Here is a 57,671-nt window from a genome sequence, read left to right as displayed (position 1 = left end):
CAGGGTCACTTTACCCGTTCTGCGTTCTTGCGTTTCCGACTCGACGACCGACCCGACAGTGGCTGCTGTAGGCGTGGTTCTCCGGGCCGAATCGACGACCAGTAGCGACTGCGGTCGCGGGTCGACGTAGTGCTCCTGCGTGCTCCACATCGGACGACACCGGAGCGGGACCGACGTCGCATCGAGACCAAACATCACGGCACTCAGACGCGCAGACCGAACGTCAGACCGAGCAGGCCGATGACGAACGCGTACAGTGGGATGACGTAGCGCCAGACGCGGTTCGGCACGACGCGGACGAGGTATGGGGCCGCCACTGCGGCGAGGAAGCCGGCCGTGAACACCGACGGGAGCAACACGAGGTCGACTGCGACACCCTGTGTCGAGAGCGCGACGAACGTGAGGACGCCGACCACCGAGACGATGCTCTCGGCGAGCGATGCGATGGCGGTCGCACTCTTCTCGTAGACGCCCGAGAGAATCTGTCCGAGGGTGACGACGGGACCGTACCCGCCACCACCGATGCCTTTGTTGAGGCCAGCGATGACCGCGAACCCGACGATGCGCCGTGGCCGGTACTCGATAGTCGTCACACGCCGGGCTCGGAGCAGTCCGATAGCCCCCATGACGAGGACGAGGACGGCGACGTACGTCTCGATGTAGACGTCGGGGAGCGTGAGTGCAAAGTACGTCAACACGATGGAGACGATGCTCGCGACCGACCCCACCCCGCCGAGTAACAGCATCATCCGCGTGGCATCGTTCAGCGGTCGGAACGAGAACGAGGTGTTCTTCAGTTCGTGGTGGACGCCACCGGAGATGAGACCCGTCACCGCCTCTGAGACGAGCAACACCGGCGTCACCTGCAGCGGGTCGTACCCCAACAGGAACAAGACGGGTGCGAGCGCCGTCCCGAAGCCCATCCCCGCCGCGGAGTCCATCAGTTCGAAGGTGAACGCCAGGGCGATGACGGTGGGGACCAGCGGTAACAGGACGGCTTCGGTACTCGGGCCCAACAGGAGGGTCATCGACGCGAGACCAGCGAGGTAGACGGCACCGAGGTATCCCAGTCGTCGAACCGTCGAACGCGGGAGACGCATCCGTTCGGTCGGTGTCTGGGCCCGGTCGAGCCGCTGGGCCTCAGCACCGATTCGAGCCGGGTCGACGTCCACCAGTTCGGTCTCTAACTCGACGATACGTTGTTCGGCGACGCCGACGTCTTCGATGATCCGCTCCCCGTCCATCACCACTCACCGCTCCGACCGCCTCGGTCGTTTGACCGGTCCGCCCGGAGTAGCATCGGTAGGGAGTGTGTCGTTATCTCCCTTCTGTACAACCGCCACAGAACGCTGAGTTCATCGGAATATCGAGTCTACTCACGGACCCGTCCGATTGGACACCACCCTGTTCGAGCGGGGGGCGGTGCGGGGCCGACCTACAGTCGAGAGTGTGAGAACGGGGGCTGTGGAGCGGACCGCTCAGTGCTCGGCCGCGAGTCGCAGGATGGACTCCGAGAGCACGGAGACGCCGATGGGCAGGGAGTCCTCGTCGACGTCGAACGTCGCGGTGTGGTGGCCGCCGGGGTGGTCGGTGCCGATGCCGACGTAACACGCCTTCCCACCGTTGTCCTGGACGCGCTGCATCAGGTAGGTGGCGTCCTCGCTGCCGCCGAGCGCGTCGGTCCGCAATACGGAGTCGACGCCCTCGACGCCGCCCGCGACCGACTCGACGACGTCGACGATGGCGTCGTCGCTGACCGCACTCGGCGCGCCGCCCACGGTGTCGACGTCGACGTCACAGGCGTGCATGTCCGCCGCCGCTTCGAGGACGCGCTCGGCACGGTCACGCATGTACTCCATCAGTTCGGTCGTCTCGCCGCGGACCTCGCCCTCGACGTAAGCCTCCTCGGGGATGATGTTGGTCGCCGACCCGCCGCGGATGACGCCCGCGTTGACCGTCGTGCGGCCGTCCTGGTGGCGCGGGATGGCGTAGAGGTTGGTGACCGCCGCCGCGAGCGCCTGGTTCGCGTTGCGACCGTCGCCGGGGTTCGCCCCCGCGTGGGCCGGTTCGCCCGTGAACGTCGCCTCGAAGTGGTGGACCGCCAGGAAACCGTTGATGCCCGCGACCACCTCGCCCGTCGGGTGGTCGAGACCGACGTGAGCGGCCAGCAGGTAGTCACAGTCGTCGAGTAGCCCGGACTCTGCGACGGGTTTGCCACCACCGACGACCTCCTCGGCTGGCTGGAAGACGACCTTCAGCGTCCCCGAGAAGTCGCTCGCTTTGATGGCCTCAATCACCCCGAGACCGAACGTGACGTGGGCGTCGTGGCCACAGGCGTGCATCGCGTCGGTCTCGGCGCGGAACCCCTCGGCGGTAGGGGTGTGGTCAGCGTCCTCGGACTCGGCGCGCGGGAGGCCGTCGATGTCAACGCGGAGGCCGACCGTGGGTCCCTCGCCCATCTCCAGGACGGCGAGCGCACCGGTGTAGCCGCCGGCGAGACGGTCGAGAAGGTCGTCGTCGACGCCGGCGGCGCGGGCGTCGTCGAGCCAGCGCTGGAGGTCGGCCTCTTCGGGCAGACTCATGCGTTCGCCGGCGAGGATGTCCGACCCGACGTACAGGTCGTCGACGCCGATGCGCTCCAGTTCCTCGACGATGCGAGCGGTCGTCCGGAACTCCCGCCAAGCGGGTTCGGGGAAGCGGTGGAACTCACGGCGAAGCGACACGAGACGGTCACGGTCGACACTCATACCCAACGACTCACACCCCCCGGGCTTAGTTTGCGCGGACGTTTTGGGTGTCACGGCCGACACAACCGTCAATCGGCTGCAGGATTTCGAGGCCCCTCAGTCGTCGGCGGGACAGCCCGCCGGGTTCTGCCAGCCGGTCGTCGTCTCCGCTTCGTCGGCCACGACGACGACGGCCGTGTGTTTCGGGAGCCGTGCGTCGAATCGGACGTGGAGGGCGAACCGTCGGTCACGCTCGTCGAGGTGGTGGGCCGACGACTCGTCGCGAGGCAGTCGTTCGAACCGAAGGTGCAACACGTCGTCCTCGACGGTGACGTCGGTCGGCATCGTGCGCTGGCCCGCACCGTTCGTGAACTGCTCGCCGGTGACGACGACCGTTCGGGCCACGGGGTCGTACGTCGTCCAGACGGGGACGTCGGCGGGCGGGGTGGCGTCGACACCGTGCTCGCCGACCGGGGCGTACGACCACGACGCGATTCGAGGTTCGGTCTCGGAGGACACTCGTAGGGGGACGAAGGTCGACGGAGGATATGAACGTCTGTTACCCCGCGTGGAGTAACAGTGGAGCCACGACGACTCGTGCGGGCCGACCGCGAGTCGGCCCGTCGGTGTAGTGAGAGGGCGATACGGCGAGGGGTGGTGTGTGGCGACGAGAGCGTGACGGCGAGCGTCAGGCGCGGCCCGCGCCCGAGACCTGCTCGACGTCGACTTCGATGTGGACGCCCTCGGGGAAGTCCCGCCCGGCTGCCGCGCGGGCGAACTCGTCGTGTCCGACGATGCGCATCCGGCGGGTGTACACCGAGAACGACCAGTCGGCGAAGCGTCGTCCCTCCGGACCGAGGCGTTTGGGCTGGGGGGCGACGTAGCGCTCGGGTGGCGGTGTCTGTGGACCTTTTATCTCGACTCCCTTGCGTTCCGCCGACTCCTTGATGTCTGTGACCACGTCCTCCAGGGCGGGGCGGTCCCCGCTGGAGAGAGAGAGCGTCGTGACGAACGGCATACCCCAACGGTCTGCGGCGACGGCCAAAAGCGCATTCATCCCGGGTCGCTGAAGTCGCGAGATGCGAACGAGCGGCACACAGACCGCTCGGAACGCCAGACCGGACGGCGACGAGCCCATGGCGATATTCTCTTAAGTGGTGATACAGTATCCAGAGCCATGATAGAGGCCACGAGCTCCGGAGCAATCCTGTTCCGCGATACGCGTGGCCGTCGCGAGTACCTCCTGCTCAAGTCCCGCACGGGGGACTGGGAGTTCCCCAAGGGTGGCGTCGAAGGGGAGGAGGAGCTACAGCAGACGGCGATACGTGAGGTCGCGGAGGAAGCGGGAATCGAGGAACTCAGACTCATCGACGGGTTCCGCGAGGATTACGACTACATCTTCGAGGCGAACGGGAACACCATCCACAAGACGGTCCACCTGTTCATCGCGGAGTCGTTCGAGGCGAGCGCCGAACTGTCGCGCGAACACCGCGACCTGCAGTGGCGTGACTACGAACAGGCCGTCAACACCATCACGCAGGACGGCCCGCGCGAGATACTGGAACAGGCCGACGAGTTCCTCGAGAACGGCGGCCTCGAGAACCACGGCGGCTGATGACACGCCCGGAGTTCACCTTCGAACTCCGCGTCTGTCAGTGGGCCGAGCGCGAGTGGTCGCCCGCGACCACCGCGACGGCCGAGAGCGACAGCGCCGTCTTCGTCGCCCGCCAGCTCGGCACGCGCGGGCGACGCTGGGACACCCTCGTCTTCGAGTGTGACCCCGAGGGGCTGGCCGCCCGGAGCGTCTTCGGCACCGAGCGTCTCGACTCTGACCTCCTGCACGTCGTCCGCAACGCCCCCCGCGAGTGGACGTACTACCGCGACGCGCTGCCCGACCCCGGCTACCCGTGGCGCTACGTCCGGGAGTCCATCCACGAGGCGACCGACCGCGGTATCCTCGACCAGCGTCGCGCGGGCAACCGCATCGAGATCCGTCGCAAGTGGCACTACCCCGACTGGCTGCGACGCATCGTCGCCATCGAGAACAAACCCGACCTCGACGCGAGCGCGGCCCGCGTGCTCGGCGACCAACTCGAACGGGACGTCGCGCTCGCGCTCGCCGACGAGGTGTGGGTCGCGACGCGCGCCGTCGGCGAGGAGTCGGGCGGGGTCGAACCCGCGCTGCTCGAACGCCTGCCCGTCGAGACGGGCATCCTCGCCGTGCGGACCGACGACGGGCCGACCAGTGCCGAGGTGGCGTGGCACCCGAGTTCGCTCGCCGTCGACGACCCCGGCACGCGCATCCTCGAACGGCCCGACGGCGGCGACCACGACGAGTCGGCCGCGCGCTTCGAGTACGCCGACCCCGAGTGGAAACACGCCAAGCGCCTCGAAATCGCCGAGCGCGCCTACGAGCGCGGCTGGCGGTCGTACGTCGACACGATGCGTCCGGACTGTCGGTCCTTCGAGTTGCGCGACGACGGCGACACGCTCCCGTGGTGTGCCGCGAAGGGCCACAGTCCGACCGCCCGCGAGTGCTCGGGGGCTTGTCCGGAGTTCGGCCCCGAGCCGCCTCGGTGGCGGACTCACGGGTGGCCCATCGAAGGCGGGCCGGGGAAGGGGCTCAAGCGACTGCTCGAACGACAGCGAGCTCGGCGACGTGACCCGTAGCGAACCCGGGCCCAGAGCGTCGGGGTCGAGCGGGCGGTCGCTCGAACGACTTTCCCTCCAGCGAACAACCGCGCACCGTCAACTCCGTCCAGCAGGCCGTTCGACATCCTCCCACGACTGAAGTCGTGGGCTCTCTCCTTGCTTTCGTGTAATCGCCGTTCGACACCGGGACCGCGGCACCCAGCTATGAACGGCGGACCGTCCGTTTCAATCGCTCCGAACCGAGCGGGCGGGGAAGAGTTCCTCATCGGTCGCGTCGAGGTACGTCACCCCGGCCCGCCTGAGTCCTTCGACTCGGAAGCCCGCCTCGGTGAGTTCGACGGCGTCGGTCGACGGGTTCCGAATCAGCCCCGCTGCGGCCAACTTCGGGAGGTGGTGATGGACGAGTCCGATACGACACTCGTCGAAGGCGTCGTCGCTGATCCACTGGTACGCCGGGTCTCGCGTCAGTCGACCGGCAAGGTCGTGGACCGTCATCGGGTGATAGTGAGCGGTGAGGTCCCGGAGGACGGCTCGCCGCGTCGGATGGGTCAACACGTGGTGGACGGCGGTAAGTGTCGTCTCGGGGTCGTTTGATCGACTGTCGTTCAGGACTCGTGTATCGGTCGACACCATACACACGGATTCGCCGGCAGTGGGGTAGTTGTCACTCTCACTACCAACGGGCGTTAAACTCTTGGCGTCGACCGACGGCCTCGTCACGCGGCGACTATTTCCTGTCGGGATACTTCTGGGCCTCGAGTGCCCATTCGACGATGGTACTGAGTCCCCGACGCATCCGTTGGGAGGCCGCGTTCGAACTGATGCCGATGAGGGTGGCCACCTCGCCGAGTTCGATACCTCGGGGAACCTCGAAGTAGCCGTTGTCGTACGCCGTGGCGATGAGGTCGTACTGTTCGTCGGTGAGTCCGGACCCGTCGGTGTCTTGATCGGGAAGTGCAGGGTTGTACAGCGCGTCCAACTGTATCTGGACGTCGTTCTCCTGACAGCGCCGTCGGAAGTCCGCCAACTGGTCGCGGCTCTCGAACTGGAGGCGGAACTCCCAGTAGTCGGCCCCTCCTTCGGCGCGTAGCACCTCGGCGTTGCTCTCGATGAGTGGTTGGACGAGTGAGTCGATGGCGGCGTCCCAAACGACGTTGAACAGGTGTCGACCGTCCATGTCGGTGAGGAGGGTCACTTCGAGGGTCATCGGGTCGGCCAGCAAGGTCGTCTCGACGGCCTCGGGTGAGGCTACTTCGACCCAGAACAGCGGAATCACCCCCTCCCGGAGCGGAACGAGTCGTTCGAGTTCGATGTCGATGTCGGGGTACTCCTCGAAGAGTTCGCCGAGAGCGAACTGGTCGGCGGGAATCGTGATGTCGGTAATAACCACCATTGGCGGACGGACGAGCTACGAGGCGGTCACGCGTTGTCGTCGGGCTGGTCACTACCCCCTTCGATGCCGAGAGCAATAGTTATGTTCGACGAGCATCGTGACATACTGCTGTTACGAAGGATTGCGGCGAACTTCAGCTTCGGGAGTCACTGGACGTTCGGTCGGCGTTCTAGGGCCTCCACAGTCGGACGCCGTCGCCGTCCCTGAGCACACACGCTCCGAAACCTTCGCGCACCGATCGGCGGTCAACGACGACCGACGAGCCAACGGCTCGACTCGCTGTGACTGGAGGTATGACGGCTCGCGCTGCTGGCCGGTGTCCGGGAAACGACTCGCCGGTCAGTCGTCGGCGTCGAGTGGTTCGATGGCCAGTTCCTCCCGGTCGTTGGTGAGGCGGAACGTCGGCACGGTCTCCTGGACGACCTCGACGATGCCCTTGTCCTGGAGGCTCCGGAGTCCGGACCGGACCGCGTCGACGTCCGTCTCGATGCCCGTCGCCTCGACGTCGTGGAACACGCCGACGACGCTCTGTGGTTCCTCGTCGGGGCCCGCGAGCACCTCGGTGATGCGGACCTGGAGGTCGGGAACCCGGATGGCCTCGGCGTCGGTCTCGATGCCGAGCAGCGCGGCGGCCTCCTGAGTCGCACGGATGAGGCTGTTCTCGTCGCGGAAGTAGTACTGTTTCAGCTCCGATTCGAGGTACTGGTGGACCTCACTGCCGCTGTCCATCTCCCAGCGCTCCTGTAACTCCTTGTTCTTCGTGGGCTGGAGTTCGACGATGTCACGCAGGCGGTCTTGGGCGTCGTCGGAAAGGCTCACTGGGCGGGGTTACGGACAGGTGGTACATCGTCGTTGCGACTTTTTCGGCGTCGGTCGCCGACGGTCAGAATCGGGTGGCGACGTGTGCCATGTGTTGCGCTGCAGCGGCAGATGGGGGCGAACGGTAGGGAATACCTAGTACTTCGCTTCCGCGCCCGTCGTCGCGTAGATGTCGTCCATGATGCGGTCGCGGCGAATCTGCCAGCCGCGGAACTCGTGGGGGCTGTCGGGGTAGTTCTCGTAGTGGGCGAGCAGGCGGTCGGCGAGGCGTTTCGTCTTGTAGAAGTCGAACATCGTCCCCCAGTGGCCGCGGGACTTCCAGAGCGTCTTGACCGCGAGCGCGGGGTTGATGCTGGAACTCCCCGAGTAGAGCGCTTCCGAGAGCTGCTGTCCGGGGAGGGCAGCGATGAGGCTCATCAGGTCGTCGAGGTCGTAGGCCGTCGCGAAGATGTTGTAGATGTCGAGTGCGGCGTAGCGCCCGCCGAAGTGGTCCATCACGCGCTCGTTGTACCGCCAGAGGCGCTCCTCGCTGTGGTCGTCGTGCTCGATTGCTTCGAGGGCCTGCTCGGCGGCGTACTGACCGGCGTAGGCCGCACCGGCGATGCCGCCACCCGAGATGGGGTTGACGTGGGCGGCGGCGTCGCCGGCGGCGATGAACCCCGGCGCGGTCGCCGAGTCGTAGGTCCGGCGTGTCGGCAGGGCAGCGCCGAGTTTGTCCGTGACGGTGGCGTTCTCGAACTCCGGGCGCTGTTGGAGGTCCTCGCGGAGGTCGCCGACGAGCTTCATCGGCTCTTCGTTCATCTGGAAGCCGAGACCGACGTTGATCTCGGTGGGCGTCCGCGGGAAGTACCAGAGGTAGCCCGCCGAGCGCTTGGTGGGTTTGAACACGAGCGCGTCGGACCACTCGACGGGCTCGTCGACTTCGACGATCTCGCGGTACGCCGAGGCGAACTGCGAGTACCGGACGTTCTTGTCGAACGTGCTGTTCGAGAGGTCGGCCTTGTCCTGGAGGATGGAGAGCGACCCCGCACCGTCGATGACGACCTCGGAGTCGTAGGTGACGTGGTCGCCCTTGCGGATGCCCTCGACGCCGGTGACGCGGCCGTCGTCGGCCTGGGTGACGTCGCGGACGACGGTGTCGTAGTGGAACTCGACGCCGGCGTCGTCGGCCCCTTCGATGAGCAGGCGGCCGTACTCCCAGCGGTCGATGACGGCGAGTTCACCGGGGATGGGGATGTCGAGGACGACGTCCTCGGCCGGAATCTCGAACTGGCCGTGGTCGACGTCCGTGTTGGTGAACGCCGGTTCGATCTGGGATTTGGGGATGGCGCTCGGGAAGTTCGCCGCGCCCTTCAGCGCGTCCCCGCAGGCGATGTGACCCGCCTCCTCGGCCGTCTTTCGTTCGACGATGACGACGCTGTGGCCAGCGTTGGCGATCGTCGCGGCGGCGTAACAGCCCGCGGTCCCCGCGCCGACGACGGTAACGTCGTACTCGTGGGTGGTCATGTCCCTCACTGACCGTCCCGCGGCAAAACGGTTACTGATATCCGCGCCGGGAGAACGGTCACCGGAGTCCAACAAGAGTTTTGACGGGCTTCGTCCAAGCGAAGGGCATGACCGAGTACACCGTGGAGTTCGTCGGCACCGGCGAGACCATCTCCTGTTCGGACAAACAGACCATCCTGAGTCGCTGCATCGAGGAGGGTATCGCTCAGGAGTACTCCTGTCGCGTCGGGATGTGTCTGGCGTGTTCGGCCGAGATCGTCGAGGGAGAGGTCGAACAGCAGGTCGCGACCGCCCGCGGCCTCACCGAAGAGGAGGGCGAGCGGTTCGCGCTGACGTGCATGGCGCGGCCGGCCTCGGACCTGAAACTCGACCGCGGGAAGTACCCCCCGAGCATCGAAGGCGACGCCGCCGCGGCCGCCGACGACTGACGCCGAACGTCGCAGGTCGGCGTGCTGGCGAGGACGGTGTCGAAGACGAGAGAGAGAGAGCGCGAGTGAGACCCGCGTGGGGGGTCTGCCTACTCGCGACGATTCGACCCACCGGAGACGTGCCGTGACGTCTCCGTCACAGAGTGCCGATTACTTGGCCTTCACGTTCATCGCACAGCGGTTCTCGTTCTCGATGTACCGTCCGTCGTAGTAGAGACCGATTATCTTCTTCGGGTCGTCGACCTCGTAGCAGTAGACGGATTTCCACTCCCTGACGGCGGGATCGTTCCGGTTCGAGGACGCCGTGATACGCACCTTCTTCGTCTCTCGGCCGGTCCAGACGACGGCCTTCACTCCTCTCTTGTTCACACAGACCTGGCTGCAGCCGTAGAAGTTGTATCTGAGTTTGCTCTGTCCTGCGCTCGCGATACCGGCGGTCCCCGCGACGACCATCGTCCCCGCACCGATTCCTCGCAGCACGCGCCGTCTGTTCATCGTACGCTCCTCCGTGGACGCCTGGTGGTGCTCGTTCGTCGTCATAGTTGCTGCCCACGTTGGGCACAGCACCTGTCAACCCAGAATCTATTAGTTAGTCGGCGAGGGGCCAAGAGCGGATGCGTGGATACCCTCATCTGCAGTTGTGAGAGTCCTGTGGCCCGGACAGCGGCGTTCGGTGTCGACGCGGGGTGCGTACCCAGTCTGCACTCCATAGTGGCCGGAAACGAACACAGAGCGGTGTAACAGACGATTTATCGCCGAAATGGAGTGCAGACCGACTCGGCGTGTCGAGTCGGGCAGTCGCGCGAGGGAGAGTGGTGCCAGTCCGTGTGTCGCTCGTCGAGGACCCCCGAGAGGAGAAAGCGGTGCCCGGCTGGTGGCCGTCCTGAGGGTCCTCGTCGAGAGAACCGATCGCGTGCCTCTGACAGTGTGCCGGCGTTCGCTCGTACCGGGTGGGATTCTATTATCGTACTGCCAACGGCTGTTGGGCTACCAAGTCGGGGTCTCGAGAAACAGGCTGGGTGCCTCGGGGCGTCGCCTGAGGCGGTTCGCGGGGCAACATGGATTACCACCACCACGTCTGGTCTTTGACAGTCTTTGCTCTCAGAAACAGCACCGTTCCGAGTACCCAACAGAAAGAGACAGTGCTGAGACTCAACGCAAGGATAATACTTCCAGTACCGAGGAGGTGAGTTGTCGATGATGGGATATCAACTCCAGCGATGAAATACGGTGAGTCGTGAGTGGGTTGCGTTGTGAGTGCGCCGGCGCTCAGTAGGGCTGTCGCGATGAAGATCGGTAAGAGGGACCAGTTAGTCCAGCGAGCGTCTAGCGTCGTTGTTCGGGTCGTTTGATAGAGAAAGAAGGTTGACCCAATGGCGCCGCCTAATGCACCGATAGTAATCGCCTGAAGCGCGAGGGGGCCCATGCCACTGCATTACAGTAGTTAATTAAATACATTGTGTCTCAGCGACAATTTTTGTTCGTGGTTTCACCGAGGAAATTTTCCACAGCGAGGACCGAGGGCTTTGAGGTACGACCGCAGAGTCATATATTCTCTGACATAACGGCAAACAATCCATTCATTACTCCAATACATTAGTCTGACTTTTCTCCATCAATCGTACAGATGGTAAGACAAGTCGTATTCGTTAGAGGTTAGCGGAACATGGCGATTCAGGTTCGGCGAGCAGCCTCTCGAATGCGCGAGACGAGTTCGGTTGGTGAGAACGGTTTGTCCATGTAGACGGTCGCACCGGGGTGACGTTCTTCGAGTGGCTCCTCACCACGTCCCATGGATGTAAGCATAATCACTGGAAGGTCATCGAATCGGTCGTCATCACGAATGCGATTGAGTACCTCATCACCGTTCATCTGCGGCATCATCAGATCCAACAGAACGAGATCTGGTTGCTCGTCAGGGTGGTCGTTGAGGAACTCCCACCCCTCCAATCCATCAAAAGCCGCGTGAACGGTCGTTTCTGGTTCGAGTTTATGCCGAACGATCTGATGAATCTGTTCGTCATCGTCCACAATGAGTACAGTGCCTACCATCGGATACTCTCCTAGGGAGTACTCATCGGTGTTCAGACCAATAATCTTCGCTTGTAGTGTGGCAATCAGGTTTCATAATTGAATAGAATTCTGTGTTGGTTGATTGCCAAGTGACAGGCTTATCTTGATGCTCTGTAAGGCTCAGGTGACAATGGCAATTGAGGGAGGGAAAGGGCGGCTTCGCCTGGGGGTGGTTACAAGTGAACACGACACGGCCAACACGGTGCGTGCGGCCTTTGAGCAAGGGGGAAAGGGAAAACGCGTCGAGATTAGAGCCGATGAGCGAATCACAACCGACGTCGGCTGCGTCATTGTCGACGTTGCTTCTCACGTAGATAGTGACCGAATTTCGAGTCTCACGGGCTCTGAGGAGGTACCGCCAGTCGTGGCGCTCACCGATGGGACCGTTGACGAGACAAAGCTCGTTAACGCGGGAGTCACCGACATCATTCCAACAGCACACTTCGAAGAACACGGGTCGATGGTTGCCCGACGTCTGGAGACGTATGCCACCGCTCACCAGCATGCTCAATCGGAAGGCCAACGAAGCGCAACGAACGGTACCAGTCGTTCGCATCCCGAAAACATCTCTGAGTTGCTGGCCGATACGGCCTCAGAACTGAAACGAGACCGGGAGTTTCTGTACTCATTTCACGATATAATACTAGCACCAGAAGCAACGTTCGATGAGCAAGTATCGTCACTACTCGAGTTGTGTTGTGAGGTGCTCGGGTTTGATTCAGGGCTCCTCTCGCGAGTCAGCGACAATGACTACGAGATTCGCGCGAGCCATGCCCTCGGAGAGCACATCGCTGTGGGCGATGTCTTCGATCTCGAGGAAACCTATTGTAAGCGCGTCGTTGAGTCCGCGAGTGTCGAGTGGTTCTTAGACGCCTCTGAAACAGCACCAGATCATGCGACCTATCGGGAACTCACCCAGGAGTCATTTCTAGGCATTCCAGTCTGGGTTGGGAGCGATCTCTATGGGACGCTCTGTCTGGTAAGTGATACCGGCCGCGAAAAACCCCCCAGTGGTCCTGAGCTCACGTTGGTGAATCTCGTTGCCGACTGGGTCGGCAATGAACTGCTCAGGAAACAACGGCAGCGGGAGTTGAAGACGATGACAAACCGTATCAGTTCGCTTATCGACGCAACACCTCTCGCGATTATCGCAGTCGACAGGCAGCGAGTGGTCACCGAGTGGAACACTGGGGCAGAAGAGATGTTCGGCTATCTTGCTTCGGAAGTCATCGGGGAGCGATACCCGCTTGTTCCTGATGAGAAGCTGGATCGTTCAGAGCGAATACTCGAACGCTCACTCGACGGAGAGTGTCTCAGTGGAGTCACGATCGCTCGGGAGACGAAAGACGGCGAGATACGCAATATACGCCTTTCGACCATCCCGATTCGCGAAGCGGATGGGTCTATCGATGAGGTGTACGCCATCATGGATGACGTCACCGAGCGCTGGCGATTCGAAGAGAAGCTCAAAGCCCTCCAGATGACGACCCGGCGGCTGAGTCTGGCTGCAGATGCAGAGGAGATCATCCAACTGACCGTTAATGCCGCGACAGATGTTCTCGGCCACCCGTTGACGGCGTTTTGGCAATACGAGAAGTCGGCAGACAAACTGCAGCCGACAGTCAGTAGCGTGGCTGCACAACAACAAGTTCCGAGACTTCCGACGTTTGAACCCGGAGATGGCAGGTTGTGGGACGTGTTCGCTGAGAGCGGTTACATACTCTATGAGGATCTGAGCACCGTCGACGACCGCTATGAGGGTATTCGGTCGGGGCTTGCCGTCGCCGTTGGAGAGTATGGCGTTCTCGGCACCGGGACGCCAGTAGCCAGTGAGTACGATGAGCAAGATCTTGAACTCGTCCAGATACTCACGTCGGCAACCGAAGCTGCGCTCATCCGTGCCGACCGCGAACAGCACCTCCGTGAGACTAACGAGCGCCTTGATGAATTCGCGAGCGTCGTTGCCCATGACTTACGAACGCCACTGACCGCAGCGGTCGCCTATACCGATATCGCTCACGAGACAGGCGCCGACAAGCACTTCGAGGAGATCGAAGCTGCACACTCCCGGATGTCAACGCTGATTGAAGACCTCCTAACGCTTGCTCGAAACACAGACCGAACAATCGATCAGGAGACGGTCTCACTCGATACCCTCATCGAAGATGCGTGGACAGGACTCTCGACAGGTGGTGAAACACTCGATGCCGACTCACTCGGGACGATAACGTGTGACCGAAGTCAACTTCGACGTGTGTTCGAGAACCTGTTCCGAAATGCACTCGAACACGGTCGTGCAGAGACGATTACTGTCGAGCGATTAGCCGATGGGGGATTCGCGGTCAGTGACGATGGGCGTGGCTTCGGTAAATCGCCCCCAGAGGGACTCTTCAAGCGAGGCCATCTCTCTTCGAACGGTGGCATCGGATTCGGATTGACCATCGTCAATGACATCGTCGCCGCTCATGGTTGGTCGGTCGAAGCAATGACGGCAACCAATGGGGGAGCCCGCTTCGAAGTCCATTGTGAGCCGAGCGATTCCGGCGATAGCGTGACCGGAAACTAACATACGCCGAATCAGTCCACGAGTAAATCAGGTTGCGGAAGTGCAAGGAGTAAGCCCTATCCCTCAGTGCGAGAGTTCGTCGGTTTCCCTATCTGTGTCTAGAGATTGTCGACCCGCAATCGAGGCATTCGAGACGATCAACGTGAGCAAAGACCTGAAGCGGAGAGTGACTACACTCAGGGCACCGGGAGGGGTTTTCTTCCATATGAGTACACATATACGGGTGTTTCACAACTAGCCATTGTTATACTTGGCGACAAGTACAATTTTCATATAATAACTGATTAGAAATCAATTCGTCTAATTGAATGGAACTGTAAGATAGCCAGGTGGGAAGCCAGGTTCGTGAGACGTTTCTTACTCCGGAGAAATAAGTGAATCTTCAATTAGAGAAGCCTTTAGGCCCATAAACACGCTACGAAGTAAAACTACAAAATTATAACAAAATCTGGCTATTTGTAAGGGTCATCGCACATCTGCCGCCATTGAGGGAGTTTAAAAGAGATTTCTGTACCTATTTGCTCATATTTATAATATAATGCCGCTTTTGAGAAAAGTGTATTCGGAGATTTGGAAGTGAAAATAACGCTGCAAGAGAGTGATGTATGTGACGGCCCACTCTCAAGAAATCTGTTGATAGCAGGGAGGGCTTCAAATTCCTGTTTCACTGACGAAAGGGCCACTGCTCGAGGAAAATGCTCCAGACAGCGGTATACGAGGTCACGCTGACGCTAATTCACACAAGGGAGTTCACAGCTGGTGGGGAGGTTGACCTCGTATACAACCAATCAAACGGGCGACATTATAAATAGATTGTGTCAAATGTCACAATTGCAGAGTGTACTCTTCGCGTTTCGCCACACCATTTCTTTGCCACAGGCTCGCCGCCCTCGGGACACCCATTCACAATGAGGAAACGTACGCGTCTATTCTCGCTGTGATGTTCCTGACAGTGAACGGCCTATAACAAAAGTACGCGTGTTAGGCGGTGGTCCTCGCTATTTCGACCTAGACACGCTGTATCCGTTTCTCATACGTGAACGCACGCAACTAAAGCGGTTATTCGAATGTCATTTGATTCTCGGAGAGAAGGCCGCACTCGGCCGGTTGCCGGAATTCCCACAGTAGGAAAACCACGCCGAAGATCAGGTGGCCACTGTTCTCCAGAGTCTCCTGCCAACCCCTTGTTTTCATTCAGGGAGTGAGCCCTTATTGGTAGAGAATTGCTGGCCGTTCAAGCGTCAACGCATCGTTGACGCTCGTCACCGACTGAATCGGCCATTCCTGAGAAGGGGTGAGTGGTTCGACTGTGTCTGCTGTGACAAGCGCGGTCCCCTCGCTTTTCGCTCCTTGGACTGTCGGGTTGTACGCGTATCCCATCGGGAGAGTGACTGGTGCGACGTGGTGTGGTGAGGCAATCCATTCGCGACCCGCGAACCCTGCGGCACCACCTTGGTGATGATGTCGCCACTCCTCCTCGAAACCGACGGCAGCATAGGCGTCCTGAATCGCCTCAAACACGTCACCTGCCGCCCCTCCTGCACGTCCGTTCGATTGCGTCGCCGCCAACGCACTCACCTCAACCTGAGCTGCCGCAGCGTGGCGTTCGCCAAGCCACGACGGAGGGTCAAACGCCACGGTCCGAGTCATGCTTATAGCCATACCATCACGCACCGCCGTCACCGATGCAATAGCGTATCCATCGACAGGCGTCGTCGATGGTGTAAAGTGGCGATACGCTTGAGCGCGGTCCTCACCGCCAACGAGCGCGACTGGCACGCGACAACCCTGTTGCTCAAGGACATATCGAAGCTCAGTGGCCGCTTCGTGTTCTGTCGTCGACGGTGTGAGTTCTCGAACGACAGACTCCACAGCAGCCGCTGTGTCCTTTCCGAGCGATCGATAGGTCTCGATATCATTCGGTGTGAGGGGCTGTCGAAGTGGGGAGGCGTCGACCGACTCGAATCCCTGCACATCGAAGTCAGCTGCCGCAGGCTGTGGAGAGACCCCCGCGACAGCGGCTGATAGCGATGAGGCATGCCAGTCGAACGTCTCAATGGTGACGTCGTCGTCTATTTCCTCATCGCGGAGTCGCTGGGCCTCGATGTTGTTGGTCACGACCGTGACGGAATCACCATCATATCCAGCTGCGCCGATGCCGACCGAGTTTGCCCGGCTGACAACGTTGCTCCCGCCGGTTAGCCAAGTGAAGTTGTTCGGCTGGCCGAACCAGACTGCGGCAAGGTCATTCGCGTCGAGATACGCGTCGAGACGGTCATGTCGATGCATGGTTCGACCGAATGACCTGCGCCACTGTAGCTATCGGGGGTCATCCAAGCGAGAGTCATCCAAGATCGTGAGCGCGACGTGAGGTTGCTCCGACACTCCAACAGCCACGTTGTCGTCAGTAGTGCCGTCAGTCGGCCGAGTTGACGTCACGCGCACAGCGAAAGCCGAGATTGCCCGTCGAGCTGTCGGCCGTGTTCTGCGAGCGGGCTGCGACTCGATAGCGATTACAGTACGAGTCGTGACAGAGATACGACCCACCACGCATCACACGAGCCGTCCCATCCGGTGGCCCGGTTGGGTTCATCTGGTCTGCCGCAGGTGTCCTATGGTAAGTCGGGCTGAACCAGTCCGCACACCACTCCCAGACGTTCCCTATTGTGTTCGAGAGTCCGTAGCCATTCGGTGAGTACGCGTCGACAGGAGCGGTACCGCGATAGCCGTCTGCAGCCGTGTTCTCCTCTGGAAACGTCCCCTGCCAAATGTTACAGCGGTGTTCCCCCTCAGGTTTGAGGTCTTCACCCCAAGGGAAACGCGCTCCCACGAGACCACCACGAGCGGCATACTCCCATTCCGCTTCTGTGAGCAGTCGTTTCCCGGCCCATGAGCAATACGCCCGTGCGTCGTTGTGCGAGACATGGACGACGGGGTGGTCAAGTCGGTCTCTGAGGACATTCGATCCCGGCCCCTCGGGGGCAAGCCATGTCGCTCCCTTAACGGCCACCCACCAAGGTGTCTCAGTGACCGTGTCGAGGACGTAATCCGGTTCGGTGTTGTCGACGAATCCCCTGAAGACGAACGACCATCCGTATCGCTCTGCGTCAGTCGTATACCCTGTTTCATCGACGAAGCGGAAGAACTCCGCGTTCGTCACGGCACAGCGGTCGATAAGGAACGGGGCGACCGTCACCTCACGGAGTGGTCCCTCACCGTCCTCCGGATGGGCCTCATTTCCGTCACTGCCCATCGTGAACGTCCCCCCGGATAGTCTGACCATCCCAGTCGAGGTTGTCACTTCGCCCGTCTCAGTACTGCAGGAGTCATCGGGTGGTAACTCGGCATCGCAGTCACGTCCGGGGGTACAACAGGCCTCACGGTCGGATGCCATCTCGCCTGATGCTATGGCCGAGTCGAGTTAACTCTGTGGCGACCCGGTTGCTGACTCCCCCGGAGACAAGGCAGACCGAAACGGTGGCCGGCCCGCGACCGGTGCGTCAAGCCGAAATAGGGCCCCTGCGCCGTCGCCTTCGGTTGCTCGATTATCGCCTCCGGCAGTGGTGATATAGAGGTCCGTGTACGATGGCCCGCCGAACGTGACGCTGGAGACCTTCTGGGCAGGAAGTTCGACTCGTTGGTCTTCCCGACCCACAGGGGTATACCGAATCAAACAGCCGCCATTCCATCGCGCCGACCAGACCCCACCCTCGACATCCACCGCCAACCCGTCAGGGACGCCCTCCCCCTCGGGGACCTCGACGAACGTCTCGCAGTCGGACAGTTCTCCTGTCGATATATCGTATGCGTAGCGGTAGATCGTCCGTTCGTCCGAGACGGTGAGGTACATCGCCGTGCCCTCGGGGGTGAGATCCATCCCATTCGGAATCGCCAACCCAGTCTCCACCCGGTGAACCTCAGGTGTATGAGCAGAGGTGGTCGACGCGTTGAGTCGGTACAGACTACCAAGGCGGGCTTTGGTCGGCATCGTCCCAGCGAACACTCGACCCTGTGGGTCGGGAAAAACATCGTTGAACCGGCTATCGCCCTCCTCAGGGAGCGATTCGATCAGCGTCGTCGTCTCGCCGCCGACCCAGCGGGTGACCCGCCCTTTGGCCCCGAACAACACGAGTGCGCCATCTTGCTCGACGGTGACGCCTCCGATAGGCGCTCGCTGGTCGACGAGCCGATGGGTGTCTGTCTCTGGGTCGTACCGAAAGAGGTCACCGGCAGGAATGTCGACCCAGTAGAGACATTCCTCATCGGGATGCCACAGTGGACCTTCGCCGGTCGCACAGCGTGTATCTGCGACGCGGGTTGGAACGGGCTGATCCGTCGTCATAGCGTGCCTCGCGTCTGCGAGGGTGATAAGCCGTTCCCAAGAAGCCAGTTCAGTTCGAGCGACTGACGCTGGACACAAAGCGTTAATAGCACACCGTCGATTGGTGCTTCGTAGCATATGTCGAAAATCGTTGACTACGAACTGTTCGAGGTCCCCCCACGCTGGTTGTTCCTCCGGGTCGAGACGAGCGATGGTCTCGTTGGTTGGGGTGAACCAGTCATCGAGGGTCGCTCGAAGACGGTCCGGACGGCCGTCGAGGAGCTAATGAACAACTACCTGCTGGGCGAGGACCCACACCATATCGAGGACCACTGGCAGCGGATGTACCGCGGCGGGTTCTATCGCGGTGGGCCGATTCTCATGAGTGCTATTGCCGGCATCGATCAGGCGCTGTGGGACCTGAAGGGCAAGCACTTCGAAACTCCGGTGTACGACCTGCTTGGCGGGCGAGCACGAGACCGTGTCCGTGTCTATCAGTGGATTGGGGGCGACCGGCCCGCTGAGGTCGGCGAGGCTGCCCGCGAAAAGGTTGATGAGGGGTTCACCGCGCTGAAGATGAATGCGACCTCCGAGATGCGCTCGGTCGATACACCACAGAGTGTCACAGATGCGGCCGACCGCATCGCGTCGGTCCGGAAGGCCGTTGGACCAGAAATCGACATCGGCGTCGACTTCCACGGCCGGGTCGCCAAACCGATGGCCAAACGCCTGGCGAGTGCACTCGAACCGTACGACCCATTCTTCATCGAAGAACCAGTGTTACCCGAGCAAAACGAGTCACTGCCAGATATCGCCGCACACACCTCGATTCCCATCGCGACCGGTGAGCGGATGTTCTCCCGCTGGGACTTCAAGCAGATCTTCAACGATGGTGCGGTCGACATCATCCAGCCGGACCTCTCACACGCCGGCGGCATCACGGAGGTGAAAAAAATCGCCAGCATGGCCGAAGCGTACGACGTCGCACTCGCCCCGCACTGTCCGCTTGGGCCCATTGCACTGGCGGCTTGCGTTCAGGTCGACGCCTGCTCGCACAACGCGCTTATCCAGGAACAGAGCCTCAACATCCACTACAACAAGGGTGGTGACGTGCTCGATTATCTCGCCGACCCGAACGTGTTCACGTACGAGGAGGGATACGTCGACCTCCCGACCGACCCCGGCCTAGGTATCGAGATGAACGTCGATTACATCCGTGAGCAGGCAGAGCGCGAAGTCGACTGGCACAACCCCGTCTGGCGTCACGATGACGGTAGCGTCGCGGAGTGGTGAGGATGCCGGATAACACACCCACCGATGCCGACCGACTCATGACCCCGCGGACGACCGATCCGACAGCAAACGCCGTCACTGGCCGGTTTGACCAGAAGACTGTGCTTGTCACTGGGAGCACGAGAGGAATCGGGGCAGGCGTCGCAAAGCGATTCGCCGCCGAAGGTGCAAACGTCGTCGTCACGGGCCGCTCAGAGGAACCAGGCGCGGCCGTGGTTGACGACATCCGAGAGGCAGGGGGGGTCGCTCGGTTCGTCCGAGCGGACATGCGCGACCCCGATGACATCGAGGCGCTTGTCACGGCCACCGTCGAGGAGTACGGAAGCCTCGACGTGCTGGTAAACAATGCTGGTGTCCAGACCGAGACCACCGCACAGGACGCGACGATGGATGACTGGGCGTTCGTCCTCGAGACAGATTTCCGCTCGTTCTGGCTCTGTGCGAAACACGCCGTCGAACACATGCAGGAGGGTGCAAGCGTGCTCAACATGTCTTCGAATCACGCCCTACTGACGATGCCCGGTATCTTCCCGTACAATGCGGTCAAGGCAGGCATCAACGGCATGACGCGGGCGATGGCGCTCGACTTCAGCCCACACGGAATTCGTGTCAACACCATCAACCCCGGCTGGGTTGAGATTGCTCGCACTCGCGAGGAGTTGGCCGATGTCGACCGTGACCGTATCGAGGCGATGCACCCAACGGGGAGAATTGGCACGCCTGCAGACGTTGCCGGCGTAGCAGCATTTCTCGCCAGCGACGATGCCGCTTTCATCACGGGAGCAAATCTCGTCGTCGACGGCGGGCGAAGTGTCGTGATGCAAGACGAGGACTACCTTGCATACCGTGAGCAGTAGTAAGCCACCAGACGTCGTCACACCGCCTCTCTGGAGGTGTCGACAGTGACAGACCGACCGAACATCCTCTGGGTGTGTACTGACCAACAACGATGGGACACGCTGGGCTGTTATGGCAACGAGTTCGTCGAGACGCCAACGCTTGACTCACTCGCCGAGTCGGGGATGCAGTTCACCCGCGCGTTCGCACAGTCACCCGTTTGCTCACCGAGTCGGGCGAGCTTCCTCACGGGCCGGTATCCGCGAACGACGGGGGTCCGTGGGAACGGTCACCCGATTCCCGACCGTGAAACCCCAGTCACGCGGTCGTTCGCTGACGCGGGGTACACGTGCGGACTGGCAGGGAAACTTCACCTTTCGCCGTGTAGTCCGACCCGTCCCGAGGGGTCGATGCCTGAACGACGCATCGATGACGGGTACGCGGAGTTCAACTGGGCGCACGGGAGTCGTTACGTCCACCTCACGAACGAGTACCGGCGGTGGCTGCGAGCGGAGGGAGTCGAGTACGACCCAACGCCAGTCGACAGCTCGGCGTACGTCACAACCTCTGTCGCGCCCGAGCACTCACAGACGATGTGGTGTGCCGACCAAGCAGTCGACTTCATCGAGGCGACAGCGGAGGGTGACGACCCCTGGCTGTTCTCGCTCAACCCGTATGACCCCCATCACCCGTTCGACCCGCCAGCGGCGTACCTCGACCGGTATCTCGACCGGCTGGACGATATCCCGCTCCCGAACTACGAGCCGGGCGAACTCACCGAGAAACCCGCAATCCAGGCCGTCTGTCACGAGGGGGCGTACGCCAACGAGGAGATGTGGCCGGCAAGCGAGATGGACGACGACGACCACCGCCTCCTGCGTGCGGCCTACTGGGCGATGTGTGATTTACTCGATGACGCGGTTGAGCGGGTGCTGTCAGCACTTGAGCGGACCGGCCAGCGTGAGGATACCATCGTTGTGTTCACCAGCGACCACGGTGAGCAACTTGGTGACCACGGTATCTACCTCAAGGGCCCGTTCTTCTATGAGGAGGCGCTGCGCGTCCCGCTCGTCATCTCGTGGCCCGACACGTATGTCAGTGCTGAGACCGACACACTGGTCGAACTCGTCGACCTCGCGCCGACGCTCTGTGAGGCGGCTGGCATCGACCCACCGAACCGAATGCAGGGGCGGTCGCTCCACGGGGCGCTCGTCGGTGAGGAGTCATTTGAGGACCACCGGGAGTCCGTCTACGCCGAAGCGTACGACCTCACCCACTGGGCCTCCGACGTTCGGGCGACGATGGTCCGGACAGACCAGTACAAGCTAGTCCGCCACCACGGCCCGAATCGGGCTGGCGAACTGTACGACCTCTCATCGGACATCGATGAGACGGTCAACCACTGGAACGACCCCGCGTACAATGACGTGCAGACGGACCTCCTCACAACCCTCAGCGACCGGATGGCCGAGACGGTCGACCCACACCCCGAACGAGTAGCTCCGTGGTGAGCTGTCGGTCGAACCATCGCATCAAACGCTGATACGATTCGTTCGTGAGGCAATCACAGACACGCTTATCACCATCGCCCAATTCAGTCGGGACCAGTCCATGCAGCGAGCACTCGTCGTCGCCGACTCATCAGAGGCAAGTCACGACCTCGTCCGAGAGGCTGGAGAACTGGCCGCAGGGGTCGATGCCAGCCTACTCGTGCTGGCGACACTCAGCAAAGACGGATACGAACGCGACCAAGAGATTCTCGACACCATCGCGTCGAGCGAACGGACGACTTACCAGGCCGACTCTATCAAGGATCACGCCCAGACCATCGCCCGGAACGTCGCTACCGAGGAACTCACCGATATCGACGTCGACTACGAGACACGCGGCGTCGTCCTCGACGGTCGGGGGCGGGGGACGGTCGTCGTCGAGGAGGCAGAGACTGCAGACTGTGATCACGTGTTCATCGCCGGGGTCAGACGATCACCGACAGGAAAAGCCGTCTTTGGCGATACGACCCAATCCGTCATCCTCAACTTTGACGGCCGGACCACGGTTGCAATGGCCGATGACTGTTAGCGAGTACACACTACGCCAGGGCACTACTGGGGGTGTCGACGTACCCAATTCGATATCGAATCTCAGTCGTCGTAACGGTGTTTCCAGCTGTCGATGGGCTGTTGACCGCCGTCGACTCGAAGCTCGTGGCCGTTGACGTAGTCGCTCGCTGGCGCACAAAGGAAGTGGACCGCCTCTGCAATCTCTTCTGAGCTCGCGAACCGATCCAACGGGTTGAGATTCAGAATCTGTTCGCGTGTCTCTGCGTCGAAATCTGCAGTCATTCGTGTCTCGGTCCACCCAGGGGCAACGGCATTGACGCGAATCCCGTCACGTCCGAGTTCGAGCGCGAGCGTCTTCGTCAGCCCGACAAGCGAGTACTTCGTCACGTCGTATTGCGGGGACATGCCGACGCCGTTTTTCGTATGAATCGAGGTGACGTTGACAACCTTTCCATACCCTTGGTCGAGCATCCCGTCGAGGACGTGTTTGGTGCAGTAGATCGACCCCCAGAGGTGAACGCCGAGTTGGAGGTTCCAGAAGGTGTCGTCCGGCTTGTTCTTGAATCGGTCACCCCGGCCGATACCGGCGTTGTTCACGAGGAGGTCGATAGTTCCGAGCGCGTCGGTCCCCGTCTCGACCATCGCCTGGACAGCCGCCTCATCGGAGATGTCCGCGGAAACGGCGACGGCGTCGCCACCTGCTGACATAATCTCATCGACAGTCTCCTCGGCTGGCCCCTCATCGAGGTCGTTGACGACGACGCTGGCTCCGTTCTCGGCGAGCATCTGAGCGATTTCGCGACCGTTTCCACGGCCGGCACCCGTCACGAGCGCCGTCCGTCCTGATAGGTCAGTCCGCATGCTGGGATAGTTTGGGCGAACCGACAAGCAACTTTAGGTTGGGGAAGGTGTCTCCGTCGACCAACACTCCGCCGCGGCGTTTATGAGATGTCGCCGAGAGCGAGGAGGTATGCGCGTGTTAGTTGTGGACATCGACTCGCTCCGTCCCGATCATCTCGGCTGTTATGGCTATGACCGGGACACCGCTCCGACTGTCGACGCCATCGCCGACGACGGCGTCCGGTTCGATCGCTGTTTCGTCTCGGACTCGCCGTGTCTCCCTTCGCGAACGGCACTCGCGACATGCCGGCATGGTATCGAAACTGGCGTCGTGACACACTTTGGCGAGGGCCAGTGGTACGACAATCCCGGAAGTGGCCACGATCCAGATCCCGAGCGTCCCCTGAGCTTCCAGCACCTCGCCCAAAACGGCGTTCGAACGGCGTCTGTCAGCAGTTTCACCCAGCGCCATATGGCGTATCACTTCAGTGCGGGCTTTCAGGAGGCGATTCAGCCAACCGCAGAGACGGGGTTGCTCGCCGTCGAGGATGGCGCGGACGTGACTGACGCCGCGCTAACGTGGCTTGATAGCCACGCCACAGATGACGATTGGCTCCTGCACGTCAACTTCTGGGACGTCCACCACCCCTACCAGGGGATCGAGGAGTACGTCGAACCTGTCCGTGAGTCAGGGGAGGCCGCACAGTGGCCAGACGATGACGCGATCGCATCTCAGCGTGGCGTCACGGGCACCAGAACGGCCGACCTCTGGCCAAATCCAGCGGAGTACGACGCCGAGTGGTACGAGGAGAAATACAGCGAGTGGCCGATGCCCGAACGGTTTGAGGAGCGAGCTGACGCCGAGCACGTCATCGACGGTTACGACGCAGCCATCCGGAAAGTCGACGCCGAGGTGCAACGACTCCTCGACGCGCTGGAGACAACCGGGGTTCGCGAGGAGACGGCGATCATCGTGACCGGTGATCACGGCGAGGCGCTGGGTGAACACGGCATCTACGCCGAACACGCGATGCCACACCCGCCGTGTCAGCGCGTGCCGCTCATCGTTTCGTGGCCGGGCGTCACCGATGCCCGCGCGGGCGAGTCGACTGACGGCTACGTCTATCAGTTCGACCTGATGGCGACACTCTGTGACCTGTTCGATATCGAAGTTCCCGCCGGCTGGGACGCTGACTCGTTCCAGCCCGCACTGACCGAGGCAGAGTTCGATGGCCGGGAGTTCCTCGTCAGCGGCCATGGCATCTACACGTTCGGGCGAGCGCTGTATCACGACGATGACGTCTACATCCGACTGTACCACCCCGGTGTGTTCTCGCTGCCCGGCGAGTACAACGACCCCGACCTCCCGAATGACGGATTGGAACTTCTCCACGACATGCAGGCGGACCCGCACCTCACGACCAATCGTATCGCCGAGGACACCGACCGAGCCACAGAAATGCGTGCGATGCTCGACCGATGGCTCGCCGACCGAATGGGTGACGACTGGACCGACACCCCCCAGGCATCTCGGGGTCGCGACCCGCTTGTCCAGATGGCGGGTGAGGGACCGTATCTCTACGTCGACCCGGACGCGCTGGTCGGCCTCTATGAACGACTCGACCGGCCGGACCCACAGGTTAGCCGACTCGAATGGTCACTCGACACCTACCTACGCGACGAGTCGAACTGACCCGGCCGGATACGATGGGGTGATTACCCGTCGGCGAGCGAATCACGGACATCACCGGCGAGTATCCGGAGTTCGGAAACGGGGTCCTCGGACTCAATCGTCCGAAGTGGCTCCAGGGAGTCGACACCGATGAACCGTAGCGTCCACAGCGCCTGTCCGCGAACCCCTGCGTCGTCATCTCCCAGTAGGTCAACAACAGTATCACGGCCGGGTCGAACCGCTGATGGCCGTTCTTCAGCAACGTACGCGAGCAATCCAACCATCGCCCGTCGCTCCTCGGAGTCCGCTCTTGGCACTGCCGCGAGCAGCGAGTCGATATGTGGCACAACGGCATCCGCGACAGCCTCAGGGTTGTCCTCGGCGAGATACGCCAGGGCAGTCGCAGCGTGTGGTCGGGTCCGCTCGTCATCGAGCACAGCCGCAAGCGTCTCTGCTTGCCCGCAGAGGGCAGTAGGGTCCTCTGCTCCGAGGATGGCGAGCGACTCGGCGATGTGGGCACCGACCCCGGCGTCTGCGTTGCTGAGCGCAGCGGCGATGGTATCACTGGAGGTGGTGAGTCGTGCTGGCACTTCGGTGGCGAGGATGACGAGCGTCGACGCAAGCGCGGTCCCAGTCGAGGCGTGGTGAACGAGGACGTCCTGGCGTTCGCGTTCGAGTTCCTCATCGGCATCTGGGCCATTGGAGAGGTGTGGCTGCTCGGTGGCGCTCGTCGCGCGTAGAACGCCAAGCAGGCGGTCTGTGTCCTCGACAAGCTGTTCTGGCACCACCTCCGAGAGCTGGCGGAGGACGACCGCTGCATGGGCACGGGTCTCATCGTCGTGTTCGGCAGCATCACACAGCGCATCGAGCGTGGCCTGCCGTGCTGGCGTCACGCTAGTAGGGGCGTGCGAAGCGACGCGGGCGAGCGCTCGAAGAGCATTGCGTCGAACCATCGGGTCACCCCCCTCGACTCGACCGATGAGGTATGGAACAGCCGTACGCACCTGATCGGGGTGGGCCGCTGCAACATCGGCAAGCGCGCTCGTTACCATCGACTCGACGACGGCGTCCTCACTCGCAGTCTGCTGCAGGCGATCTACGAATGGGACGACGTGGTCAGGGTTGACCTCCGCGACGGCGGCCACCCCGGTTGCGGCCTCCCGTTGTTTCTTCATCGCTCCCCCGTCCAGAGCGTCGATGCCGAGCTCGACTGCCGATGCGTCGGCGTCTCCTGGGTTGTCGCGAAGGCGTGAGATTACATCATCACCATCGGGTGACCCGGTCATGACCATCGATTGCGAGTGGAAGGTGATAAGTGACGTCTTGGACCCGCTGGGTGATGGTACCAAACCAATCGTAATCATCGTAAGCTTAATTATTCTCAACATGGCATGTGTGGTCATGCCCCGTAAGGAGACTGGGGAGTCTGCGCGTCGTGATATCATCTCACGTCGGAGACTCTTAGCTAGTGGTGCAACGACCGTTGCCGTCGGGCTCGCTGGGTGTTCAGAAGATTCCAACCCCGGTGATTCCAACGAATCCAACGGTGATGGCACTGGAAACGGCGATGGAAACGGCGGTGGCGGCGGTGGCGGCGGGGGTGGGACCAGCGGTCCAATCGTAGACGAGGCGTTCACTACGTTCAGTAATGCAGACCCCGGTAACTCCCACTACAACTTCTACAACCCGGCGAAGTACGCTGGGGCACTCAACAACCTCATCCACAATCAGCTGTGGCGCTACAACGGGAAGACGGGTGAATGGCACGACCGTATCGGACAAGAGCTCTCGAGTGACGGCAAATCGGCGTCGTTCACGGTCAACTCCGATTACAAGTGGAGAGATGGGAAGTCCGTCACGGCGACGGACATTGAGAAACAGCTCACCCTTGAGCAGTATATTGACTATCCGATTTGGTCGTTCATCGACGAGGTCAACGCACCTGACGACCAGACCATCGAACTCACGCTGAAAGACAGCTACGACATCGGCGTCCTTCACGAGATCGTCAATCGGTTCATCGTTGTCAAGCGTGGGAGTGAGTACGACAACTGGCTCACCAAGTTCGAGGACGCAGGCGGTAAGAGCGGGCGAGAACAGGTCAAGAAGGATTTCCAGACGTGGACGTACGCGAAAGACTCGAACGATCCGGTGTCGAACGGCCCGTATAAGGTCGGACAGGCCGGTTCGGGACGGTTCATGCTCGAGCGAAACGAGAACTTCCCGTATAAGACCAACATCCCGAACTACGAGCTTCGCCACACCACCTCAGACCAGCAAATCTGGCAGCTGGCGACCTCGGATAAACTCGACGGTGCTGGTATCTTCGCCGCTCCATCGGACATCCAAAACGAATTCCCAAGTCACCTCAAGCAGCTGACGCTCCCGGCGTTCAGCATCTACTCGCCGATGTGGCAGTACGATAGCCCGATTTGGGGCAAGCGGGAGGCGCGCCAGGCCTTCGCGTTCCTCATCGACCGGAAGCTGGTTGACCAGAACATCAACCCACGACACGAAACGCTCGACCGGGTTACGGGCTATACGAAGAGCATCGCCGACCAGGTGCTTGATGATGGCTTCCTGGGCAAGCTGACGAACTACGGCGTCGAGTCGAAACCCGAGAAGGCAGCCGAGAAGTTCCGAGAGGCAGGCTTCTCGAAAGACGGCGGGCAGTGGATGACCGAAGACGGCAACAAGGTCAAGCTGCAGTGGATGGGTCCGTCGTTCCCCGGTTCGATTGGCTTTGCCGAGACGCTGGGGCAGGTGCTTCCCGACTTCGGCATCGAGTTCGAGAAGGTCATTCTGGCCGCGCCACAGTGGATTAGTCGCCGTCAGAAGGGTAACTTCGACCTCACGTTCAACAACCTCGGTGGCGGCCCCCACCCGTATTTCTTCGCGAACACGACGCTTCAGTCGACGCGAAGCGCATTCGGCAACCCACCCCGTGAAACGGTCGAACTTCCGCCCGTTGGCAAACCCGACGGCCAGCCTCAGGAGATGGACCTCACGCAAATCGTCCAGGATATCACGACGGCGACTGACGAGCAGGCGCTTTCGGAGGCGGCCAAGAAGTACAGTTGGTACTTCAACCAGGAGCTTCCGGACAACCCGCTGACTGAGTCGGCATACCCGACGTACGTCTCGACCGACGCGTGGCAGATACCGTCTGTCGACGACGACATCATGTTCATCCGGTCGCCGTACCAGCAACTCCTGCGCGAGACTGACGGCGATTCCGACCAAGCATTGATTCAGGGCAAGCCGAAATAACCGCCACTCGAACTCCGTTTTTCACCATCCTGAGTGGCTGCTGTCCGACGAGAAAACCACGACACGCAGACGTCACGGCAAGATGTATATACCATTGAGACAAACCGACGTTCTATGGTAGGTGCTCACACCCCGGTCCAGCCGGAGAGCGGTCGGACCGGTATCCCTCATTGGGACACAGCACGAACGCCGACTGGGGGGCGTCGATGAACTGGCAATGGGTTACGAAGCGAGTGTTGCAGGCTCTCTTCACCATCTATCTCGTCATCAGCTTCACGTTCGTCCTCATTCGGCAGTTGCCGGGCGGCCCGGCGGATTACATCCGTGCACAACTCATCGGGTCGGGCACGCTTTCGGCCCAAGAGCGCGAACGACTCGATTCACTCGTCCAGACGTACGTCAACATCAACCCGGACAAGCCACTTCACGAGCAGTACATCGAGTATATGGCCTCAACCCTGCAGGCCGACCTCGGCCAGTCTGTGTGGCATAACGAACCCGTAATCGACCTCATCGCAGAGGCACTGCCCTGGACGCTGTTCGTCATGATGACGGCGATCTTGCTGTCGTTCTCGTTGGGGATTACCTTCGGCGCTCTGATGGCCTACACGGAAGGTTCGCGGTTCGACATGGGGCTCAGTACGACGTTGAGTCTCTTCAACTCCATCCCGTACTACATCGTGGGCATCCTGGCGGTGTACATCCTGGCCTACCAGTACGGCTGGTTCCCGACCAGTGGCCACCACAGTTATTCAGTGACTCCGGGGTTCAACATCGACTTCATCGTCGACATCTTCTACCACGCGGCGTTGCCGGTGTTATCAATCGTCGTCACCGGAGCCGGTGGCCGGGCACTGGGCATGCGTGGAAACAGCGTCCGCGTCATGGGTGAAGACTACATCCGTGTCGCCGAGCTTCGGGGACTCTCCTCGCGACGAATCGCCCTGCACTACGTCGGCCGTAACGCTATCCTCCCGATGTACACCAACTTCATGATCGCCATTGGCTTCCTGTTCGGTGGAGCGGTCATTCTCGAACAGATATTTGCCTACCGAGGAGTTGGATTGCTTCTCTTCGAATCTATCGGGACGCGCGATTACCCGCTGATGATGGGGTCGTTCCTCGTCATCACGATCGCTGTTGTGTTGGCGATTCTCATCGCTGACCTCACCTACGGGAAGCTTGACCCGCGTATCTCGGCTGGAGGTGCACGATGAGTTCACCAGAGCGTGACGTCAACTCGACGTCACCGTTCAACACGGTCGCCGACATCGAGGCGACGCGTTCAGACCGATATCGACGACTGTTTAAATCGAACGTCGTCGCTCCATTGCGTATCCTCATCACGGACCCACGCGGTGCCTTCGGGCTGGCAACGTTGCTCACCTACGTCCTCGCGGGGACCATTGGCGTCTGGCTCATCCCTTACCCGGAGAACAGTTCGACTATCCTCATGGGTGCGTTCGAGAGCACCGAACACATCCTCGGGACGAACCGCTACGGTGCGGACCTGTTCGGCCTCATCGTTCATGCCACGCCCGCGATGTTGAAGATGATCGCTGGCGGTGCGGTGTTCACCATCATTATCGCCACCGCTGTCGGAACGCTGTCAGGGTACAAGGGTGGCCGCACTGACGGGCTGTTGATGTTGATTACAGACTCCGTCATCGCCATTCCTGGGCTGCCGCTCATCATCGTTCTCGGGGTCATCGTCCAACCGACCAATCCGTTTGTCGTTGGTATCCTAATCAGCATTCCGCGGTGGGCAGGGCTCGCCCGTGCGATTCGCTCGGAGGTGCTGAGCCTACGTGAGCAGTCGTTCGTCGAAGCCTCGCGTATCAACGGCCTCTCAACGCCCACTGTCATCCGCCGTGAGCTGGTTCCAAACCTGATGCCGTTCATCACCATCAACTTCGTCAACGCGTCACGTGGGGTCATCTTCGGCTCCGTGGCGCTGTACTTCCTGTTCATCCTCCCCGAGCCTGATTTCCTGAATTGGGGGGTCATGATGAACCGAGCGTACAGTTCAACCGGCGCGCTCTACACGTGGGAGACTGCCCACTGGCTCATCTTCCCGATGATTGCCATCATTTGGCTGTCGTTCGGCCTCATCATGCTTGGGCAGGCCGCCGACCGCATCTTCAACCCACGACTGCGGGCGCGTCACGCACAGCCCGACGAAGTCAACGACTGAGCAGGTCGACGAAACTGGTTTTCTCTCGACGGTCGTTCTTTCGATAGCGTTTCTGTCGGGCTACACCGGTACGTTCGCTATCGGCGCTGGCACTGGTATCGAATCATGCCGAACAGTGCCAGCGTCACCACAGCCATGACGATAGTGAGGATCGCGGCGACGAACGTACCGCTTGAGCGGTCGAGAAATGGTAGTGTCGCCAGTGAAAGAAGCCCGATGACGAATGCAAGGATTGCGAGCGGACGCCAGATGTCTGCCAGCCCACAAACGGTGTCCCAGAACTCCTCGTTCATCGGCGGCTCCCCTGGTGGAATCTGTCTTCCACCACAGCTCCAGACAACTCCGGTGGCCAAGGAGCTGTCCTCCGGGCGAGTGTGATTGTGGGAAGTGTGGTGTAGCGCATCTACTCACGTCGGTCGGTGAGCGAGAGAAAAGTACTACCGGAACTGCGGTCAGTTCTGGAGTTCTGGATTGTCGTCTTCGTCGCTGATGAGGGAGTCATCCTCAACGATCGATGGGCTATCCCAGTACTCGTGGTGGTCGTCGACACGGAAGCATGCCGCACGCTGTCCGCTGTAGCCGTCGACAGACATCGTATCGGGATCAACCTGTGTACATACCTCTCGGGCGTTCGGACACCGCGTGTGGTAACGACAGCCCGACGGCGGATTGACGGGGTCGGGGATGTCGATAGAACGGATGGGCATCTCCTCGCTGTCCTTATCCTCATACAGTTTGGGCGTCGCCCACCGCAACGCCTTGGTGTAGGGGTGTTGTGGGTCGGTGATGATCTGCTCAGGCGTACCGATTTCGACCAGGCGACCGAGATACATCACACCGATTCGTCCGCCTGCCTTCTCCGTGATGTACCGCGCGTTCGAGAGGTCGTGGCTGACGAACAGGAAGGCGGTGTTGAACTGCTTTTGGAGCTCGAGCATGAGGTCCATCATTTCGACACGCAACGACACGTCGAGTGCGCTGATGGCCTCATCAGCGAGGATGAGATCTGGTTCCATCAATAACGCACGGATGAGTGCGACGCGCTGTTTCTCGCCCCCAGAGAGCTGGTGGGGATAGCGCTCGGCGTAGTCCTGTGGGGGTGTCATCCCGACCCGCTCGATCATGCCGAGGATGCGGGCACGGCGGTCCTCATACGAGAGCGACGAGTCATAGTTTCGAAGCGGCAAGTCGAGGCTGTTGATGACGGTCCGGTTGGGGTTCAGCGACGACCCAGGATCTTGGTGGATGATTTGGAGCGCCCGGCGGATTCGCTTCCACGGCATCTCGCCGTTGCCCGCCTTCGCCTCCCAGACGTCGTGACCTCGGTAGCGAACCGAGCCACCGGTCGGTTCTTGGACAGCGATGGCGGTCTTCCCAAGCGTCGTTTTTCCACAGCCGGACTCACCGACGAGTGCGATGACCTCGTTTTCGTGGATGTCGAGCGAGACGCCGTCGACGGCCTGCACTGTCTCGTCTTCGCTAAAGAAGTCCAGAATCCCGGAGTCGCTCTCGAAGTGGACTTCAGTGTCCTCCATCGAGACAACTGGAGACGAGCGACCACTCATCGCGACCGCCCCGCTTGTTCACGCTGGCTCAGTTCGATCTCCCGTCTGGCCTTCTTCCAATGGTGACAGCGTGCTTGGTGGTCCTCGCCGACGTCGTAGTATTCGGGGTCGGACTGCTGGCATTTCGACGTTGCGAGCGGGCAGCGAGGGTGATACGAACAGCCCGCAGGGACGTTCACCGGGTCGGGTGAGGACCCTTCGATGACCTGCATCTCTTCGACCGGTGCTTCGATGTTCGGCGTCACGTTCAGCAACGCTCTGGTGTAAGGGTGAGCTGCCCCATTGAGGATTTCACTTGTCGTCCCGATTTCGGCGAACTCGAAGGCGTACATCACGGCGAGTCGGTCGGCGAGTTCGGCCACCAGCGGCAGGTCGTGAGTGATGAAGACGATGGTGAGGTCGTACTTCGATTGGATCTCGTTGAGCAGGCGGAGAATCGACCGCTGCATGAGGAGGTCAAGTGCTGCGGTCGGTTCGTCCATCACGAGCACTTCGGGGTCGAGGACGAGCGACAGCGCGATGAGCGTCCGTTGTTTCATCCCCCCAGAGAGTTCGTGCGGGTAGGAATCGAGGACACGGTCGGCATTGAGATACAAATCAGAAAGGAGCTCACGCGCTCGCTCCATCCCGGATTGTTTGTCTTCGCCGTGGGCGCGAATCGTCTCGACGAAGTGTCCACGAATCGACTTCGTCGGGTTGAACGAACTCATCGCCCCCTGGAACACCATCGAGATTTCCTCCCACCGGAATGCTCGGAGTTCTTCTGGAGTCTGTGAGAGCACGTCGATGGGGTCACCATCACGTGGGTAGTACGTCACCTCGCCTGTCAACTGCCCCGGCTCGACGACGGCATCGAGCAGCGCCTCGGCGAACATCGATTTCCCGCTCCCTGACTCGCCGACGACGCCGAGAATCTCGTCGCGGTAGATGTCGACTGAGACGTCGTTGAGCACCTTCGACTCACCACGCTCCATGTCGAACGTGACGCTGGCGTCCCGGACCTTGAGGATGACGTCGTCCGTCATCGTCCCACCCATCCATGATATGTACTAGCTTTCATAATGGCGAACTGTCGCGATGTTAGCACAGATGGGACGCGTTTTCGTTTAGTCCTTTCGGGGAGTGTCGACATCTCGCATGACATGCGGGCCCCCCTCGGCGACGTGGCTCTATGTTCCAGTCGTCCCTGCGCTCAAAGCTGCTGATTCACACCGGAACACGAATCAGAGACTTCGAGCAGCCACTCAAGGAGTTCGTCGGTCAGTACTTGCCGGTGTTGTTGGGTCGCTGGGTCATCCCAGTGGTTGATGCGTTCGGCTGAGTCATCTTTGAGGTTGAGGAGTCGTCGCTCACCGCGGGCCGAGACGACGAGCTTCCAGTCACCCTGCCGGACCATTCGGGTCGTGCCGCTCAGCGTCACCGGATTGAGTTCGTTCGGAGTCGCCTCCTCGGGGTCCGGAACCCCGTCCGAGCCGACGATGGGTGACCCATCGCCGGCCTCGGCGTAGACGCTCGTGAACTCCTCAGGCGGTTTGGCTGAACTGTCCGCTCGGTCGCCCGTCACCAACTGCCAGAACGACCGCCCCTGCACACCAGGGGGACTGTCGACACCGAGTGCCTCACACAGCGTCGGCAAGACATCTACAAGAGAGACGTGATCTGGGTGGGGTCCCTTAGACCGGTTGATGTCTGAACCAGCGACGACAAGCGGCACCCGCGTCGTGCTCTCGGGCAACCCGGGACCCTTTCGCATCAGTCCTGCGTCGCCGACGAAGTCGCCGTGGTCGCTGGTCACGACGAGGAGCGTTTCGTCGCGATGACCCGACTCCTCAAGGCCATCGACGAACGCCCGCAGTTGATCATCGATGAGCCGGCACATCCCGTAGTAGTTGGCTCGCATTCGTGAGATGGCATCGGCGGGCGCAAGCGATGGATGCCGGTCAGCGATGCGCTGTTCGAGAAGTCGGCGTGACCATGACCACTCGAACCCTCGGTCATCAATGACATCACGAGACATCGCTGGCGGCAGGTCGGCCGGATCGAACAGTGAGAAGTACGGTTCGGGAACCTGATAGGGGTTGTGTGGCTCGGGTATCGACAGCCAACAAAAGAACGGCTCGCTCACGTCCGCAACCCACTCCGCGGCGTGGTCGACCGCTCGGGCGGCTGCCTGACACTCGATTGGGAACGGCGTTGGTTCCAGACTCGGACTCCAGCCCAACTCGTCGATCCACTCGTCGAATGCGGCCGCCTCCTCGCTCCGAGTGGCGTGTGCCTCAGGGCCTTTTGCCCCCCAGTGGCTCAGTTCAAACCAATGGTCGACCGCATCAGGCGTGAGATGTGAGTGATTCTTCCCGACCATCGCAGTCGCGTACCCCGCCGATCGGAACACATCGAATAGGTCGTCGGTGAACACCGCGGCCCCCGTCTCGTCGTTTCGGCGGACGCGAGTGGCGCTTGGATACCGGCCGGTGAGGAGGCTTACTCTGGCGGGTGCACAGACGGGCGTTGCTGTGTACGCCCGGTCGAACCAGACGCCGTCTGCGGCCAGCGAGTCGAGAAACGGCGTCGTGTCGAGGGCGAACCCCTCGCGGGCCGTCGCATCGGCCCGTTGCTGGTCGGTCGTGACGAGGACGACGTTGGGGCGAGCCGGCGTTGTCATCGGTCCTGTATCCGGAGTCGACCGACCGCGGCCGGCCCGAGCGTCACGGTAACGGTTCCGTCCTCGCCAGTGGAGGTCGTCCGGTCCTCGAGATCATACGAGTGAGTTCCGTCCCAATCGGTGTGGTCATCGAGCGGGTCAGTCGCGGACTGGACGGTGATATCGACCGACTCATCAGGAGCCCCAAGCGCGACAGTGACCGTCCGTGACTCGCTGAGGTCGCGATTGACCAGGAAGATGACCGCCTCATGGGCGCTCCGTACGGCTGCACTGTCGACGAGCGGGACCGTCTCCGGTGCAATCGTCTCGGCTGGTGGGTCGCCACGGCGATGCTGGTCAAGTGTGGTCGTCGGGCCCGTTACGTCGACTGGGACGACCGACCACGCCCGGTCGTCATCAAACACCTCTGCATACAGGCGGTGGGTGGCGTTGTTCGCAGCGTGAGGCGGCCTGAAGTCATCCGGGAACGGCCGGTGTTTGAACGCGTTATCTCGCATGTGGGCGTACTTAACGCCCTGTCTGAGGAAGGCGTTGTACATCCCCGCACAGAACGCAGCGTGTGCTTGTGTTCCATAGCGTGCGCGGCGGCCTTCTGAAAGCCCACCCGCACCCATGTTCCACTCGCCAACAGTGAGTTGGAGGTCATCGATGCCCACTGCCTCGGCTTGCTCGACACATTGGGCGAGTCGTCGCTCGAACTGAGATGGATATGCGACAAGCTGCTGGTTGAACTCGACGGGCTCCTGTCCAGTGTGCTCGCCGTGGACGTAGCGATGGACGTCGATGCCCTCAACGGCGTCTCCAGCGATGTCGAATAGCGTCTCGTTCCACTGTGTGCCCTCCCAGTGGCCGTTTCCGGGGTCGCCACCGACCGCAAAGACTGTAATGGATGGGTCGACGCGTTTCATTGCCTCATAGTACTCGACGTAGCGTTCGGCGTACTCCCTCGGTCCGGTATGACCAATCTGGAACGTTCCCCAGACCTCGTTGCCAACTTGCCAAGTCTCGACCCCCCAGGGCTCTTCATAGCCGTGTTCGGCACGCAGTGCGCCCATCTCGGTGTCAGTCGACCCGTTGACGTACTCGACCATGTCCGCTGCTTCTTCGGGTGTGATTTCGGGGCTGAACCCGACGTTGAGATACGGCTCAGTCTCGGCGTGCTCACAGAACGTGAGGAACTCGGCGACACCGAGGTAGTTCGGTTCAAGCCCACCCCAGTGCAGCTCTGCCCGAACGGGCCGGTCTTCGAGCGGGCCGATACCATCACGCCAGTGATACTGGCTGACGAAGTTCCCGCCCGGCCACCGAATACAGGGTATCGAGAGGTCCCGGACGGTGTCGACGGTCGTCGGGTTGAATGCGCCATCGACGGCGTCACTCGCGATGAGTCGTGCCCAATCAACGTCGAGATGACCACTTCCCTCAACGGTGAACAAAAGGTCGTATGCTCCGAACGCAGAGGAATCATCGCCGTACCGTGCCGAACCCGCCTCAGGAAGCTCAAGCGTCGTCTCATGGCGCTCCCACTCGCCGTTGCCGTCTGCCCCACCCGCTGGCGTCGAGTCGAACGTGAGCGTCGTCTCGCTCCTCACGTCGCCGTCAGCACCGGTGAGTGCGACAGTGACCGTCCCGTCCAGTCCTGTGCCGCGGACGCTCACTGAAAGGTCATACTCTGGGGTCCGGCGGTCCGGGAGTGCAAGCCGCTGGCGGACGCCCGCAGCCCCCGACCAGAGAGTGACTCGTTGATAACGCCCTGGCGGCTCGCGATACTGCCGTCCGTGGACGTCCTCGCGATGGCAGTCGTCGTGACGTCCGTGGACGCCACCGACCTCGTGTTCGAAGGTGACGCGTGTGTCGTCGCTCCGGATAGGTTGCCATGGGTAGGCGACGCCCGCGACAGAGTCAGCCTCGCGATCGACAATCTCGCTTCGTCGCCACCACCGTGGGTCGTCGTCTGGCGTCCGTTTCGGCCACGTGTACCACTCCTCGAACGACCCGTTGGCCAGATGTTCGGAGTACAGCCCCGGGTAGCCCTCCCGGCCGTTCATCTCGGTGAACTTCCCGAGCAAACCGGGCGAGACAGTGGGTGACCCTCCACCATCGTCGGCGAATGTGATGACAGTCTCGTCGTCGGTCGTCCCCCCGTCGGTGGCTACGCGACGGTTCGCACCGCTTGGCCGGTCATGGCGTCTGCTCCGGTCAGGCATGTCCCGTACTCACACGGATGGATTCATAAGCGTTGTCGCGGAGACACTGGAACGCCCCGAGAAAAACCGCCGCAGGTGGTGAGACGCCTAGCAGTCGGGAGTGACTTCGTCGACGGTGAGGGTCCCTACGGGAATGTCGTTCAGCGAAACGTCGAACGTCCCGCTTACTGCGAATTCGACCGGCAACGACACCGACTGGGTCACGCCGCCCGCGATGTCGACGCTCGTCGATGTCTCGTACGTGCCGTCGATGTTCGCCCCCTCGACGCGTACCACTGCGACGAACGTCTCCTCACTCTCGGCGTTGTTCGTCACGTCGACGGTGACGACCGCCTCATCGCCTTCATCGATGGTCGTCTCACGCAAGGTGGGTTCGCCAACGTCGAAGACGTTCAGGGCGATAAGCGACGCTTCCTGAGGCATCGCCAGGTAGTCGACCCGCTCGCCCGCGTGGATGAGTTCCGCGAACCCGCCCGATTGCTCTTCGTGTGAGAAGACGCGGACGCTTTCGGCGGTGCGGTCTGCATAGCGGAGGTTGGCCGGTTGATCGCCGTTTGTCGTCGCCATGCTGGCGATGAACGCTGGTGGTGCGTCGAAGGTCGTCTCGAAGCCCACAGTCGACCATTGCTGGGAGACGCCGCCGACGCTCGCAACCTCGTATGGCGCGTCGCCATTCGTCCCCGACCCCGAAGCGATGGCGACCCACCCAATCGTCTCCTGGCCGTGCTCGCCGGCCGGTCGGGCACCGCCGACCCCACGTTCGACCTGCAAGGCGAGGTCGACACTGCTGGCCGTCGCGTTACGTTGTCGGGTGACGACCGCAGTCTCGTCGTTCGCCGTCTGGACGCCGCTCAGGACGACCGGGCGCTCTGAGAACGTCGAGCCGAACGAAACCGTCGTTCCGTGGGTCGCCTTGTAGAACGGCGACGCCGGATCGGGGACGGTCGTCCCTACCTGGATGCTCGTCCCATCGGGGAGTTCGTGTCTCCCCTGTTCGATGACGAGATACGAGACCTCGTTCTCGCCGTGGGTGCCGTCTTGGTACTCCCACTCCTCGACACGAAGTTCTGCGCTCTGGGCGCTCACGTTCCGCACTCGCGTGTGTGCGGGGGCGTCATCACCGAACGTGTTGAAGTCCGTACCACGATACGACAGTGGGCGGGCGATGACGACTGGCGAGTCGTACTCGCGGTCGAACGAGACCGTCGACCACTCCGAGGTGACTGTGGTGATTCCGACCTCACCGACTGGGGCGGTGGGCACCGACTGCGTCCGCGTCTCGCCGAGCGCGTCGCCGACGATTCCGGACGCACCGCCCGCGGTGAGTGCACCGACTCCGAGTGCACCACCGAGCAGCACCGACCGCCGAGAGGGTCGGTTTATCGCGCTCTCATGGTCCTCGTCGCTCATCGGTTCTCACCTCCGCTCTTCGATACCTGGAACTGTAACGTCGCGATGGATGCCGGTGGCATCTCGACTTCGACTGTCCCGTCTTCGGTCGGTTCGACCTCGAACTCACGGGTCTCGAAGCCGTCTTGTGGTTCGTCGAGGACGTACGACCAGTTAGACTGTCGAGCGAACGGGTCGCTATCGGTTCCGACCTGCAACGTGACAGGGACCTTTGGCCCCTGCCCGTTGCCTTTCTCGCCCACCCACCCGGAGACGTCGAACGAGACGGTGTACGTCTCGGTGAGGTTTCGATTGGTCGCGTTGACGACGACCGAGTTCTTCCCATAGCCACCGGCGCCGCGATTTGCCTGCTCCCCGTCGACGTCGCCCGCTCGCATCGCGACTGCGTCGACGTACGGAACGCCTGCGAGTTCGTAGATTCGGATACCGGTCTCCGGGATGATGAGCGTCTGGCTATCGACGTTGGTCGGCAGGCGATGCCATTCCCGGTTGGACTCGACGAGCGGTTCAGCGTAGGTCCGCTGGGCGTAGTTCCCCGGATTCACCGGCCGGAAGTCGATTGGGTAGGGCCGCCAGAACAGCGTGTTGTCCCGCATATAGGACAACTGCACGAGGTTCCCGAAGTCCATGAACCGGAAGTGTGTACTCGCCATGTACGCCGCATGGGCCATCGTTGGGTAGTCTGCCCGTGGCCACCCGCTGGCGACGTTCGGCTGGAGGTTCCACTCCCCGACGTTGACACGCAGGTCCTCGATTCCTAATTCGCGGGCCTGGTCGAGAAGCGACCGTTCGGAGAGGTCTTCGAACTCGTTGTCCGAGGTGTACTCATAGCCACCACAGTTGACCGGTGGGTCATCTGGCGGCCCGCCACCGGCTAGCAAGTGCTGGTACTCGGTTGGGTAGTTGACGAGTATCTCGTTGTAGCCGACCGGGTCCTCGCCGTTCTCTTCGAGCCAGCTCTCTCGAGCGCCGTCATTGACGATACCCCGAGTGTAGCGGTGGATATCCAGCCCTTCGAGTGCGTCACCCGCTCGGTCCATCAGGATGGTGTTCCACCGAGGCGGTTCGCAAAACCGGCGACTAAGGACCGAGCCGTGGTCACCATCGTCGAAGTCCGTGTAGTAGGGGTCTATGCCCGCTGCATCAACCTCGATCGATGGGTCGACAGCCGTCATCGCGTCGTAGTACTCGACGTAGCGGTCGGCGAACGCCGCGGCCGACCCCTGATAGCCGATCTGGTATGGGCCATATGACTCGTTGCCGACCTGCCAGGCAGTGACGTCCCAGGGCTCTTCATAGCCGTGTTCTGCCCGGAGTGCGCCCATCTCGGTGTCAGTCGACCCGTTGACGTACTCGACCCACTCGGCGGCTTCCTCTGCGCCGATATGGACCCACGACCCCACGGTGAACAGCGGCTCGATTTCCGCCAGCTCACAGAACTCCAAGAACTCGTTCGTCCCGAGGTAGTTGCGTTCGAGCCCACCCCAGTTGAGGTTCGGGACGACAGGCCGGTCTTCGAGCGGGCCGATGCCATCACGCCAGTGATACTGGCTGGCGAAGTTCCCGCCCGGCCATCGGATGGTCGTGACGTTGAATTCTTTGAGCAGGTCGATCGTTGTCGGGTTGAACTTCCCGGCGACGGCATCCCCCGACTGGAGCATCACGAAGTCGAGGTCGATGTAGTTCGCCCCCTCGGCGACGAAGGTGAGACTGTATTCGCCGAACGGGGTGTCGACGGTACCCTCACCGCCAGTACAGAGCGGACAGGAGTCATACCGTTCGCTCGACGCCCGGTCGAGTTCGAGTCGAACCTCGTGGCGCTCCCATTCCGTCGTCACGGAGACGGTCTCTTCGGCGAGTACCGTCCCATCGGGGTCATCAAGTCGGACTGTGAATCCGTCGTCAGGACACTCACCACGAACGGTGAACTTCGCGACGTACTCAAGCGTCCGGTGGTCGGGCAACGCCGTTCGCTGAGTGATGCCATTGTGATCGTCGACCTCGACTCGCTGATAGCGGGGGGTTTCGACGCCCTGTGGCTGGGGCATGTTGCCGCTGCCAATCTCCTCACCAGAGGCGATGTCAGGTTCAGCCGTCCGTCCATGAACGCCGCCTTCAACCTGCGTGAAGTCGCTCTCGAAGCCGACCGCATCGTCATCGAGTGGCTCCCAGGGGTATGCGATGCCGTCGTATTCCTGTGTATCGCGGAAGATGACCGAGTCACGCCCCCCGCTCGTGTTCCACACTTCGAACGAGCCGTTCGAGAGGTGATCGGAGTAAATACCGGGATACGCATCCCGGCCGTTGTGCTCGATGAACTTCCCGAAGATGCGCTCGTCGATGGTCCACTCGCTCATCGACCCCCGACTCGCGTCGACACTGACCGAGACCCGTCCTCCGTCGCCGGGGGAGACCGCTGCCTGCCCGACGCGTCCGGCCACACTGGCCGCTCCGAGGAGGCCGATACCCTTCATAAACGTTCGTCTGTCCGTACCCGCCCCTATTGAGGGCGAACCCGTTGGCTCTGCCATGCGGGTTGTCAGTCAGACACAGAGTGCTTAATTGTTCCCCCTGGTATCGCTGTAGAACTTTCCCAAAATTGCTATTCAACGTAGGGCGGTCGCGATGAATTGTCAGTAGTCGACCCGTTCACGACCAGCCGCCGAAGGCGGCGAGAAGGCAGGGGCAGTTCACCGGTGCGCTGTCGCCCACTCTTCGGCTTGGAGTTGACTGCGAATCCGCCAGTCACGAAATTCCCCGAGCAGTCGGCGTTTTGCTGCCATCGCGTCTGGGTCGTCCCAGCGATTGGTCGTTTCGTCTGGGTCGGCCACCGTATCGAACAGTTGGCCGAACGGTTCATCGAGGAAGTGGACCAGTTTCCACTGGCCGTCGAACACCATCGTCATGTATGGCGTCTCAAGGATGCCATCGCCAGCCTGTTCGGCGAACACAACATCACGACCCGTCCAGGAGGCATCGGTAAGTGCTGGGACGAGTGAGGTCGCCTGCATCCACTCCGGTGGCTCGAGTCCAGCCAGTTCGAGTACTGTTGGCCCAAGGTCGAACAGCTGACAGAGGCCTTCGCGCTCACCGGGGACAACGCTGTCATCTGATGCCCAGACAATCGCCGGGACGCGGACGGACTCATCGTACATCGTCCACTTCTGGCTGTGACCGTGGTCGCCCAGCATGTCACCGTGATCAGAGGCGAACACGATGATACAGTCTTCCAGGTAGCCGTTCTCCTCCAGCGCGTCGAATAGGTGACCCACCTGCTGGTCGATCATCGCGACGTTGGCGTAGTAGAACGCTCGCTGGCGGTGGCGCTGCTCGTCGGTCGGGTCGAGTCGATGGACCACCGAGTCGTGGTCGACGTCAGCGTGGTGTTCACGAAGGTCGTGAAGCGGTGGTGGCTGACCATCCAGGTCGTCGTCGGTTACTGGTGGGATAGTAAACGACCGGTCGAGATACTCGGCGGCGTACGCTGGCGTTGGGTCATATGGTGGATGTGGTCCGGGAAAGCCCACCTGCAAGAACAACGGGCCGTCAGGTTCGGGCTTCGTATCGACCCACCAGCGGGCGAACTCGCCGACGAAGTTGTCCGACTGTGTCTCTGCTGGAAGCTCCCACCGGAATGCACCGAGGCGTTCGTCGTAATCCTCGCGCTCACGGTACTGTTCGCGCTGTTGTTTGACTAGGCCACGTGCCCGGAGCCCCTTATCCCACTCATCGAAGTAATAGCGGTCGGAGAGATAGCGGTCTTTGTTCTCGACGACGTAGCGCTCGTCGAAGCCCATCGGCGTCTCGTAGGGCTGTGTGTGCATCTTCCCGACGTTGACGCAGTGGTAGCCCGCCTCCGAGAGCTGCTCGACCCAGCCGTGGCGCCATTCGTCGCCGTTACGGTGGATGCCCGTCGTATGCGGGTACAGTCCGGTGAACAGACTCGCCCGCGATGGCGCACACGATGGTGCGGTGACGTGGCAGTTCGTGAACGCCGCCCCCTCGGTCGCGAGGCGGTCGAGGTTCGGTGTGTCGACATCGACGTCGCTCAGTGCTGCGATACTGTCGAGTCGCTGCTGGTCAGTCAGTACGAAGACGATGTTCGGCGAATCGGCTGGCATGAGCGATACGAAAGCCACCGTGAGTAGCACAAAGAACGTACCGCCGAGCAGCGTCACCGACTATCGAGGGCACACGAAGTGCTCAAATCGTGCTATCCACCAACAAACTTCTTGGTACCGGGGGGAATCGCGCTTGTATGGCGAGCGACCACGGTAACGGGAGAGAGACGGCACCGAACATCGTTCTCGTGATGGCCGACGACATGGGGTATTCCGATATCGGCTGTTACGGTAGTGAGATTCAGACGCCGACTCTCGATGGATTGGCGGCAGATGGGCAGCGATTCACCCAGTTCTACAACTGCGCACGTTGCTGTCCCACACGCGCGAGCCTGTTGACCGGTCAGTACCCCCACAAGGCTGGGATGGGGTGGATGACGGCGAAGGATCTTGGGACACAGGAGTACGCAGGTGACCTGAACGATCAATGTGTGACGATACCCGAGGTGCTGAGCGAGCAGGGCTATGCGACATATATGAGCGGCAAGTGGCACCTGACGCGCTCAGAGTACGTCGCTGCAGATGCTTCGAAACACAACTGGCCACTGCAACGTGGTTTCGACCGCTTTTACGGCACGATCAGCGGTGCGAACAACTACTTCTCACCGAGCGACCTCACGCGTGGTAACGACCGTCTCGACCCACCCGAGGAGGGCTATTACTACACCGACGCCATCAGCGATGAGGCCGCACAGTTCGTTCGCGACCACGACGCCGATCAAGCGGATGACCCGTTTTTCCTTTATGTCGCGTATACGGCACCACACTGGCCACTCAACGCGAAGGCTGAGGATATCGAGCGCTACGAAGCACAGTATCTGGCTGGTTGGGACGATCTCCGGCAAGCGCGGTATGAGCGCCTCATCGAAGAGGGCATCATCGACTCGGCGTGGCCGCTCTCTCTCGGTGACAGCAAAGACTGGGCCGACCTCGACACAGAAACCAAAGAGCAGATGGCCCGGAAGATGGCGATTTATGCAGCACAGGTCGATGCAATGGACCAGGGCATCGGTCGACTCGTCGATACCCTCTCTGAAACGGGCCAACTCGACGATACGCTGTTTCTGTTTTTGTCTGATAACGGTGGGTGTGCCGAGGGCGGACCATATGGGTGGGACGGGCCGATGGGGGCGGAAGCCGAGGCGGGCCACGATATGACGCCCATCTCCAGTTACGGGCGGTACTGGGCGAATCTCAGCAACACACCGTTCCGACGCTACAAACATTGGGTGCACGAAGGTGGCATCGCAACGCCGCTCATTGCCCACTGGCCGAATGGCATCGTCTCGGATAGTGACCTCATCACCGATGTTGGGCACGTCGTCGACGTGATGGCGACCTGCCTCGACGTCGCGGAGGCAACATACCCTGACCACCGAAATGGAACAGACATCCGCCCACTCGATGGGACGAGCCTCTGGCCCGCCTTCGACGGTGAGGGACTCGACCGTAAGCCACTGTTCTGGGAGCATGAGGCGAACCGAGCTGTTCGAACCGACCGCTGGAAACTCGTCTCGAAAGGCGAGAACGGTCGCTGGGAACTCTATGACATGGATGCTGACCGGACCGAACTCGACGACCGCTCGGCGGAGTTCCCGGATATCGTCGAGGACCTCGGCGAGCAATGGGAGGCATTTGCTGAACGAATCGGTGCGTATCCACTTGATGGTCGAACTCACCACGAGCGAATGGAAGAGACCAGCGAGCACCTCGAACACTGACGCGAGCAAGCGACGAACTCCGAATGAATCGCTCTGAGTCGGGGCCGCTTGAGTGCGTTTGGCCGGCTCGGCACGCTCAAATCGCCACGTGAAAAGAAAGCGAGTTGATCGGGTTCAGTTCTGCGTCGCGTTCTCGGCGATGTCTGCGGCCGAGAGTGCGACAGTGTAGATGGACGTCGCATCGAGATTTCCACCGAAGAAGTTCTCGCGACCGTCACCCCATGGGTTCGATGTCACCGAGCCGCCGATGGCGGTTGCTGCGACGTGACCGGGGACTCGCGAGTACCCCACATCGGGATTCTCAGCAACCTGTTCGCCGTCGATGAACAGGCGGAGTGCGCCGTTATCGAAGACAGCAGCGACGTGTGTCCAACCACTCACATCAAACGCGCTGTCGACAGTCACTGTCTGCCCATTGGTGGCGACGCTCGCTTGGAGCGTGCCATCGTTGAGGCGAACGCCCATGCCGTTGTAGATGCCACCTTCGCTGTAGATCGCCTGTAGTCCACTTGTCGACTCAGGGGCAAGCCACGTCTCGAACGTCCGCTCGGTGAACGCGTCGTGGAGGATGCCTTCCCCGAAGTCGTTGAGTTGGATGTAGTCGTCCGTTCCATCGAACTGCAGCGAGTAGTCGCCTTCAGCGGCCGTTGTGTCGTCGAATGTCGCGCCGTGATTCGTGAACGGGTTGTCGTAGCTCGAACTGTCCGCATTCGAGTTCTCATAGCGATAGTAGACGAGCCGAGCCGCGCTTAGCACCCACGTATTGGTGTACTGGTATTGCTCACCATTGACGACGTAGTCGATGGTCCCGTCGAGTTCGATGTCGCCAGCAGCAGTCGAATCTGGCGTGATTTCCCACGTCGCGGAGACGGACTCGCCATCACCGACCGACTCGAATGACGTCTCGGTCGTTGGGGTAATCGTCCAACTGTCTGGCAGGCCACCCAAACGCATGTCGACGTCCTCAACAGCAACGTCACTCCCGCTTTCGGGGTTCATCAGCGTCGCGGTCACCTCAAACGGCTCTGCGCCATCAGAGACGTCATATGTCGAAGGAACGTCGAAGTCGAATTGAACATTACCCATCAGGTCACGCGACGCCTTGATGATACTTGCGTGGGCATCGCGGACTCGACGAAGGCCATCATCAGCGAGTGTTGGTTTCACCACCTCGCGGTCGTACGTGATGATGCCGTTGCAGACGTTTTCAAGGCCTGTCGTGGCCGTATACACTGATGCGCTCATGCTTCGGCTCACCATGAACTTCTCGAGTGCCTCGACCCGTTCGACGTACTGGGCGACGAACTCTTCGGCACTGGAGGGACTGTCGCACTCACCCCAGTGGTGGTCTTCGACGACCAGCGACGTCGACGTGTACTCACCGAGTGCAGAGATACGGTCGGGTTCGGGTTCGGGAATCTGGTACCACGGGGTTCCGTACTGATGGACGTCCTTGATGTCGCCCACACCTGGGTCGTGGTTCGACCCGACGTCGTACCCACTGTGGGGGTCAACAAGGCGTTCGGGGTCAAGTTCAGAAACCAGCGCAGTTAGCTCACGCTGGTAGTCGAGGTTGTCGTTGTTAATCCCCCACCCCTCGTTGATCGGTATCCAGACCGCCATCGATGGGTGGTTATCGTGCTCGGTGACCATCTCGATTAGCTCTTTTTTGAAGTGCTCGAGGGTCGCCTCGTCGCGGGGAGGCGTGTCGAAGCCCTCGTGCATGTTGGGCATGTCCTGCCAGACGAGTAGCCCCAACTGGTCGGCATGGTAGAACCACCGTCTCGGTTCTACCTTGACGTGTTTCCGGACCATATTGTACCCGAGTTCTTTCTGCGCCTCGAGGTTGTAGCGAAGCGCCTCGTCAGTTGGCGCGGTGTACAGTCCGTCTGGCCACTGCCCGCTTTCGAGCGTCCCGAGGTGCCAGAGCGTCTCGCCGTTGAGTGTTGGCCGTGCCGTGTTCCCATAGGACTCCTTCCCAATCGACCGCATTCCGAAGTAGCTCTCGACACGGTCGAGGAGCTTCCCACCGTCTTCTCCATCCTGCTCTCGTCTGAGATCTACTCTGAGGTCATACAGGAAGGGATCATCAGGCGACCAGAGATGGGGGTCGGGAACGGGGAGTTCGAGTTCCTCGCCGACCCCTCCGGTGACACGACCCACCTTCTCGTCGTCGATATAGGCGGTGGCCACCGCCGTCACGTCTTCGTTGGTCGCGTCGACCGTGAGGCGAAGCACGTCTTCGCTCAGGTCTGGCGTCATATCCAGGTTCGTGACGTGTGAATCGGGAACGGGTTCGAGCCACACGGTATCCCAGATACCCGACGAGGGAGTCATCTCGAGTGTGCCCTCGCCTTTGTAGCCGGTTCCCTCACCCTGTCGACCCTTCGGTTGGGTACCGATAGGTTTCGAATTGACGCTCGTCGGGTCGAAGACACCGACGACGAGTTCCTGGTCGCCTTCCGAGGTGAGCGCATCCGTCACGTCTGCGACGAAATGGTCGTACCCACCCTTGTGGGAAGTCACCTTTTGACCGTTAACATAGACGGTCGCCTCCCAGTCGACTCGCTCGAAGTGCAACAGGAGTCGCTGGGAGTTGGGGTTGTTCTCCACGTCCTCGTCCGAGTGAGCCGTTGGAACTATCCACTCATCCGGGACCGAGAAGGCCCGGCGATACCACATCCACGTTTCGTGGCGCTTGACACCCGAGAGCCCCGACTCGACCGGGTAGGGAACGAGGATCGACTCATCGAGGTCTTCGCCGATTGGAGGTTCCTCCCCTTCTGAGGCGCCCGAGAACTGCCAGACGCCATTGAGATTTTGCCACTGTTTGCGCTCCATCTGTGGCCGTGGATACTCGGGGTGGGCGTTCTCCGGCCCGACGTCCCCGGTCCAGGGAGTGTACATCTGGGGTTCTTTCATCGACCATCCATCGGACTCCTGGGTGGTCGAGGCTGCCGTCGCCTCACCGCTGAGCGCACCGGCACCGAACGCTCCCACACCACCCGAGGCGGCGAGTCCTTTCAATACCGTTCGGCGTCGCACAGGCGTGGTTTCAGTGACATCGTGCTCATCATCTGATTCAGCCGTTGCAGACGTCCCGTTCGATACACTCTCAGCTGTCTTCTCCGCTGGGTCTTCCGTCATCTCTCTAACTACTCCATGCACACTGCCACAGTGATGGTTAATAATTTTAATGGTGACTCTAACTCACGTTACGACGTATGGGAATCCCATAGTGTATTTTGCATCTGGTAGTCGCGGTGTGAGTAGTTTAGCAGTCTCCGGTGTGGTTTGGTGATACACTGACAGCCAGCCTTGGCGATGGTTGCTTGCGATAGGTCTGCGATACAAGAACACTCATGATGACGGCCACATAACGGCTGGAATATGGTCGATAGCGACCTCTTCACACACACCCCGACGGGTGACTCCTCGGCCGCGAGGGTCTCCATCGATACGGAATCCCGTGCATCGCACACTGTCGAACCGATGCTGTTCGGGAAGTTCTCTGAGCATCTTGGGAACAACATCTATCAGGGCATGGACGCGGAAATCCTGTTCAATCCGACGCTCGGTGAGTGGCATTTCCGGGCCGGTGACCGCCGTCAAAGTGGTGGGTTCGTTAGTGAGAACGACTTCGAGCGGATTCGAGAGGAAGTCGAGAATCACGGCCGCCCGTATGCGTATCCCGAAGAGACCGACTCGGAGGCACTGCTTGACGCCTACCAGAACGCGCTGGCGTTCGGTTGGCTTCCCGTAGGCGAGGGGCTCACGTTCAGCCCCGATACGGGGCCGGCTGGAAACCGCGCTCAGCGAATCGAACTCGATGGTGATGGCGAGGCAGGGATTCGACAGGAGACGCGACTCCCACTCCATCGCACTGGAGGCTATGAATTCCGAATCCAGCTTCGGGCGACCGATGAGACCCAGGTCCGTCTCACGCTCGGGCCGACCGGTGACGACGCCCTCGGTGAGACCACGCTCTCCGTTGGCCAAGAGTGGAAAACCCACGAGGGGACGTTCGACCTCTCGGGGGAAGACATCGACCCCGACGGTGTGTATGAGGTCTCACTCCTAACAGAGGAGGCGACGAATCTCGTCGTCGAACGTGTCTTGTTGTATCCGGATGACCACGTTGGCCATGCTGACCCGGATGTCGTCTCGTTGCTCAGCGAGTCCGACCTCCCACTGCTTCGTTGGCCGGGTGGGAACTTCGTCTCTGGGTACGACTGGCGTGATGGCGTTGGCCCGGTTGATGAACGGCCAGAACGCATCAACCCTGCATGGAGCGGACTGGAACCGAACCTATTCGGGACAGATGAGTTCATCGAGTTCTGTGAGCACGTTGGCTGTGAACCGTCGATCTGTGTCAACGCCGGTGACGGAACGCCTGAGGAGGCGGCTGCCTGGGTCGAGTACTGTAACGGCTCGACCGACACCGAGATGGGCGCACTACGGGCTGAACATGGCCACCCCGAACCGTACGACATCACCTACTGGGAGATCGGGAACGAGCTGTATGGCCCGTGGCAAGTCAACTGGACAACACCCGCAGGAAACGCCGACCGGTACCTCCGATTCCGGGAAGTGATGTTGGAAACTGACCCCTCCATCGAGGTGACCGCATGTGGGCTTGAGACGAACAGCGATGGCCACTGGAACGACGTGCTGTTGGAACGCGCGGGAAGCGACGTTCGGGCGATCTCCGAGCACATCCTCGGAGGGGGGCAGGTTGATGCGACGACCGACCCAGATGAACTGTATCACGCGTTCATGGGCTTCTCTGACCAGTTGGGCGAGGAGTTCCGCGACCTGCGCGGGCGGATGGAAGAGGCAGGGGTGTCTGACCCGAAACTCGACATCACAGAGCTCCAACTGTTCGCACACTTTCAGAGCGGGGCAGAAGAAGCGGGCCGAGAGGGTCGCCACGACGCCGCCGACTACGGCGATGAAGATGCGACGCTCACTCCGGAGACGATGCCAACCCCCGTGACCATCAGCGAGGCGCTGTACAACGCCTGTGTCCGCCACGAGTGCATTCGGACCGGCGAGTTCGTCGAGATGCTCACTCACTCGGCGACGGTCAACCACGGTGGCGGCCTGTGGAAACAAGGCGAGCGTGTCTGGGCGAACCCGTGTCATTACGGTCGGCAGATAGGGACCGCACAGGCCGAGGGAACACCAGTCGCAGTCACTGTTGAATCCGACAGCATCTCCACCGAGACGACGTTCCGAGAGATCGAACCGGTCGACGTGCCGGCCATCGACGCCATGGCGACGCTCACCCCCGATGAATCTGAACTCATCGTGATGCTCGTCAACCGGACGAGTGGGTCGGAAGCGATGGATCTCACGCTCGCTGTCGACGGCCACGAGACGGCGAACAAAGCGAGCGTGACGACGCTCACCGGTGACTCGATGCACGATGCGAACACGCGTGCGGAGCCAACGCGAATCACCCCCGAATCGCACACTATCGAGGTCACAGACGGCGAGGTGGCGCTTGAGTTAGAACCGTACTCGATGGCCCGCGTGACCGTCGAACTCGAGTGACCTCCTCCTCGCCGTAAACGGCGGGGTTCTCGACTCGAAAAAAAGATAGTCGTGTCAGGGGAATCCTGACGCCAGCGCCAGCGCCCGAATACTTTTCGTGACGCATACGCGACTCGCTGGATAATGCGAGACCGTGTGTCGACGCCGGCCCCAGTTGCTCTCTCAAGCGTCGAACTCCGGGATGGGTTCTGGATGGACTGGCGACGACGATTGGGGGAGACGACTCTTGACCACGTCGCAGACCACTTGGAGACGTCAGGTCGGTTCGATGCCTTCCGCCGCCTTGGGGGTAATCCCGATGTAGGAATCGTCGACGGGGGCGGTGACGCGAAGGTCCACAAGTGGCTCGAAGCCTCGAGTTACCTGCTGAACAGCATGGAGGACACAACCCCACAATCGCGAGTAGAAACGGTCGTCTCGCAGCTCGTCGCCGCCCAGTCCGATAGCGGCTACCTCGTCACCGATATTCTCCTGGGCGATGACGAGCCGTGGACGAACCTCACGCAGGACCACGAACTGTACGTTGCCGGTCACCTCATCGAAGCGGCCGTTGCACACGCCACAGCAACCGGCGAGGAGAGGTTGCTGAATGTCGCCTGCCAGTTTGCAGATTTACTCGTCGAGACGTTCGGACCAGATGGTATCCAGGGCTACCCAGGTCATCCAGAGGTCGAGCTCGCGCTCATGCGGCTGTACGAGCTGACTGGTGACTCAGAGTACCTCGACCTCGCGTCGTATTTCATCGACGAGCGCGGTCGCGAGAAATCGTATCTGGCCTGGGAAGTCGAGACTCACGAGGATATCGGGGTCGAACTGGACGTCCACCCGGATGGGCCGTACGACGGTCGCCACAGACAGGACCACCGCCCGCTTCGCGAGCAGACAACGCCCGAAGGCCACGCTGTCCGGGCGATGTACCTGTTTGCTGGGGCGGCCGCTGTCGCCCGCGAAACGAACGATGAGTCGCTCACAGCGGCGCTCGAACGCCTCTGGACGAACACAACGACTCGTCGGATGTACCTCACCGGTGGTGTCGGGTCGTCATATCATAACGAGGGGTTCACGACTGATTTCGACCTGCCGAACGAGACGTCATATTGTGAGTCGTGTGCCGCTGTTGGCATGGTCCGCTGGGGCCAGGCGATGTTCCGTCTCACCCGTGAGGCGACGTATTTGGACGTTGTCGAGCGGGTTCTGTACAACGCTTTTCTCGCATCTCTCTCGCTTTCTGGTGACCGCTTTTTCTACCCCAATCACCTCGCGTGTACTGGTGGCGACCATCCCCACGCCCGGGTCCCGGAGGACGCCTGGCACTCGTACTCGCCACCGTCGTATCGCCGAGAGGCGTGGCCAGGAATCGCGTGCTGTCCGCCAAATGTCGCTCGACTCCTCGGGGAATTCCCTCGTTATCTCTTCTCTCAGGCCGAGCGGACGGTGTACGTGACACAGTACGCAGAAAGCCAGCTCAAAACTGAAATCGATGGTGAGCCCGTCGATATCACGGTCGAGACTGACTATCCATGGGGCGGTACGGTTTCCCTCACGGTCACACTGGATACTCCGACCATGTTTGAGCTCTGTCTCCGTATTCCCAGGTGGTGCGAAAATCCACGCGTCACAGTCGATGCTGAATCGGTTCCCGTCACATCTGACGAGGCGTTCATACACATCGATCGTCAGTGGCACGACGGCGACACCGTCGACCTGCACCTACCGATGGGCATCCGGACTTTGGGTGCTCACCCAGCGATTCGTGCTGATACGGCGCGTGTCGCTCTCGCTCGGGGGCCAATCGTCTACTGTATTGAAGCGGTGGACAACCCGTATCCACCCTCACAGCTTCGCGTTGATACGGAGTCGACGTTTGAGGCTGTCGAACGACCCGACCTACTCGGTGGCGTCATCGCCCTCACGGGATCAGCAGCGGTCCGGGTTGCTAACGAAAGTGACGACCCATACCAACCGGTCGCTGGGACACACGAGGAGACGGTCGATGTCACGGCCATCCCGTACTACTCGTGGGCGAACCGGGAATTCTGCGAGATGGTGGTGTGGCTTCACGAAGCTACATCGTCACGATTCGACCCATAGAATCAATGGCACATGAAATCGAGGGCAGTACCCCACGACAGAAGTCGTGAGCTTCCCCCTTACAATTCTGTGAATTGTGTGAACGCCCACGGTGTTGGCCGTGGACGACTGACTCACCACCGACTAGGTCGTAGGTAAGGACACGATGACACTCGAATGTGGGAAAAAGAACTATCGACCACACAATAGGTGAACAATATTTATTACATACGAGGCGTTTGCTACTGGTAAACCATGGGGGATGAACGATACGCCAACGACGGACAATACACTGTGCAGGGGGTCGTAACAGCCTTTAGAGTTGTCGAGGCCGTTCACAACCTGGATGGGGCGGGGACGACGGAGTTAGCAGATCAGCTGGACCTTTCGAAAGGGGCGGTTCACAAGCACCTCAAGACACTGGAACAGCTGGGCTATCTCGTTCGCCGCGACGATGCGTATCATGTCGGGCTTCGGTTCCTCAATCTGGGACTCGACGCTCGCCGTCGTTCTGACCTGTACTCGGTCGCACGCTCTTCTGTCGAAACACTTGCTGGGAATGCCGGTGAGCGAGCGTTCCTCGTCGTCGCAGAAGCAGAGGAAGCAGTCGTCCTCTACAGTGTCGATGAGGGAAGCTACGACGCAGGCGGCACCGAGGGTAAACGGCTGCCACTCCAGACGAGCGTTCCGGGGCGCGCGATACTCGCTCACCGCCCTGATCTCCAATCAGACGACATCACCTCCGAGCAAAAGAGCGCCCTCCGCCAGATTCGTGATCAGGGATACGCGCTTGGAACTGAACCATCACTCGGTGTTTCGAGCCGCTGTATCGCGGCCCCAATTGTCGACCTTGAGGACCGTGCGGTCGCTGCGCTGTGTGTCATTGGAACCTCTGGGTCACTCTCCGGGAAACGATTCGAGGAAGACGTGACCGGCCTCGTCTTCAGCGAAGCGAAGACCATCGAAGCCCATCTGCTGTCTGCCTAATCGTTTCCAGCGAGTAGATAGCCACACGCTCCGCCCGCTGTATCCCCATCATGAACGCCACCAGCGCCGTTGTTCGTACTTGTTGCTTCATATTCACGCAGAAAGACTCTCTGAGCAACGGGGGAGTCCATCGCTCCGTTTACTAATCACAAACCACCCGCTAGCGGAACGTGCGAAACTTTTTACCTGCTTATTCCGTTTTCAAGATAATGACAGATTCTGACGGAGTGGAGGCAACACCTCGCTCTGGCGGGTCCCGAGGGAAGGTCGCGCGGCTCATCGAGAAGTACGACCTCCATGAGACAGGCCATCGTCTGGAGGATGAGTGGACGGCAAGTGGGTCAGAGCGTCGAAGTCTCCGTGAGCTCGCCGAAGCGTTCAACCACGAACTTCTCCAGACGGTGATGCACCAGACGACCGTCGAGACACTTGATGGGGAGGTCGAGAACACCTACCGCCTCCTCACCGATGATGAGGTCAGTGAGGGAATGCGCACTCAAACACGGCGGCGACTCGAACGGGCGGGTGTAGACGTCGACCAGCTCATGACCGAGTTCGCATCCTATCAGGCCATCAGGACGTACCTTCGGAACGTCCGTGGGGCGAGCTATGAACGGGAGACGACGAATAAACTCCAACGAGACCGAGAGACGATTCGTCGGCTGAAAAATCGAACGTTGACAGTAACCGAGAGCAAACTCGCTCAGCTGCGTGACAGCGATGAACTCGCATCGGGCGAGCTAGACGTGTTCATCGACCTCAAGGCGGTCTGTTCGGCATGCGGGTCGACACTCGATGTTGACACCCTGCTTGAAGACGGCGCGTGTGACTGTGAGGCATCGCCCTAACAGCGGTACGTGTGTTATGGACCCGAATGTCCAACGACTACTGCAACGGCCGTCTGGTGAAGAGACGGCCTCAATCTGCCCAACCAAATCCCCGAACGGTTTTGGTACTCGCCCCTGAGTAATACCTATGAGTACGGAACAGCGGACCCGAGAGACCGTCCGGGTTCACGCGGAGAACATCGGTGGGATCGATGAGACCGAACTCGAGTTGCCCCCTGGTGTGACTGTCCTTACTGGTCGGAATGCGACGAACCGGACCTCCTTCCTTCAGGCGATCATGGCCGTCTTAGGAAGCAACCAGGCCTCGTTGAAAGGTGATGCGAGTGACGGCGAGGTTGAACTGTCTGTTGGTGATGCGACTTACACCCGGACGCTCTCCAGAGAGGGTGGTGAGGTCGTCTACGGTGGCGACCCGTACCTGGATGATTCAACAGTCGCTGACCTGTTCGCGTTCCTCTTGGAGTCCAACGAGGCGCGGCAAGCCGTTGCTCGTAGTGAGGACCTCCATGACATCATCATGCGGCCAATCGACACGGCCAGTATCGACGCCGAGATCGATCAGTTAGAACGACGACGACGCTCGCTGACAGAGGAACTTGAAGAACTCGAGGGAATGTCCGAGCGCATCGAGACGCTTAAAGGACGACGTGGAGACCTCGATGAGCAGATCGCCGAAAAGAAGGCGACACTCGAAGAGGTGGAGGCGACAATAGACGACATCGACCGTGAGGTCGAAGCCGAGCGCGAAGAGCAATCGGAACTTGAGACACATCTCGAGGAGCTTCGTGAGGTACGTAACGAGGCCGAATCCGTCCGGTATCGCATCGAGACGGAACAGGATAGTATCGCGTCGCTCGAAGAGGAACTCGACACACTGGAGGCAGAGCAAGCCGACATAGACGCTCCCGATGTCGATATCGAGCAGCTCGAACAGCGCATCGAACAGCTCCGAGAGCGCAAGCAGGAACTCGACGCGGAGATGAGCAAACTCCTCAGCGTCATCCAGTTCAACGAGGAGATGCTCGATGGTATCGACGCCGAGATAGCTGCGGCGCTTCGAGATGACACGGCAGCTTCGGTGACCGACCAACTACTTGATGATGATACCGTTGTCTGCTGGACCTGTGGCTCTGCGGTCGATGAGGAGGCAATCGATGAAACCCTCGACCGACTCCGGTCACTTCGCCAGGAGAAGTTCTCCGAGGCATCAGCGCTTGATGAGGAAATCGAGGAGACACAGACACAACTGAAGGCGGTGAATGAGCACCGAGACAAGCAGGAGTCGCTCGCCGACCGTATCGAACGATTCACCCAAGAGCGCGATGACCGGGAAGCGACTCTCGAGAGCCTTCGAGAACGCCGAACAGAGCTGACCGAGACCATCGAGGAGATGGAGGAGACGGCCGAATCGCTCGAACAGGGTGGAGACGACACCTTACTGGAGCGCCATCGTCGTGCCAACGAACTCGAGTTCGAACTTGAGCGATTGGAGAGCGAGTACGAAAGCGTCACAGAGGAACTGTCGACACTCGAAGACCGCCATTCGGGCCGCGAGGAGCTTCGAGCCGAACGCGAGCAACTCGGTGAAGAACTCTCCGACCTTCGAACTCGGATTGAGCGTCTCGAACACCAGGCTGTCGAGCAGTTCAATGACCATATGGCGACGGTTCTCGACGTACTTGACTACCAGAATCTCGACCGGATCTGGCTCGAGCGGCGCGAAGAAGACCGGCGCCAGGGTCGTCGGAAGGTCTCACAAACCGTGTTCGAGCTTCATGTCGTCCGTACCAGCGATGAGGAGACTGCCTACGAAGATACAATCGACCACCTGAGTGAATCCGAGCGAGAGGTGACTGGCCTAGTCTTTGCACTCGCTGGCTATCTCGTCCACGACGTCCACGAGCAACTGCCGTTCGTCTTATTGGACTCACTGGAGGCGATCGATTCGAACCGTATCGCGACGCTCATCGATTACTTCGCAGAGTATTCTGACCATCTGGTCGTTGCCCTGCTCCCAGAAGACGCCGCAGCACTCAACGACCAATATACACGGATCACGGAGATCTGAACGCAGCGGGCGTTTTGTAGACGATGAGGGTTCATGCACCACTCGACAATGGAGCGAACATTTATCTTACTAGAAATGTAAGAAAGGGATATAGAGCCTTCTTCATGTAAATTATTTGATTGCCCGCAGATGTGGGCTTGCCCCCGAGACGGCTTTTCGAGGGTCGAGTCCAGCAGCCGGGCCAGTGACCGAATCAGGTTTAGAACTACGAAAGATTAGCACCGCAGTTGAGACACTCAAATTGGTTGCTGGTCAACAGTGCTTGTAACGGCGAATGCCCACAGACTGGACAGCGCGAACTCCCCATAGTAGTATTGTCAGACATGTGATAATCGAGGAGGCTCGGCCGCATAAATGTGCCTTGAGTCACATATCGTCGGGAGAGATTCCATACTTCACCAAGAAGAGTACTGACAGGAGGGGTGTTGCTTGAGGTCAGGGCGTTTTCACTCGTCACGAGGGGTGTGGATGTCCCTGTATGGTGGCGCCATTATCGAATCGTTAGACAGGTGGTAGAGTCCTCTCAAGTGCAGTTATCAACGCCTTTTCACTCGGAACGAGGGGAGGGTCCTGTGAGGAGAAGATAGGTTCGCGATGGAAAATATACCGGGTAGTGGTCGCAGCAAGAGCGGAGAGAACACGCCCGAGAGGACGGACTGTCAATCACAGTTCCCGTGGTTCTGAGCGGAAGGGACTCTAGAAACAGCGGAGGGTGTCAAAGGAGAGATAGTTAACGCCTGTCCGTGTGTTAGAGTAGTATATGATTGACGGCCGCCAGGACCAATCACGTGGAAAGCTCGTCGTCGGAGCGTTCCTTACGCTCGATGGGGTGATGCAGGCACCGGGGAGTCCTGAGGAGGACCGCGACGGGGGATTTGAACACGGTGGGTGGATGGACTCCTACAGCGACGAGCGGATGCGAGAGGTCGTGACCGACCAGTTGACCGAGGCCGAGGCGCTGTTGCTCGGCCGGAAGACCTACGAGATCTTCGCCTCCTATTGGCCCCACTTCGAACCAGTCGATGACCCACTGGCGATGAAATTGAATGGCATGCCCAAGTACGTCGCCTCCAGAACGCTCGAGACGGTAGACTGGAGCAATTCAACGCTTCTCGAAGGCGATATCGTCAAAGCTGTGAGAGACCTCAAAGACGAGAGTGGAGGGATGATTTTGGTGCAAGGAAGCGCCGATTTGATTCAGACACTTCTCACCCACGAGCTGATTGATGAGTTCCGACTCTGGGTCTTCCCGCTGGTCCTCGGGGACGGCAAGCAGTTGTTCAGCAACGGGACGATTCCCACGGCCCTCAAACTGATGAACGTCGAAACATCGACCACTGGAGTCGTTATGCTGCGCTATAGGCCGACCGGAGAGATTGAGTACGATCACACTCAGTAGACGCCACGACAATGACGACTGTCAGCCCCGGTGAAACGAGACCCTTCGAGACCATCTTCACCGAGCCGGTGTGGTACGATGTCGAGTTCTCGTTCGATGGCTCAACGAAAAACGGACGGACGGCGTACCATCCAACACCGCCCGACAGGGACTACGGAAACGTCCTCGAAAGCGCCATCACGGATTCTGGGTGGTCGTCGTGGCAGATTTCGGCAACGGAGAATCTGGGGGCATTCGCCAGCCGAAGCGACGAATGAATCATGATCTCCCGTTCTCTGTGAATCAATAGTGGCGGCCAGTATTCGACTTCGTATCTCACCGGTGGACGCTGATTCGGCTGGTAGACACGTGCCGCGTATGTAGCACCGGAGTTCCTGCCAGATTGAGTGCATTTCATCTATCGGCGT

Annotated in this window: 44 protein-coding genes; 20 read left to right on the top strand and 24 right to left on the bottom strand. The window is 60.7% G+C overall.

The features are described 5' to 3' along the window. Window positions 1-203 precede the first annotated feature (203 nt). From M1L36_RS01440 to M1L36_RS01425, 4 genes are all read right to left on the bottom strand, one after another. The gene (locus M1L36_RS01440; protein ID WP_250871924.1) at window positions 204-1,244 is read right to left on the bottom strand and encodes a sulfite exporter TauE/SafE family protein; all 1,041 of its coding nucleotides are present in this window, start codon (window positions 1,242-1,244) and stop codon (window positions 204-206) included. Between the two features lie 234 nt (window positions 1,245-1,478). After that, complete coding sequence (locus M1L36_RS01435; protein ID WP_250871923.1) at window positions 1,479-2,747, bottom strand: amidohydrolase; 1,269 nt, start codon at window positions 2,745-2,747, stop codon at window positions 1,479-1,481. Window positions 2,748-2,843: 96 nt separating this feature from the next. After that, a complete protein-coding gene (locus M1L36_RS01430) occupies window positions 2,844-3,245 on the bottom strand; it encodes a hypothetical protein (RefSeq protein WP_250871922.1) in 402 nt (133 codons plus the stop codon). Window positions 3,246-3,414: 169 nt separating this feature from the next. Further along, a complete protein-coding gene (locus tag M1L36_RS01425) occupies window positions 3,415-3,744 on the bottom strand; it encodes an uS10/mL48 family ribosomal protein (RefSeq protein WP_250871921.1) in 330 nt (109 codons plus the stop codon). Between the two features lie 159 nt (window positions 3,745-3,903). Between M1L36_RS01425 and M1L36_RS01420 the strand changes: the two genes are divergently transcribed. Further along, window positions 3,904-4,341, top strand: coding sequence for a bis(5'-nucleosyl)-tetraphosphatase (locus M1L36_RS01420; RefSeq protein WP_250871920.1), 438 nt, complete (start codon window positions 3,904-3,906; stop codon window positions 4,339-4,341). Continuing rightward, a complete protein-coding gene (locus M1L36_RS01415; protein ID WP_250871919.1) occupies window positions 4,341-5,396 on the top strand; it encodes a DUF5787 family protein in 1,056 nt (351 codons plus the stop codon). The genes M1L36_RS01420 and M1L36_RS01415 overlap by 1 nt, the downstream gene beginning before the upstream one ends. 207 nt (window positions 5,397-5,603) lie before the next feature. Here the strand turns inward: M1L36_RS01415 and M1L36_RS01410 are convergent, their stop codons facing one another. The 4 genes from M1L36_RS01410 to M1L36_RS01395 all read right to left on the bottom strand — a co-directional run bounded on the left by M1L36_RS01410 (window position 5,604) and on the right by M1L36_RS01395 (window position 9,096). Beyond that, window positions 5,604-6,011, bottom strand: a complete 408-nt coding sequence (locus M1L36_RS01410; RefSeq protein WP_250871918.1) for a DUF7344 domain-containing protein — start codon at window positions 6,009-6,011, stop codon at window positions 5,604-5,606. A gap of 94 nt (window positions 6,012-6,105) precedes the next feature. Then, the gene (locus M1L36_RS01405) at window positions 6,106-6,771 is read right to left on the bottom strand and encodes a helix-turn-helix domain-containing protein (protein WP_250871917.1); all 666 of its coding nucleotides are present in this window, start codon (window positions 6,769-6,771) and stop codon (window positions 6,106-6,108) included. A 339-nt stretch (window positions 6,772-7,110) separates the two neighbouring features. Beyond that, entirely contained in the window at window positions 7,111-7,590 is a 480-nt protein-coding gene (locus M1L36_RS01400; RefSeq protein ID WP_250871916.1) for a DUF5797 family protein, read from the bottom strand. A gap of 135 nt (window positions 7,591-7,725) precedes the next feature. Beyond that, the gene (locus tag M1L36_RS01395) at window positions 7,726-9,096 is read right to left on the bottom strand and encodes a geranylgeranyl reductase family protein (RefSeq protein WP_250871915.1); all 1,371 of its coding nucleotides are present in this window, start codon (window positions 9,094-9,096) and stop codon (window positions 7,726-7,728) included. Between the two features lie 107 nt (window positions 9,097-9,203). Here M1L36_RS01395 and M1L36_RS01390 point away from each other — a divergent pair, with 107 nt between their 5' ends. After that, on the top strand, window positions 9,204-9,524 hold the full coding sequence (locus tag M1L36_RS01390; RefSeq protein WP_250871914.1) for a 2Fe-2S iron-sulfur cluster-binding protein: 321 nt from the start codon (window positions 9,204-9,206) through the stop codon (window positions 9,522-9,524). 150 nt (window positions 9,525-9,674) lie between these two features. On the opposite strand, the gene M1L36_RS01385 is transcribed toward M1L36_RS01390, so the two are convergent. Continuing rightward, entirely contained in the window at window positions 9,675-10,019 is a 345-nt protein-coding gene (locus tag M1L36_RS01385) for a hypothetical protein (RefSeq protein WP_250871913.1), read from the bottom strand. A gap of 1,179 nt (window positions 10,020-11,198) precedes the next feature. Next, window positions 11,199-11,576, bottom strand: a complete 378-nt coding sequence (locus tag M1L36_RS01380; RefSeq protein WP_250871912.1) for a response regulator transcription factor — start codon at window positions 11,574-11,576, stop codon at window positions 11,199-11,201. 151 nt (window positions 11,577-11,727) lie between these two features. Between M1L36_RS01380 and M1L36_RS01375 the strand changes: the two genes are divergently transcribed. Then, complete coding sequence (locus M1L36_RS01375; protein ID WP_250871910.1) at window positions 11,728-14,163, top strand: PAS domain S-box protein; 2,436 nt, start codon at window positions 11,728-11,730, stop codon at window positions 14,161-14,163. 1,209 nt (window positions 14,164-15,372) lie between these two features. On the opposite strand, the gene M1L36_RS01370 is transcribed toward M1L36_RS01375, so the two are convergent. The 3 genes from M1L36_RS01370 to M1L36_RS01360 form a co-directional block, all read right to left on the bottom strand. Beyond that, complete coding sequence (locus M1L36_RS01370) at window positions 15,373-16,452, bottom strand: M24 family metallopeptidase (protein WP_250871909.1); 1,080 nt, start codon at window positions 16,450-16,452, stop codon at window positions 15,373-15,375. Between the two features lie 127 nt (window positions 16,453-16,579). Further along, the gene (locus tag M1L36_RS01365) at window positions 16,580-17,557 is read right to left on the bottom strand and encodes a formylglycine-generating enzyme family protein (RefSeq protein ID WP_250871908.1); all 978 of its coding nucleotides are present in this window, start codon (window positions 17,555-17,557) and stop codon (window positions 16,580-16,582) included. Window positions 17,558-17,584: 27 nt separating this feature from the next. Continuing rightward, window positions 17,585-18,505 (bottom strand): SMP-30/gluconolactonase/LRE family protein, encoded by a 921-nt coding sequence (locus tag M1L36_RS01360; protein WP_250871907.1) that lies wholly within the window; start codon window positions 18,503-18,505, stop codon window positions 17,585-17,587. Between the two features lie 117 nt (window positions 18,506-18,622). Between M1L36_RS01360 and dgoD the strand changes: the two genes are divergently transcribed. The 4 genes from dgoD to M1L36_RS01340 all read left to right on the top strand — a co-directional run bounded on the left by dgoD (window position 18,623) and on the right by M1L36_RS01340 (window position 22,693). Further along, window positions 18,623-19,777, top strand: a complete 1,155-nt coding sequence (dgoD, locus tag M1L36_RS01355) for a galactonate dehydratase (protein WP_250871906.1) — start codon at window positions 18,623-18,625, stop codon at window positions 19,775-19,777. A gap of 38 nt (window positions 19,778-19,815) precedes the next feature. Next, window positions 19,816-20,634 (top strand): SDR family NAD(P)-dependent oxidoreductase, encoded by an 819-nt coding sequence (locus M1L36_RS01350; RefSeq protein WP_369694207.1) that lies wholly within the window; start codon window positions 19,816-19,818, stop codon window positions 20,632-20,634. Window positions 20,635-20,670: 36 nt separating this feature from the next. Next, window positions 20,671-22,125 (top strand): sulfatase family protein, encoded by a 1,455-nt coding sequence (locus tag M1L36_RS01345; RefSeq protein ID WP_369694196.1) that lies wholly within the window; start codon window positions 20,671-20,673, stop codon window positions 22,123-22,125. A gap of 100 nt (window positions 22,126-22,225) precedes the next feature. Further along, window positions 22,226-22,693 (top strand): universal stress protein, encoded by a 468-nt coding sequence (locus M1L36_RS01340; RefSeq protein WP_250871904.1) that lies wholly within the window; start codon window positions 22,226-22,228, stop codon window positions 22,691-22,693. 62 nt (window positions 22,694-22,755) lie between these two features. Here the strand turns inward: M1L36_RS01340 and M1L36_RS01335 are convergent, their stop codons facing one another. Then, window positions 22,756-23,535, bottom strand: coding sequence for an SDR family NAD(P)-dependent oxidoreductase (locus M1L36_RS01335; RefSeq protein WP_250871903.1), 780 nt, complete (start codon window positions 23,533-23,535; stop codon window positions 22,756-22,758). An 82-nt stretch (window positions 23,536-23,617) separates the two neighbouring features. Between M1L36_RS01335 and M1L36_RS01330 the strand changes: the two genes are divergently transcribed. Then, a complete protein-coding gene (locus M1L36_RS01330) occupies window positions 23,618-25,207 on the top strand; it encodes a sulfatase family protein (RefSeq protein WP_369694195.1) in 1,590 nt (529 codons plus the stop codon). A 23-nt stretch (window positions 25,208-25,230) separates the two neighbouring features. Here the strand turns inward: M1L36_RS01330 and M1L36_RS01325 are convergent, their stop codons facing one another. After that, entirely contained in the window at window positions 25,231-26,472 is a 1,242-nt protein-coding gene (locus tag M1L36_RS01325; protein WP_250871901.1) for a HEAT repeat domain-containing protein, read from the bottom strand. Here M1L36_RS01325 and M1L36_RS01320 point away from each other — a divergent pair. The 3 genes from M1L36_RS01320 to M1L36_RS01310 all read left to right on the top strand — a co-directional run bounded on the left by M1L36_RS01320 (window position 26,471) and on the right by M1L36_RS01310 (window position 30,650). After that, window positions 26,471-28,456 (top strand): ABC transporter substrate-binding protein, encoded by a 1,986-nt coding sequence (locus M1L36_RS01320; protein WP_250871900.1) that lies wholly within the window; start codon window positions 26,471-26,473, stop codon window positions 28,454-28,456. The genes M1L36_RS01325 and M1L36_RS01320 overlap by 2 nt on opposite strands. Before the next feature lie 206 nt (window positions 28,457-28,662). Continuing rightward, complete coding sequence (locus tag M1L36_RS01315) at window positions 28,663-29,673, top strand: ABC transporter permease (RefSeq protein ID WP_250871899.1); 1,011 nt, start codon at window positions 28,663-28,665, stop codon at window positions 29,671-29,673. Further along, entirely contained in the window at window positions 29,670-30,650 is a 981-nt protein-coding gene (locus M1L36_RS01310; RefSeq protein WP_250871898.1) for an ABC transporter permease, read from the top strand. Before M1L36_RS01315 ends, M1L36_RS01310 begins: the two co-directional genes overlap by 4 nt. A gap of 77 nt (window positions 30,651-30,727) precedes the next feature. Here M1L36_RS01310 and M1L36_RS01305 read toward each other — a convergent pair whose 3' ends face one another. From M1L36_RS01305 to M1L36_RS01270, 8 genes are all read right to left on the bottom strand, one after another. Then, window positions 30,728-30,943, bottom strand: a complete 216-nt coding sequence (locus M1L36_RS01305) for a hypothetical protein (protein WP_250871897.1) — start codon at window positions 30,941-30,943, stop codon at window positions 30,728-30,730. 159 nt (window positions 30,944-31,102) lie between these two features. After that, window positions 31,103-32,185, bottom strand: coding sequence for an ABC transporter ATP-binding protein (locus M1L36_RS01300; RefSeq protein WP_250871896.1), 1,083 nt, complete (start codon window positions 32,183-32,185; stop codon window positions 31,103-31,105). Between the two features lie 26 nt (window positions 32,186-32,211). Next, window positions 32,212-33,240: an ABC transporter ATP-binding protein gene (locus M1L36_RS01295; protein ID WP_250871895.1), complete on the bottom strand. Its 1,029-nt coding sequence runs from the start codon at window positions 33,238-33,240 to the stop codon at window positions 32,212-32,214. A 167-nt stretch (window positions 33,241-33,407) separates the two neighbouring features. Continuing rightward, window positions 33,408-34,877 carry a sulfatase family protein gene (locus tag M1L36_RS01290; protein ID WP_250871894.1) on the bottom strand — a complete coding sequence of 490 codons (1,470 nt, stop codon included), beginning with the start codon at window positions 34,875-34,877 and terminating at the stop codon, window positions 33,408-33,410. Beyond that, the gene (locus M1L36_RS01285; RefSeq protein ID WP_250871893.1) at window positions 34,874-37,084 is read right to left on the bottom strand and encodes an alpha-L-arabinofuranosidase family protein; all 2,211 of its coding nucleotides are present in this window, start codon (window positions 37,082-37,084) and stop codon (window positions 34,874-34,876) included. The genes M1L36_RS01290 and M1L36_RS01285 overlap by 4 nt, the downstream gene beginning before the upstream one ends. Window positions 37,085-37,171: 87 nt before the next feature. Then, a complete protein-coding gene (locus M1L36_RS01280; protein ID WP_250871892.1) occupies window positions 37,172-38,494 on the bottom strand; it encodes a hypothetical protein in 1,323 nt (440 codons plus the stop codon). Further along, complete coding sequence (locus M1L36_RS01275; protein WP_250871891.1) at window positions 38,491-40,935, bottom strand: alpha-L-arabinofuranosidase family protein; 2,445 nt, start codon at window positions 40,933-40,935, stop codon at window positions 38,491-38,493. The genes M1L36_RS01280 and M1L36_RS01275 overlap by 4 nt, the downstream gene beginning before the upstream one ends. A 249-nt stretch (window positions 40,936-41,184) precedes the next feature. After that, the gene (locus M1L36_RS01270) at window positions 41,185-42,615 is read right to left on the bottom strand and encodes a sulfatase family protein (RefSeq protein WP_250871890.1); all 1,431 of its coding nucleotides are present in this window, start codon (window positions 42,613-42,615) and stop codon (window positions 41,185-41,187) included. 137 nt (window positions 42,616-42,752) lie between these two features. On the opposite strand from M1L36_RS01270, the gene M1L36_RS01265 reads away from it, so the two are divergent. Further along, window positions 42,753-44,336 carry an arylsulfatase gene (locus M1L36_RS01265; protein ID WP_305794312.1) on the top strand — a complete coding sequence of 528 codons (1,584 nt, stop codon included), beginning with the start codon at window positions 42,753-42,755 and terminating at the stop codon, window positions 44,334-44,336. Between the two features lie 114 nt (window positions 44,337-44,450). Here the strand turns inward: M1L36_RS01265 and M1L36_RS01260 are convergent, their stop codons facing one another. Continuing rightward, the gene (locus M1L36_RS01260; RefSeq protein ID WP_250871888.1) at window positions 44,451-47,483 is read right to left on the bottom strand and encodes a LamG-like jellyroll fold domain-containing protein; all 3,033 of its coding nucleotides are present in this window, start codon (window positions 47,481-47,483) and stop codon (window positions 44,451-44,453) included. 243 nt (window positions 47,484-47,726) lie between these two features. Here M1L36_RS01260 and M1L36_RS01255 point away from each other — a divergent pair, with 243 nt between their 5' ends. The 7 genes from M1L36_RS01255 (at window position 47,727) to M1L36_RS01225 (ending at window position 57,521) form a co-directional block, all read left to right on the top strand. Beyond that, window positions 47,727-49,892: an alpha-L-arabinofuranosidase family protein gene (locus tag M1L36_RS01255; protein WP_250871887.1), complete on the top strand. Its 2,166-nt coding sequence runs from the start codon at window positions 47,727-47,729 to the stop codon at window positions 49,890-49,892. 123 nt (window positions 49,893-50,015) lie between these two features. Continuing rightward, window positions 50,016-51,983 carry a glycoside hydrolase family 127 protein gene (locus tag M1L36_RS01250; RefSeq protein WP_250871886.1) on the top strand — a complete coding sequence of 656 codons (1,968 nt, stop codon included), beginning with the start codon at window positions 50,016-50,018 and terminating at the stop codon, window positions 51,981-51,983. A gap of 234 nt (window positions 51,984-52,217) precedes the next feature. Beyond that, window positions 52,218-52,949 (top strand): IclR family transcriptional regulator, encoded by a 732-nt coding sequence (locus M1L36_RS01245; RefSeq protein WP_250871885.1) that lies wholly within the window; start codon window positions 52,218-52,220, stop codon window positions 52,947-52,949. A 209-nt stretch (window positions 52,950-53,158) separates the two neighbouring features. After that, window positions 53,159-53,797 (top strand): rod-determining factor RdfA, encoded by a 639-nt coding sequence (gene rdfA / locus M1L36_RS01240; RefSeq protein WP_250871884.1) that lies wholly within the window; start codon window positions 53,159-53,161, stop codon window positions 53,795-53,797. A 127-nt stretch (window positions 53,798-53,924) separates the two neighbouring features. Beyond that, complete coding sequence (locus M1L36_RS01235; RefSeq protein ID WP_250871883.1) at window positions 53,925-55,865, top strand: archaea-specific SMC-related protein; 1,941 nt, start codon at window positions 53,925-53,927, stop codon at window positions 55,863-55,865. A gap of 760 nt (window positions 55,866-56,625) precedes the next feature. After that, window positions 56,626-57,264 carry a dihydrofolate reductase family protein gene (locus M1L36_RS01230; RefSeq protein ID WP_250871882.1) on the top strand — a complete coding sequence of 213 codons (639 nt, stop codon included), beginning with the start codon at window positions 56,626-56,628 and terminating at the stop codon, window positions 57,262-57,264. Between the two features lie 11 nt (window positions 57,265-57,275). Further along, the gene (locus M1L36_RS01225) at window positions 57,276-57,521 is read left to right on the top strand and encodes a hypothetical protein (protein ID WP_250871881.1); all 246 of its coding nucleotides are present in this window, start codon (window positions 57,276-57,278) and stop codon (window positions 57,519-57,521) included. The last annotated feature ends 150 nt before the right edge of the window (window positions 57,522-57,671 follow it).

The organism is Halomarina rubra, from assembly GCF_023699475.1.
Lineage (GTDB): Archaea > Halobacteriota > Halobacteria > Halobacteriales > Haloarculaceae > Halomarina > Halomarina rubra.
This window is presented reverse-complemented; position numbering and strand designations above follow the sequence as displayed.

What these genes read in the sequence shown, in the direction of transcription:
- M1L36_RS01360 (WP_250871907.1), bottom strand. Translation starts at nt 18,505, where the DNA reads ATGACGACGGATCAGCCCGTTCCAACCCGCGTCGCAGATACACGCTGT.
- M1L36_RS01225 (WP_250871881.1), top strand. Translation starts at nt 57,276, where the DNA reads ATGACGACTGTCAGCCCCGGTGAAACGAGACCCTTCGAGACCATCTTC.
- M1L36_RS01390 (WP_250871914.1), top strand. Translation starts at nt 9,204, where the DNA reads ATGACCGAGTACACCGTGGAGTTCGTCGGCACCGGCGAGACCATCTCC.
- M1L36_RS01350 (WP_369694207.1), top strand. Translation starts at nt 19,816, where the DNA reads ATGACCCCGCGGACGACCGATCCGACAGCAAACGCCGTCACTGGCCGG.
- M1L36_RS01245 (WP_250871885.1), top strand. Translation starts at nt 52,218, where the DNA reads ATGGGGGATGAACGATACGCCAACGACGGACAATACACTGTGCAGGGG.
- M1L36_RS01365 (WP_250871908.1), bottom strand. Translation starts at nt 17,557, where the DNA reads ATGGCATCCGACCGTGAGGCCTGTTGTACCCCCGGACGTGACTGCGAT.
- M1L36_RS01230 (WP_250871882.1), top strand. Translation starts at nt 56,626, where the DNA reads ATGATTGACGGCCGCCAGGACCAATCACGTGGAAAGCTCGTCGTCGGA.
- M1L36_RS01405 (WP_250871917.1), bottom strand. Translation starts at nt 6,771, where the DNA reads ATGGTGGTTATTACCGACATCACGATTCCCGCCGACCAGTTCGCTCTC.
- M1L36_RS01255 (WP_250871887.1), top strand. Translation starts at nt 47,727, where the DNA reads ATGGTCGATAGCGACCTCTTCACACACACCCCGACGGGTGACTCCTCG.
- M1L36_RS01280 (WP_250871892.1), bottom strand. Translation starts at nt 38,494, where the DNA reads ATGAGCGACGAGGACCATGAGAGCGCGATAAACCGACCCTCTCGGCGG.
- M1L36_RS01265 (WP_305794312.1), top strand. Translation starts at nt 42,753, where the DNA reads ATGGCGAGCGACCACGGTAACGGGAGAGAGACGGCACCGAACATCGTT.
- M1L36_RS01425 (WP_250871921.1), bottom strand. Translation starts at nt 3,744, where the DNA reads ATGCCGTTCGTCACGACGCTCTCTCTCTCCAGCGGGGACCGCCCCGCC.
- M1L36_RS01395 (WP_250871915.1), bottom strand. Translation starts at nt 9,096, where the DNA reads ATGACCACCCACGAGTACGACGTTACCGTCGTCGGCGCGGGGACCGCG.
- M1L36_RS01380 (WP_250871912.1), bottom strand. Translation starts at nt 11,576, where the DNA reads ATGGTAGGCACTGTACTCATTGTGGACGATGACGAACAGATTCATCAG.
- M1L36_RS01315 (WP_250871899.1), top strand. Translation starts at nt 28,663, where the DNA reads ATGAACTGGCAATGGGTTACGAAGCGAGTGTTGCAGGCTCTCTTCACC.
- M1L36_RS01440 (WP_250871924.1), bottom strand. Translation starts at nt 1,244, where the DNA reads ATGGACGGGGAGCGGATCATCGAAGACGTCGGCGTCGCCGAACAACGT.
- rdfA (WP_250871884.1), top strand. Translation starts at nt 53,159, where the DNA reads ATGACAGATTCTGACGGAGTGGAGGCAACACCTCGCTCTGGCGGGTCC.
- M1L36_RS01310 (WP_250871898.1), top strand. Translation starts at nt 29,670, where the DNA reads ATGAGTTCACCAGAGCGTGACGTCAACTCGACGTCACCGTTCAACACG.
- M1L36_RS01325 (WP_250871901.1), bottom strand. Translation starts at nt 26,472, where the DNA reads ATGACCGGGTCACCCGATGGTGATGATGTAATCTCACGCCTTCGCGAC.
- M1L36_RS01410 (WP_250871918.1), bottom strand. Translation starts at nt 6,011, where the DNA reads ATGGTGTCGACCGATACACGAGTCCTGAACGACAGTCGATCAAACGAC.
- M1L36_RS01320 (WP_250871900.1), top strand. Translation starts at nt 26,471, where the DNA reads ATGACCATCGATTGCGAGTGGAAGGTGATAAGTGACGTCTTGGACCCG.
- M1L36_RS01295 (WP_250871895.1), bottom strand. Translation starts at nt 33,240, where the DNA reads ATGACGGACGACGTCATCCTCAAGGTCCGGGACGCCAGCGTCACGTTC.
- dgoD (WP_250871906.1), top strand. Translation starts at nt 18,623, where the DNA reads ATGTCGAAAATCGTTGACTACGAACTGTTCGAGGTCCCCCCACGCTGG.
- M1L36_RS01260 (WP_250871888.1), bottom strand. Translation starts at nt 47,483, where the DNA reads ATGACGGAAGACCCAGCGGAGAAGACAGCTGAGAGTGTATCGAACGGG.
- M1L36_RS01250 (WP_250871886.1), top strand. Translation starts at nt 50,016, where the DNA reads ATGCGAGACCGTGTGTCGACGCCGGCCCCAGTTGCTCTCTCAAGCGTC.
- M1L36_RS01290 (WP_250871894.1), bottom strand. Translation starts at nt 34,877, where the DNA reads ATGACAACGCCGGCTCGCCCCAACGTCGTCCTCGTCACGACCGACCAG.
- M1L36_RS01235 (WP_250871883.1), top strand. Translation starts at nt 53,925, where the DNA reads ATGAGTACGGAACAGCGGACCCGAGAGACCGTCCGGGTTCACGCGGAG.
- M1L36_RS01335 (WP_250871903.1), bottom strand. Translation starts at nt 23,535, where the DNA reads ATGCGGACTGACCTATCAGGACGGACGGCGCTCGTGACGGGTGCCGGC.
- M1L36_RS01415 (WP_250871919.1), top strand. Translation starts at nt 4,341, where the DNA reads ATGACACGCCCGGAGTTCACCTTCGAACTCCGCGTCTGTCAGTGGGCC.
- M1L36_RS01370 (WP_250871909.1), bottom strand. Translation starts at nt 16,452, where the DNA reads ATGCATCGACATGACCGTCTCGACGCGTATCTCGACGCGAATGACCTT.
- M1L36_RS01300 (WP_250871896.1), bottom strand. Translation starts at nt 32,185, where the DNA reads ATGGAGGACACTGAAGTCCACTTCGAGAGCGACTCCGGGATTCTGGAC.
- M1L36_RS01330 (WP_369694195.1), top strand. Translation starts at nt 23,618, where the DNA reads ATGAGATGTCGCCGAGAGCGAGGAGGTATGCGCGTGTTAGTTGTGGAC.
- M1L36_RS01305 (WP_250871897.1), bottom strand. Translation starts at nt 30,943, where the DNA reads ATGAACGAGGAGTTCTGGGACACCGTTTGTGGGCTGGCAGACATCTGG.
- M1L36_RS01375 (WP_250871910.1), top strand. Translation starts at nt 11,728, where the DNA reads ATGGCAATTGAGGGAGGGAAAGGGCGGCTTCGCCTGGGGGTGGTTACA.
- M1L36_RS01270 (WP_250871890.1), bottom strand. Translation starts at nt 42,615, where the DNA reads ATGCCAGCCGATTCGCCGAACATCGTCTTCGTACTGACTGACCAGCAG.
- M1L36_RS01435 (WP_250871923.1), bottom strand. Translation starts at nt 2,747, where the DNA reads ATGAGTGTCGACCGTGACCGTCTCGTGTCGCTTCGCCGTGAGTTCCAC.
- M1L36_RS01285 (WP_250871893.1), bottom strand. Translation starts at nt 37,084, where the DNA reads ATGCCTGACCGGAGCAGACGCCATGACCGGCCAAGCGGTGCGAACCGT.
- M1L36_RS01420 (WP_250871920.1), top strand. Translation starts at nt 3,904, where the DNA reads ATGATAGAGGCCACGAGCTCCGGAGCAATCCTGTTCCGCGATACGCGT.
- M1L36_RS01340 (WP_250871904.1), top strand. Translation starts at nt 22,226, where the DNA reads ATGCAGCGAGCACTCGTCGTCGCCGACTCATCAGAGGCAAGTCACGAC.
- M1L36_RS01385 (WP_250871913.1), bottom strand. Translation starts at nt 10,019, where the DNA reads ATGAACAGACGGCGCGTGCTGCGAGGAATCGGTGCGGGGACGATGGTC.